The sequence below is a fragment of the Rhodocytophaga aerolata genome, assembly GCF_030503435.1.
Classification (GTDB): domain Bacteria; phylum Bacteroidota; class Bacteroidia; order Cytophagales; family 172606-1; genus Rhodocytophaga; species Rhodocytophaga aerolata.
This window is the reverse complement of sequence record NZ_JAUKPO010000023.1, coordinates 1-57671: the sequence shown is the minus strand read 5'-3', so window position 1 is coordinate 57671 and position 57671 is coordinate 1. Positions and strand designations below refer to the sequence as shown.

The window sequence follows — 57671 nt, the reverse complement described above, 5'->3', positions numbered from 1 at the left end:
TTCACCTGCCTATATTTTTTACGTATGGGATTGTCAGAAAACCTAAGTATAGATCAACCTGGATGTATGATTCACATGTCAGTTTCTTGAAAATTAATTAAGTTGATAACAACACAGAGAAATAGATTATTCAAATTTCTGCTTATTCAGATTTTCGCAGCGTGAAATTTTGCCTATCTATCATGCCTCTTTATCAAAGTTAAACTATTTAAGTGAAAAGTATAGATGTAATTCTGTTAACAGGAATAATAACATTAGCTTTATGTTTAATCTTAGCACCCAGGCGGAGTATTGGTATGATAAGACCTGGTATTGGTTTGATTATACTCTTATCGCTTGTACAACTTTTAACTGAAGGATATTACTGGCATTACCTGCCGAGCTATTTACTGATATTGGTAATGGTAATGATGCCAATTCTCTTTAAAGAAAACAATAGAAAAATAGTAAAGAGACTTCTGCAGTTCACTTTAGTGTGTATGGTGATTGTCTCCATAATTCCCTGGACTATTTTTCTGCCCATCCCGAAATTGACGGCTCCGCAAGGTAATTATAAAGTAGGTACTAGAATTTTTCGGTGGATCGACTTTGACCGCCCTGAGTACATAACCCCAGATGCAGACGACAAGAGAAATGTTATAGTGCAGGCCTGGTATCCAAGGGAGGAAGATACGAAAGGCTATCAATCAAATTACTTGGATGGAATGGGTAATTTTCCAGAGAAAATTGGAATACTACCAAGTTGGATATTTGATCGCTATAACCAGGTGGATACCCACGCAATATTGAATGCACCCATATCTACCCTGCAAGAGAAGTGGCCGGTTATCATTTTTCTGACAGGTAACGGCGCATCACGTGCGTTTTATACAAGCCTTGTCGCCGGGCTTGCCAGTCATGGGTATGTTGTTTTAGCCATTGATCATCCCTATGAGGCTATGATTACACAACTTGCAGATGGAAAGATTGTAACTACAGTGGAAGTACCCTTAAAGGATGATCGTGACCTGCTCAAGTTTATGAAAGCCCGCCTCGACATACGGGTGGCAGATGTAAAGTTTGTAATAAATCAATTAGGCTATCCAGGATTTCCCGACAAATTTTTATCATCTCTTGACTCAAACCGTATTGCTATTGCAGGTCATTCGTTGGGTGGCGCCTCTGCTGCAGTTGCTATGGCGTATGATTCGCGAATTAATGCGGCAGTTAATATTGATGGCACTTTATATGGCGAGTTACCTGAACCAAATGGTGCACACCCCTTCCTGTTAGTAGAAAGTAAAAAAGATGGAAGTGAGCGTTTCCTGAGATACGAAAACGGAAATCAACAGTTATTCAGTCATTTTGGCGGAGGACACCGGTATGAGATTCTTGAAGCAGACCATTATAGTTTTACGGATGCCCCTCTTCTGCTAGCGTTACCTGCCCGGTTGCTTGTAAGCCGCTTTTTAAATATTGGTAATATTCCAGCAAGGACTCATCATGCAACAGTGGATATTTTACATGCTTTCTTTTATGGTGCTCTCAACAATAAACGGTCTGATTTAGATTCAGTTGCTCAACGGTATCAAGGCATTATTCGAAAGCCAACTGATTAAAACTTCTTTCTATACCACGGTGCATACAGTGTTGTAACCACTATATTATTTGACTGTGTAGAACTATCAGATAAGTATAAGGCGGAATTCCCTCGAAAAAGTGGGCAACAAGTTAAGAGCTATTTATAAAAGTGAGTTAACAGAAAGGGGTAAATAATGTTACTACCCAACTTTGCTTACTGATTGTTATGAGCAGTAGCTTCCGCTTGCTTCTTTAAGTCGGCAGCAAATTGTTCAAAGGTCTTGTCGAAGGAAGGAATATAGTTGGCATAGAGGGGAAAGAGCAAGCCTCCTATTTTTTCTACCATCGAGAAAAGCACGGTTCCCTGCTCCATTAGCGTTAGTGTATACACCCTTCTTCCTTGGGCATCTTCCCAGACTAATCGTTTTTCTGGCTCCATTTCGGACACTTTCAATTTAAAACTTCGTTTAGGAGCAAGTATTGAGGTAAGCTTTATGTGCTCTCCTAATTTAATTTCTCCTTCTAGGGAAAGAACCGTAGAATTCCACCTTGGAAAGCCGGAAGCATTGGTCAATAAGGCCCAGATCACCGAGGGTGCCGCTTGAATTGTTATCCTAATAGACGTTTCCCGGCTAAATACGCCTTTGACTGTCCTAGCTTTACCAAGAGGTGGTAAGGGGATTGAGCTTGCCATGTTTGTCTAACCTAGCGTGTGTCTTTATTCATTTTTTCAATCAACTAACCTGGTGTAAGCATAACCTGGTGTAAGCAATAGCGCATGTAAAACAATAGATGCATATGTAATATACATAAAATGCAGCACATGCAACAGTAGTTTACTATTATCATATAAGTTGCCGGGTTTACAGAATACCCCCTGGGTGTTGCACAACGTAGCGGAGTACAAAATAAAGGGTATTTGCCTGCTTTAGGGTAAGGATTTGAACATTGGATTTAGGCTGAACAGAGTAAGAGAGCAGTTTCTGTAGGTTGTAAGCGGTGGCTGCCATGAGCATCATTTTGTGAGCGGCTCTTTTTCCTTTTGCATTGCTTCTCTTCATGCCATAGTAATTGAGTAAGCTACCAAAAACAGGTTCTACGGTAGACATCCTTCGTCCTATCATTTTTTTACCTTCTTTACTTTCTACCCGCTCCTGCATGCGTTGGTGATAGTGACGGTAGACACTGAAAGTGAGGCTTTGCCGCCTTTTATTGCCACAGCATGCTTTTTTTAGCGGACACTCTTTACAATCCTTTACCCGGGCATGATAGTAATGAGTAGCAAAGCCACTTTCCATTCTAATGCCATGGTAATAAAGCAACTTTTCATTGCCGCACACATAAGCATTCTCTGTAGTATCATAGCGAAAGCCATCTCTGACCGGATGATAACTACCCGGTAAAGCAATGAAACCTTTAATCTTGTTAGCTTCTAGAAATGCGTAGTTTTCCCCTGAGCCAAAGCCTCCATCTGCTAATAAATATTGAAGAGGCAGGCCATAGTGTTTGAGTTTACTAGACAGCTTTCCTACTATTGCCACTAAGTGTTTAGAGTCTCGTTCATCTGCCATATCCGCTTGTATATGGGTAATCACATGGCGATGAGTATCTACAGCCATACTGGACAGGTAGTACAAACGGGAAGGTTTGCCCCTCTTTTCGGAGAGCTTTGCATCCCCATCACTCATACTGATATGACTGCGATTGTTTCTTGGACAACTTTTTGGCTTGTCTGTCTTTTCCAAAGCGGTGAAAGCGGCATCTTGTCCTAACAGTTCGTCAGGCGTGACTTGTTCGGCTTCACCCTTAACCAATTGCCATTCCAACAGCGCTTTTCGCTTCAAGCTATCTGTAGAAGCATTAGCTTCGACAAAAGCTGCATCCATTACTTGGGTATGTCCTCTAACCATTCCTGCTTCAACACAAGCTGAAAGAATATATTGAAAGCAGCTTTCAAACACTTCTTCAGGTAAACGTTTGCGTGTGCGGGATAAGGTGCTATGATAAGGCAGGCGTTCGCCTACGTTATAATCAAGAAAGTATAAAATATCTACCCTCAACTGGCTGTTTCTAATAAGGGCCCGCTCAGAACACTGATTTTCAAAGTGTGCAACCAAATGTAACTTGAAAAATACAACCGGATCTACAGACTTCTGCCCACACTTACCATAATAAGGGGCTACGGCCTTATATAAGAAAGTTAAGTCTAGCAACGACTTTAAGCGTCGGTAGAAATTGTTTTTGGGAATATAATCTTCTATTGCCTGTGAAAGGCAACTTTGGGTGATTTTTCTTTTGCCTACCATTCATAAAGGTACTTCTCACCGCTCAAAGTCAAAAGCAATAGTTGTGCAACACCCACCCCCCTTTCTTGATACTAAAGAAAAGTAGGGGAAAGGGGAAAGAATGCAACTTATAACTTCTAAGCCCATATATATATCTCCCTTCTTCGTCCCTTTCAGTGGTAACAATATACTTATTATCGGTTTTTGTTAACTCACAGCCAGACGAGACCACCCATGTAAATCCTGACTATAAAATACCTGGAAATGGGTATTGACAATTACATCTATTACACCTATATTAACCTCTATTCTTACCTTCTTTACTATTTTGCTTAACGTAGAGCTCTTTTAAGCAATCTATTTCCACTATTGGTAACTTGATTAGCCCCATAATTCATGATGTAAAGCTTCCTATACGTAATGGGTTGCCTTTGAAGGTATTGCCTTTCTCCTAGAGAAAGCACAAAAAATATAAACTATCCACTTTTAGTTCAAACATTTTATGAATCAACTTTATTCTAATGCAATAACTCAAAGAGTCATTTGCAAATTATTTACAGTAAGCACCCTTGTTGTGCTAATAACTGCTGTTCAAACTTTTGCCCAGTCTGTTACAGGCGAAAGCAATCCCTGCCCAGGAACGACTTATAGCTATACGTTTGTCTCAAGTGCCAGTGGTCCTACGTGTGCGGGTTCGGGTGGAGTATTACCGGAGGCACGATTAGCTCTAGTAATGGGACAGTAGCAAATGTTATCTGGAATATCGGAGCTACTTCGGGCTCCATTACAGCATCCTATTATTGCTCAAATGGTACTAGTGGAAGTACTACCAAATATGTAACTATCCGGCCGCAATTGCGGGTACCTTCCATTAGCGGCTTTGCAGGTATTTGTGTAGGAGCCACCAACACATACAGTATTGCAGCCGTAGCCGGAGCCACCTCTTATACCTGGACATTTAATAATGGGTTAAGTTCACAGGGACTAACTACAGTTAACACTACCAGTACATCTATAACTGTGAGTGCCTCTGGAACTGCCGGGCAAGCTACGATCAGTGTTACTCCCAACGGAGGTTGCGGGTTTAATTCGACTACAAGCAGGACTATCACTAAAGAAACTTCTCCAATACCAGCTAGTAGCATCCGGATATATAAACAAGGTTTTTCTACTACCGATACCTATATGTGCCCCAGTACTACCTATACCATCCGGGTAGATGCGCCTACAGCCCGCAGCACGTCTAACTGGACAGTAAGCGGAAATTATACCAGTTATTACATCGGGACAAGTTTTGTAGATGTAACCACTACCTCTAACTTCTCTTATCTGAATGTAGGGGTAACGGTTACCAATTCCTGCGGGCAAACGACAACCCTTAGCCAGAACTTCTTTAAGGGTTACAGTTGCCCCGGCTCATTTATGCTAGCAGAAGAAGATGTAACGGTTTTTCCCAATCCGGCTAGTACAGAGGAAGTAACCGTGGAGTGGCCCGATTCGGTTGAGGTCAGTTCGGTGTCTTTACTTGATAAATACGCCCGCACACTGGAGAAAATAGAGCCCAAGAAAGAGAAAGCCGCCTTTAAGGTAAATAAACTGCCTGCGGGCGAGTACTATCTGCACCTCTATGTAGGCGAGGCTATTATAAAGAAAAAGCTACAAGTGAAAAAATAAACAGGCTGTATTATATTTATCAACCTATCTGAAGGGAAATTTCCATGCCTTCAGATAGGCTGACTATCGATAGTATACATATGAAGTACCGTGATTTACTATATACTTTCCCACTGTTGATATTCTTCTGTTTTTCTTTTCAAAGCGCCTATACTCAAAAACAGGCCAATGTATGGTATTTTGGCAATAAAGCAGGGATTGATTTTAACACTTCTCCTCCCACTCCGGCGCTAGGCAGCGTCATGGCACAATTTGAGGGATGTGCCACTATTTGTGATAAAAACGGAAACCTGCTTCTCTATACGGACGGGCGAACCGTATGGAGCCAGAATCATACTGTTCTCACAGATGGGGACGGGCTTTTTAGTAGTGTAACATCTACCCAGGCTGCTTTAATTGTACCCCAGCCCGGCAACGATTCTATTTATTACATATTCACTACTGATGCTTTTGAAAGGGAAGATGCACTTACCAACCGGGGACTTCGTTATTCAGTAGTTAATATCAAGCGGCAGGCAGTAACAGAGAAAAATATTTTGCTGCATCCTACTACCACAGAAAAGTTAACGGCTGTGCGGAGTTCGGATTGTGGCGTATGGGTTATTACTCACCCTTTTGGGTCCGATGAATATTATGTATACAAAGTTTCTACCGCAGGGGTAAATACCACTCCGGTTATTTCTAAAACAGGTTTGCCTCATCAGGGTAATGTAGATAGAGCAATAGGGCAATTAAAAATATCGCCGGATGGAAAACGGTTAGCGTGCATAATTGACGGTACTTCCTTCGAAGGTTCTCTTGAATTGTTTGATTTTGATCACCAGACAGGTAGTATCTCAAATGCCAGAAGACTAGATATGCCAACCCTTGAAGATGGAATATTAAACCTATATGGCGTGGAGTTTTCCCGGGATAATACCAAACTCTATGCTACCAATGATGTAAAAATATTTCAGTATAATTTAGCTGATCCAAGCCCAAAGCCGATAGAAGTAGGGAATTTAGTAACTAACTCTATCTGGGCCTTACAACTTGGCCCCGATGACAAAATATATTGTGCTACCTCCACAAAAAAAGGAGTTATAAGTGTTATCAATAATCCTAATGGTGTAGGAGCCAGGTGTGATTTTAAAGCAAATTCTTTTAACCTTGGAAGTGGAAGTTCTAACCTAGGACTGCCAAATTTTATCCAAAGCTACTTTCATCTTTATCAGCTAAGCAGCGATATTACCGTAAGCAATGCCTGTATGGAGGGGGAAGTGACTTTCTCGGGTTCTGCTACGGATACAGATGTAAGCTGGCAATGGGATTTCGGCGATCCGGATTCAGAAGACAGCAACACGGCTATGTTTCAACAAGCTAGCCATGTTTTCAGTAAACCGGGCACCTATACAGTTACCCTAAAGGCCACCAATGCCTGCGGCGAGTCGGCTGTTACCAGTAAGCAGGTATACCTATTTGCAGATCCGCTTATTCATTTTGCCCAGGATACCCTTACCCGCTGTTATGATGAAGTGCCGGTAGAAATTACGGTTCCCACCTATGCAGGTACCACCCTACAATGGGCGCATGGTCCTGCTACGCCTTCTGTTCAGGCAGATAGCAGCGGATGGTACAAAGTAACGGCTTCTAACCCTTGCCGCACCCGTACTGATAGTATTTACCTACATATTACCCCACAGGCTACTGCTTACCTGCCCGATGATACCATTGTCTGCGATGGCAACTTCGCGTTACTGGATGCAGGCAACCCCGGAGCCGCTTATTTGTGGAATACCGGCGAGCGTACCCGCAGCATTGAGGTAAATAAGCCTGGTAAATACTGGGTGGAGATACAAAACAGGTGCAGTGCGGCAGTAGACACAGCCAACCTGGTATTTATCAGCGAAGAGGTAGGCAGCTTTACCACCAATGTATTTACCCCCAATGGCGATGGCGTAAACGATACCTTTGTCAATTATGTCATTAATTCTCCCGGTTACCGGATACAGATTGTCAACCGGTGGGGCAAGGAAGTGTTTTCCTCTACGAATGCTTTTGAGTATTGGGATGGCCGCATACAGAAGCAGGAAGCTCCAGCAGGTTTGTACTTTTACTATATATCCACACAGGATTGCCGCGGGCAGCCGCTACAAATCCGGGGTAGCGTTACCTTGCTCCGATAGCGTGTCTAATTGCTTTAGGCGCATAGCTGCCCCCAAAGAGTTTCAATCGCCTGTCTGGCTACCCAACTACCTGTTTTTAATTTTTATATTTATTCGTATCCCTTATGATAAAACAAAATCACGCATACTTGTTCTTATATGCATTTTTACTGTTTCCGCTATCCTGCTTTGGACAAACAGAGAAAGGCAGCAAACTGCTTGGCGGAAGCGGAAGTATACAATTTTATGATCCGTTTAGTATCAGCATATTTCCAGATGTTGGCTTCTTTGTAAAAGATAATCTGGCTCTGGGCAGCGGTATTCCGGCTAGTTTTTCTACAGACAGCCGCACAGACTTTGTTTCGCTGGGACTGTCTCCGTTTGCCAGGTTTTATCTGGGCCAAACTACCCTGCGTTATTTTCTGACGGCCGAGGTAGGGTATCGTCACACCTGGAATACCTATACGTTTCAGCAGGACAAACTGCAACAGTCGTACAATACCTGGGATATCCGTGGCGGAGCAGGGGCTGTGTATTTTATTACCCAACAAGTAGGTTTGGAGGCGTTACTGAGTTATGGCACTTTCCGGACGTATGTAAGTGGAGAAACGATCCTTAACCGGCTGAACTTGGTGGTGGGTTTTCAGATATATTTGCCAGCAAAGCAGTAAGGCCTTATTTTTTCCTCTGTTTCTATCAGTAATAAATGGTGATTGGGGTATGTCGGGCTCTCTTTTTAGGCAAAAGTCGAGAAGAAAAATATACTTGAATCAAGAGGCGGCTGCCTTATTTTTAGTTAATCAAAAGGGGCGTGGCTGTTGCACAACGCATAATATGGTAAAATAAAATACAAGAACCTGCTGAAGAGGAAGAACTAGAGCTTTATTATTTGGATGAGGTATATAACTGACGAGTTTTTGCAGATTATATGCACAGGCAGCCATGATCATCATTTTATGAGCAGCTTGCTTTCCCTTTGTGTTGGCTCTTTTCATACCATAGTAATTAAGTAAGCTGCCAAAAACAGGTTCTACCGTGGCCATCCTTCGTCTCTTCAGGCTTTTACCTTCATTGCTTTCTACCCGTTCATGCATAAGTTGATGATAGCGGCGGTAAACACTAAAAATTAGGCTTTGTCGTCTTTTGTTGCCACAGCAGTCCTTTTTAAAGGGGCACAAGCCACAATCTTTCACTCTGGCATGATAGTAATGGTTAGCAAAGCCCTTGTCCATTTTGATGCCATGGTAATAGAGCAACTTTTCATTGCGGCACGCATAGGCATTTTGTGTTGGATCATAAGTAAATCCTTCTCTTACCGGATGGTAGCTACCGTGTAGCGGAATGAAGCCTTTGATTTTTCTAGCCTCTAAAAATGCATAGTTTTCACCAGAGCTAAAGCCTCCATCTGCTAATATGTATTGAAGAGGCAGGCTATATTGCCCAAGTTTACTCGATAACTTGTCTACAATAGGTAGCAGGTGTTTGGAATCCCGTTCATCAGCATAATCTGCTTGGATGTGGGTAATCACATGGCAATAGGTATCTACAGCAATCGTGGATAAGTAATATAGGCGGCAAGGCTTTCCGGGTTTATGATTGATGCGTGCATCAGCGTCCGTAAGACTTTGATGAGTGGTGTTATTTCTTCCTTTCTTTATTGGCTTATCTATCTTTTCTAAAGCCGTGAAAGGAGATTTTAGCTCTGAAAGGTTAGCAGGGTCAATTTGTTTAGATTCTCCCTTAAGTAGTTGCCATGTCAAGATGGCTTTGCGTTTAAATGTATCAAGTGAGGCATTTGCCTCAACAAAGGCGGCATCTACCGCTTGCGTGTGACCACTGACCATGCCTGCTTCTACACATTGAGCGAGTATAGCTTGAAAACAAGCATTAAACACAGCAGCCGGTAATCGCTTACGTGTACGGGATAGGGTACTGTGACAAGGTAATGGCTCGCCTAAATGGTAATCTAAGAAGTAAAGAATGTCTAAGCGCAACTGACTTTTTTTAATAAGAGCGCGTTCAGAACAAATATTTTCAAAGTGTGCTACCAGTTGTAGTTTGAAAAATACTACTGGATCTACTGACTTCTGCCCACATTTGCCATAATAAGGGGCTACTGCTTGATAGAGAAAGTCTAACTTCAGTAGCTGCTTAATTTGGCGATAGAAGTTGTTCTTAGGAACATAAGTTTCGATTACAACTGAAGGGCAAGTTTTGGATGGATATGTTCTTTTGCCTACCATTCCTAAATTTACCGCTCATTCCACAAACTAAAAACAAATAGTTGTGCAACAGCCACGGGCATTTGCCGTTACCTTTGCCTGTGGCTCGGGATTGGGTTTTATTACATCGTCTTTTTTACAGGCTGAGATAATGAATAGGAGAGCTATCCATACGAGGAGGCTTTTGAAAGGTAATGTATTAAGGGAAGTGAATATGGATAGTAGCTTCGGTGAGTCAGTGTCTGCCGATGATTGTTTTTCTGCAAACGGTTTGATAAATGATGTCATTATATATTGATTAAGGAATGAGAAAGAACGGCGGAGCGGCAAGCACCCGCAAGAGAGTGTTTGCTGGTTTACCGATTGGTTTTCATTTACTATTAGCAGACAGATGAGTTGTCTGCTCCCATTGATTATCTTCTGATGGGTAGCTCCTTAATTGTATGGCCTGATTTGCCCTTGTACACTATTTAGTGGACACAACCTGGATAGACATTAAAATGCTTTGGCGATCTAAGTTTGAAGCCCTTCATGATCCAGGCCCCATAGATTAAAAGAAATGCGGGGGTAATTACCAGCTTTTAAGGAGAGCTCGCGCGAGAGAAGCGTCATGCGCTCAATGTAGCGGTTATTCTTCAGCATACCTGCATCCAATACCCGGAATGGCAGAGAATTTAGTAATTCCATTACTTTCCGGCGTGCATCGTCGTCATCAGAAGTTACATATATATCACTTTTCAAACCCTGCAAAACAGGTTCATCAAAAACAACCCAATAGGTATTCTTAAAAGCGCCAACCACATTGCTTTGCGGAACTATCTTCTGTACCTCTTCTGCCGAGGAGGTATCATAAGCTGTTGTGAAGTCATCAAAGGTAGCATTGAATGGGTTGGTAATATCAATTAATATCTTGCCTTTCAACCCTTCTTTGTTTTCTTGTAGCCAGGGGAGTAAATCCCTGAACCAGAGGGTTGGAATAATAATGTCTGCTTTCAGTGCCTCTTCCAGGGGTACTACCTCCAGGTTGAGGGCCAGTTCCTCAAGTACTTCCTGCGCCTTTTGCTTGCTGCGGCTGCTAAAGAGGATGCTATCGGGATAAGACTTATAGAAGGTTTTCAGCAGGGCTTTGCCCATGCGGCCGGTGCCAATGATTGCTATTTTCACTTTTAAATAAGATTAGTAGTTAGATTCTTTATGCACATACTCTTGAAAAGACCGCCCGATTAAATAATAGCAAAGGTAATTAACCTGTACTGGATAACTCTTCCTTTAAATCAGGAGGATATTCCTACTCCTTACAGATTTTGGATAGGAAGGAGCAGGAAAAATTGATTTTCTTATGGTGATGCGTCTTTACCTGCTAAAGGTCTTTTACCAGCCGTAGCGGAATATGTGGCGGATTAAACCCGGTTACCGAAGCGCCAAAAGAAGCATAGGTATCGGACGGCAGCTGTATAAGCCTGAATGAAACCGGATTTCCTTCCTCATCTATCTCCGAAGTCCATAGCAGGCAGTTTGTACCCTCTCCGTGCGGGTTTCCGTTGCTTACCATTAAGTTGCCAGGTACTGCATTGAATCCAGACCTATTGTTGGCAAACCCGTCCCTTTTCAGCCATCCGGTAGTAGCCATCAGGTAGCCAAGTCGCTTTTTGGATTCAAGGTCCGATCCATCGGTTGTACCCCACACCTCATTGAACTCAATACCCTGCGAGTCAAGCAAATCCAGAAAATCTTTCTTCGTAGGAATTCGCCAGCCTGCAGGTATCTGTAACTGCTCAAGGTCAGCATGCTTCAAGAAGGTACCATACTGAGGCTTCTCGGTATTTTTTATACCCCCGGGGCCGGCATAATTCACCGACATCCATTCCAGCTTACCAATTTTTACGGTTGGATAATAATGGTTACCCATCTGCACGTAGGTGCCCGAAGCCGGAGGAACAGAATAGGGATTAGCATTTCCTCCATCACCGGGTATGCCCGAACTACCGTCTGCTTTCAGGTAACGAGCAGAAATCTCCATGCCACCGTCGAGTCTTTTAGCCGTCAGGAAGTTTTGCGAAGTGGTATAGGTAGTTGCCTGGGCATGGGCTAGAACAGTTTTATAGTTTTCAAGGTCTTTCAGACTAATATCTGATTCCTTATAGCCAGCATATTTATTGATGAAAACCCTCATTTTACCCCTTTGCGCATGAAAGGTAATGGTAGAAGGGCTTGAGTGATAGGTAAGCGTACCTGATATTTTGTAGCTGTACTGCTTTACCTCATCGAGAACGTTCATAATTTTGGTGGTGTATTCCACCGCATTTTTTCCGTCTCTGGTAATTACCAGCGTTCTGAATTCTTTCCACCCTTGTTCGCCCTGAAAGGTTTTCTCCTCCCAGTTTTTACTTAGGGGGCCTTGGTTATGTTCAGCATACCAGGTTCCGGTATATTCTTGGGGTATGGCAGATACAGGCGTTTCAATTCCACCACTGTTGTTTTCGCCCGGAATTTCCAGTTCCGCCTCCTTCTCTTCACAGCTCAACATACTGAGTGCAAAGCATACATAAAGCACTGTTTTTGAAAAAAGATTATTCATGTTTATTCAATTTGATTGGTTGTTTTCAGATTAGGAATTGTTCCAGAAGTTCATTGTCACTGCCATAATACCATACCCTGTTTGTGTTCTTTTCTGTAGCTCAATTGGGCTTTGTAACCTGTTAATAGCGCCAGCGGAGAGAGCAAAAAGAAGGTTAGCTTTTGCAGCCATATAGGATAGGCAGTGAGATAGAAATGGTTTTTGTACTTGTTTAATGTTAAGGACACCTGAAGCAGGGATATCCAATGACCTTTCCCCTGCAGGCCGTATTGCGGGAGGGCCAATATAGTTTCATATAAAATTTCCGTACACAGGGCAGGCTTCATTTCACATATGAAATGAAGCTCTTCAGCCACACCAAAAATTTCCAGCTTATGCGCTACGCCTGGCGGAATAGTGATGACATCTCCCACCTTATATATCTCTTTTTTTCCGTTTACTGTAGCCACTAACACACCCGATTTTACAGTGATAATTTCGGTTTGCTTCGGGTGCACATGCATATAAGAATGTAGCAGTTTCCCTCCTGGCGCAATAGTTATATCTGTCTGCAGCAAAAGGCCTTGCGTATCTTGAGCAGTCCGGATAAACGTGACCGTTTGCCGGCCGGAAGGATTATAGATGATGTCGCCTTTACGAACCATTTTTTAGTTATTTGTATTTAAATGAATGTTCATCTGGTTCAATTACCCGAAGATGCCGGCTTTTTGCGCTTGTTTTATATGACAAAGGTAGATGGTAGTAGGCCTCAGGGAAATAGGACCTACTGCTCATTTTTATAGGTAGTACTACCCATATTTTAACCGCAAAAAAGCATTGAGAGACTAAATGTGTTGTAGATGAGGAAGGGGGTAAAGACCTGCCTTTACTTGTTTGTCCGTAGCGGGCAATACTAAAGCCCATGAACCAGGGGAATAAGTTAAATCTCCGCTTACTGCCGGCTAACAAAAAATTTTGATGTTTATTAATATGGGATAATAGCAGATTCTTTAAATTTATGAAGTGAGAACAGGCAGATTCTTTTTTTTAGTGGCCCTTATAGTGCTGATGTTTTTTAGAGGACAAATATGCTATGCTGACATTATTCCGGTCATCACTCTACAGAATGGAGCAGAGCGCTATTCTATTGGCGGCAAAGTAGCATTGCTGGAAGATGCCGGTGGGGAACTTTCCTTTGGACAGGTATTAGATTTAGATACAGCCTTTCGGATGAGCAAGCAGGAAAATCCTGTATTTGGTCCCTCCTCCTCTACCGTATGGTGTGCTTTCAGGCTGCAAAACAAGAGCAAAGAGAATAAATGGTACCTTGAGGTGGGAAATTCTTACCTGAACCAGGCCGAGTTGTATGAGCAAACCGCAAATGGGGAATATAGAAGGATTAAAACTGGTACTGGAGAGCCTTTTAAAGACCGGAGCATACAAACCAACCGCATTATTATACCACTCCATATAGCACTAGGTTCTGAGAAAATGTATTATCTGCGCTTCCAGAGCAGGAATATTTTACGCTTTCCCCTGCAGATTTCTACCATGCCTGCCCTTTATGAAAGGAATCATCCTTATGATCTGGCCAACGGAATGTATTTTGGGCTCATGTTCTCGCTTGTTATCTTAAATCTGTTTGTATATCTCTCCCTTAGAGACAAATCATACCTATTATATATTTTATACATCCTGTGCCTCGCCCTAGATATTGCCAGTATCAGGGGCTATATTGGGGAGTGGCTGCCGGAATCTTTCATGTGGCTGGTAAACAACCGTATATTTTCGGGCTTAACCATTTTCTTTGGCGTAGCATTCAGCAATTCCTTTTTAGGGGTGAAAAGGCAAATGCCTGCTCTTTACCGCTGGTCATATGCTATTTTTGCCTCTGTTATAATCATTTTTTTCCTTAGTATGCTTAGGCTATATGTGCTTAGTTTTGTCTGGATGCTACTTACCCTTATCCCTGGTTTTATTTATATATACATCACAGGCATAAGTGCCTGGCGCAAAGGCTTTAAACCCGCTCTCTACCTGACCATCGCTTATGGAGCTATGGGAACAGGCACTTTCATTTATGCGCTAAAAGACAATAATCTGCTACCGGAGAATTCTTTTACAGAAGGTGCCATGCAGTGGGGTTCTGTAACTGAGGCGCTGGTACTTTCTTTTGCACTGGCTAGCAAATTTAACTACTACAAGAGGGAAAAAGATGAGGCGCAGGAACTGGCAATCAAACAAGCGAATGCTTTTTCTCAGCAGCTTATTCAGTCGCAGGAATACGAGCGCAAACGAATTGCTGCCGAACTGCACGATAGCATAGGCCAGAGCCTGATCCTGATAAAAAACAAGGTGCTCTTGCTTCGAAAGCGCACCCATGAACCCCATAAGGTGGAGCAGCATGCGCAGGATCTGACTGAGAGCGTAACCCATACCATTAATGAAATCAGGGCCATATCCTATGCCCTGCGGCCTTTTCAGCTTGATATGCTGGGCCTTACAGCATCTGTGCAGAGCCTTGTAGAGGAGGTGGCCCAAGCAAGTGGAATTCATATTTGCGTTGAGGCAGATAATATTGACGGTCTTTTTCCAAAAGAGGATGAAATAAATCTTTACCGGATTGTGCAGGAATGCCTCAGTAATATTGTAAAGCATTCAGGTGCCAGCCAGGCACGGCTCTCACTAAGCAGGAACGAGCAGGTGGTGCAGCTCAAAATAGAAGATAATGGCCGGGGCATGTCCTCCTCTGCCGCTGCTGCTCAAAAAAAGACTGGCTTTGGTCTGCTGGGCATACAGGAGCGGATTAATATATTGGCTGGTAACTGGCTTATCAAAGAGGCTGTTCCACAGGGTACCATCATTCATATTTCTATCCCACTTTCCGTAAAATATGCAAACGCTTAATATCCTTATTGCAGATGATCATCCGATTTTCCTCAAAGGCCTGAAAGAGGTAATTGAAACGGAAGAAGAGTGTAAGGTAGTGATGCAGGCGGTAAATGGACAGGAAGCTGTATTTGCCCTCAAGACCAATAGAATAGATGTGGCCGTACTTGATATAGATATGCCGCGTATGAATGGGTTGGAAGCAGCTCAAAAAATGCTTGAATTTCAGCCGCAGCTGCCCATATTGCTGCTGACCATGCACAAAGAAAGGGCACCCTTTATGAAGGCACTGGAAATTGGTATAGCCGGATATGTGTTAAAGGAAAATGCTGTAACAGATGTAGTAAATGCCATTTATGCAGTGGTGCAGGGGGGTAATTATATAAGCCCCGAAATGTCGGCTTACCTGCTTAGGAAACCTGCCAAAACAATCAAGCCTGTGCCAGACGATAAGCTCAGTCTGCTGACTTCATCAGAGAGGCAAATCCTGCAGAAGATTTCTATGTATAAATCAAGCAGGGAAATTGCCGATGAACTTTTCATTAGTGAAAAGACAGTATTCAACCACCGCATGAACATCTCTAAAAAGCTTAACCTAACCGGCAAGAACAGCCTGCTTCGCTTTGCTATTGAGCATGTAAGTACGCCTGATACCTGAACATTGGGCCAGGTTGCTGCCATTAGCAGGAACCTGCCGCCGACACTATATTTCTGTTCATGTTTCCAAATAACGGTGTTAAAATAACCCCCCAATTATTATAACTCCTTAAAGCGGATATGTCATCTTAAAAAGTGTTGGCCATTAGCTGCTCTATTATCCCTTCTTCATTTTCTTGTCCCGTCTTTTTTTTGTTTGCTAAGTTCTTCTTGCCAAACAGGTATAAAATCATAGGTTGGATAAAATTCAGTTGCGAATGCGCCCCAAGCCCCTTGTTCTATAGACAGATTCAGGGTGCGCAACTGAGCAGCAGGGATCTTAACCGTGACTACCTGGCCAATTCCCATCATCACATACCAGGAAACGACCCTGGCTGACTTAGGGGGAAAACGTTCTAAAAACTTGTTTTGTTGTTGTATTTTTCGAAGTGAATCCAGACTTTTATCTTGTTGATGCTTTAAGAAAATGGTAATTAATATACTATCTGATGATGCATGTGTAGACGGTTGGGAAAAAGAAGGAAAGCTGCTCAGTAAGCAAACTAGGAGCGTATATATTATCTTCTTATAGCTGAATAGAAGCTGAGTGGTCATAGCTTGAGGTGGACCAAATGTGAGTTTATCTATTCCAAGGTAAGGTAAAGAATCTGCTTCTGCAAGAATTAGGCTGTGTATGAACCTTTCTTAGAACCCTACCAATAATTCTCTTTAAAACAAGGACATGACATTGTAACAGTTTACTGGAAAGTTTTTAGGAGGGGCTACAAAAGAAAAAAAACATCCTGAACTTATTACAAGGCCAATAGTTACCTCAAAGGGGAAGTTAATTTAACTACCTTTTAGGGTAACTACAATTTAAGTTTTAGACAAGCTTATCATTGATGTTTATTCTACTGTTCACTATTTTGTAGCAAGTCCATTTAGGATTTTTTTACTCTTAAACTAACTAAAAACGCAACGCTAGAATGCATTTTGTTTATTTATATAGATGTCGTTCACAATCTTTATTAAGGTCGTCTTAGCTGACAATTTACTGTTTGCAGAAGTTTTCCCGCGTTATATTGCATTTCTTCGGTAGGAGTAAAAGGCCTCAAGCCAAAATTTGGAATGATAGCTTTAGTAATGCGGGGATTTGAGTGAATGCTATTACCCCTTTATTCCAGTAATTACTTTTAAGATGTAAGGCGGAAAAAAATTCTCCCATACATCTTAATGGAAATTTTTCTTTCTTTTTGCCCTCTCTCGTCATTCGATGGGATATAAAACAGATAATGAAAGAAGCGCGCCCTTGCAACACCTGCCAAAGGAATAAAGAGGAAAGGATAGGCAAAAGGCTAGCCCATAAAGTTCTCCCTAGATTCTCCTGAAAAAAGAAGGGTTACCAGAAGGAACCTGTCCAAGAGCATAGAGCAGCCAGATAAAGGCTACTACGATAAGTAGTAGAAAACCTACTATTTTAGTATATATGATTATCATACAAGCAGAACAAGAAGCTTTTCATTCAATAATACATCACTTGATAAAAAGGTATATATTCTCAAATATATACCTTTTTAGTGTAATTCATCCATATTAGAGCATTTCTTTAGTATATAAGGCTAAAAGGTAACAATAAATAGTATCAGTAAGGACCATAAACTAAGCTTTCCACTTAAAAGTGGAGAATTAACAGAGTATAGTTTTACAATCCATATTTTATTGAGTTATCCCAAAGGGAGGTTTTTGTCAATTTATATTAGGACAAGACCCTGTTTGGATTATATGTTCGAGTACTATCTGGGCACTCGTTTTTTGTGCCATAGCCACCGCTACTTGCAAAGCAAAGTCGGCTGCTTTTGAAAAATCAGTGGGGACTACGATCGTTTTCATACTGTTTCAGGAATAGTTAGCCAAGAACTGAAAGATAGAAGATCAAGCCTGCCAAGGCAAAACACAGAATAAGTTTTGCTCACTATTAATTTTTCGGAACAGGTTATTATATGGCTCTTCCTCCCCCGACCAACCAAATGACCTCTTCTAAAGGAGAGGCGCAGGAAGAGCCAATATTTTTATGCGACTTCAAACAAAGGCCTGAACGAATAGTTGTAGATAAAGTAGGTTTTAGGCTGGTTGTTACCCGGATAGCTGGTAAGGATACCTTGGTTTAAAGCGCTACAATGACTGCACATCTATTATTGCATAGGTGAACTAAACTTATAGAGCGGCCTAGGCTGCTGTCAGTATGTCATCAGGCTTAGGCATGACCCTTCCCCAGCTAACTACTAGCTGGTAAATAAAGGGCATTATGGTTGAGAATATCTGCAGCAACTAGTGCAGGCCCAACGAGTGGTCAAGGAACAGGAAAAAGGTAACTGTCGCATCAGTAGCCCGGATACGCAGCCACCAGCGGAGATCTATCAAATCTACCATAGGGAGTAAGGGGGGGGTATTAACTACCTGAATTTCTTTCCCTACAAACATACACGTACAACCTTAAAAGGAGATTAAAACCAGATTAGAAAAGGCTTAGAAATTTCCGCGAAAAAATCAATTCTAAGCCTTTTCTAATCTCATATTAAGACTCTTTTAATCTAACCACTTTATCTTGGCCAATAAATTTTCTCATCTGCAGGAAAAATCTTTCAGTACACAGGCAGTACCATGTTGCATCATTAAATTCATTTAACCCTATGAATACTACTTATTTAGAAAAAGAAATGGTCTCTTTTCAGCAATTCAGCAAGCAGGAGGTGCTTTCTGATGCGCAGGCTATTACCCTGCGGCACACTAAACTTGAGCGGGCAGTCCTGTTAGGCAACTTATATAAAGTAAAGAGTAAAATCTATTTTGAAACCCAGCAAGGCAGTAAGGTTATTGAAACCACTCTTTGGGCGGTTACAAGCAATTATATTATCATCAAAGGAGGGCAGGTAATCCCTATTCCATGCATCACTCATGTAGAATAATTTAGTGTCCGGCAACAACTAGCCTGTTTGTTTTACCAAATTTGCCGGGCAATTTCATAGAGCTAACCTGCATATTGTCCGTTTATGAGTATATTAGATATTATTTGTATCCTGATTAGCCTGTCGGTTGCCTTTATCTACCTTAATAACAGGTATTTAAAATTACCTGCTACCATTGGTCTGACCATTCTTGCCTTGCTGACTTCGTTTATGCTTATTCTGACAGGCAAGTTTGTTCCGGCTGTTACCAGGCAGGCACAAGCAATAGTAGTGGAGTTTAATTTCTCTCAGGCACTGCTTAATTTTATGTTAAGTTTTCTTTTATTTGCGGGTGCCATCAGCGTCAATCTGCGAAGTCTGATCCGGGAGCGCTGGTCTATTCTTACCTTAGCTACGGTAAGCACCCTGCTTTCGACAGTTATCACCGGAGTCTTGCTGTATTATTTGCTGCAGCTCTTCACTATTCCACTCGATTTTATTTATTGCCTGCTATTTGGCGCTTTAATATCTCCGACTGATCCTGTGGCCGTACTCTCGATGGTGAAAAAACTAGGAATTTCCCGCAGGCTTCAGGTTAGAATATCTGGTGAATCGCTTTTTAATGATGGCATAGGCGTAGTGCTGTTTCTATGTGTGGCCAGTATTGCTTCTGCCGGGGTAGAAAATTTTTCGCCCCTTACAGCCTTAACCCTTTTCAGCAAAGATGTTTTAGGAGGTATTCTACTGGGTCTGCTGCTAGGGTATATAGGATATCAGGCGCTTTCTGCTGTTGAGAATGAGTATTTTGAGATAGAAATACTTATTACCCTCTCTATGGTGATGGGGGGCACCAGGCTGGCGCAGTTGCTGCATGTATCTGTGCCTCTGACTATGGTGGTAATGGGTCTTTTTGTCAGCTATGAAGGCAGAAGAGAAAATACGCCTCTGCTAGCCAATTTATTTGTCAGCAAGTTCTGGCATTTACTTGACGAAATACTCAACGCCATCTTGTTTCTGCTGGTCGGATTCAAATTATTAATTATTGAGATCCGGCCGGATTATCTGCTTGCCGGTGTTGTAGCGGTTCTGGTTGTATTGATTTCCAGATATATCGGTGTTATTATCCCTATCTATGCTTTTAATTTTAAACGCAGTTTCAGCCACCGAACCATTACCATCCTAACCTGGGGCGGGCTCCGGGGCGCTATCTCTATTGCCCTGGCACTTTCCCTACCGGAAACTGCTCAAAAAGAATTCATCATCGCTATCACCTACATGGTCGTGCTATTTTCTATCCTGGTGCAGGGCCTAACTATCGGTAAACTGCTCGAGAAGAAAGAAGAACCAGAAGTAGAAGCAAAAACATAAACGGCGATGTGGCCGGATAAAATAATTAAAGTGCAACTAGTTACCGTAATTATCTTGATGCTACTACTATGAAAATACTGCTTGTTGAGGATGAACCCAAAGTATCCTCCTTTATCAAAAAAGGGCTTGAAAGCCAGGCTTGCCAGGTAGACATAGCCTATGACGGGCTGATCGGCAAAAAAATGGCCCTGGGCAACTATTACGATGTGATCATCCTGGATGTAAACCTGCCTCATATAAATGGTTTTGAGTTGTGCCGGATCATCCGCAGAGAAAGAGTGAATGTTCCCATCCTGATGTTAACGGCGCTGGGTACACTCGATGATAAACTTACAGGCTTTGATTCAGGGGCATACGATTACCTGGTCAAACCCTTTGAGTTTCGCGAGTTGTTTGCCCGGCTAAAGGCCCTACATTTGAACTACAACAACAAACAGCCCGGGCATGCTGTCTCGCTGCTTCGCTTAGCTGACCTGGAACTGGACCTGCAGGAAAAAGTGGCCCGCCGGGCAGGAAAAGAAATTGAGCTGACTGCCCGGGAGTTTGCCCTGCTGGAATATTTTATGCTTAACCGCGGCAAGGTTGTCTCTAAAACCGATATTGCTGAAAAAGTATGGGAAATAGATTTTGATACCGGCACCAATATTATTGAAGTATATGTAAACTACCTGCGCAATAAAATTGACAGGGGCTTTGCTTCCAAGCTGATCCATACCGTAGTAGGCATGGGCTATATGCTGAAAGAAAAATGATATACTCATTCAAGAAAGTATTCCTTTAAAGTTTCTTAAGTTATCATTATTCTGTTTGGTAGGTATGCGTATTGATTCAACGATTGTAAAAAACGTGATCGAGGAAAAGCTTAATAAACGACTTATCAGTTTCTCTCTTAAAGGAGAAGGGATGTGTAATTATGCCTGGTATGCCATATCGGAAGACAATCAAATATATATGATCAAACAAGAGAAACCAGAAAAAGAGGAAGAGGAACACAATGACCTGCTTACAGAAGCTGGAATCATCCGGAAATTAAACGAAAAAAGTTCTTCTTTACCGGTGCCTCAACTTATATTTGTGGCTGACAATCCCAAGATGTACGGCTATCAGTATATTGAGGGGGAAATGATGAAAAGTGCCTGGGGCTTTTTATCCCAACAAGAAAAAATTTTGCTCTGTGAAGACTTAGGAAAATTCCATGCTCTATTGGGAAATGCCCTAACTATGGAAGAGATAGGCGAATTAAAGGTTACAAACAGATGGCAAGCAGCCTTAGAAAAAGAGACGGAAGATGATGTAAAGCTGTTTTTACACGATGCAAGTATTCCACAACCATACAAGCAACTAATCAAGCGTCTTTACAAGATACAACATGAAACGAAAGTATTGGCCCATTTTGGCCTGTGTCATAATGATAGCCACCATGAGAACATTTTACTCAATGAAGGAAAACTAGCCGGCATTATTGATTTTGGAGATTCAGACTTTGGAGATGTTCACAGAGAATTTGCCAGGTACGTTCAGGACTATCCGCACTATGTTGAAATCATTGTAAACACCTACGAGAAGCTATCTGGCAAGACCTTATGCCGAAGGCGTATGCTGGCCATAAGCCTATTAGAGATAGTAGATGATCTGAGAACAGAGTATATAAAAAATGGGCGAATGGAATTACTAGACAGGCTTTCGCTCTGGTTTACAGAACTTACACTTGATAGATGAAATGCCTAAATTACAAAAAAAGTTGCTACAGCACCGGCTAAGTATTATCCAAAAGTGCAAACACGTAAATCTTAAGGCTACTTAAGCGGTTAGCTGTGGCATATTGCTTAACTAAATGACTATCCGTACCCGCCTTACGCTGTTATTTACCCTGCTGGTAGCTACCCTTTTGCTGGTCTTCTGCCTGTCTATTTATTACTTTTCTTCCCTTCACCGGAAAAATGAGTTTTACAACCGCCTAAAGGCAGAAGCTTATGCCTCTGTTGAGCTCTTATTCGGCAAAGAAACTATAAGCCCTGAACTATTCAAACTACTGGACCGCAACCAGATCACGGTGCTCTATGCCGAGGAAATCATTATATACAATTATCTGAATGAGATCATCTATGAGAGCGGCACCGATTACCTGGCAGTGGACAATGAGATATTAAACCAGGTACGGCTAGAAAAAGAAGTTTATTTCAAGCAAGGACAACGAGAAATAGCAGGCATCTTTTACACTGACAAATATAACCGCTATGTTGTATTCACCTCTGCTATTGATAAATATGGATACAGCAAACAAGCCAATCTTGCTCTCATTTTATCTGTTGGATGGCTGGTAATGGTTCTGGTGGTGTTCTATGCCGGCCGTATTTTTTCTTTCAATGCCTTACAACCTATTACCCGTGTGATCAGGCAGGTAGCTAAGATTACGGCTTCCAACTTAAACCTACGGGTGGAAGAAGGAAAAAATGAAGATGAGATCAAGCAGCTGGCAAACACGTTCAATGAGATGCTCAACCGTCTGGAAGAAGCTTTCCGGGCCCAACGTTCCTTTATCTCCCATGCTTCCCATGAACTACGTACGCCCCTCACGGCTATCAGCGGCCAGATAGAAGTAGCCTTGCTTGCCGATCAGTCTGTAGCTGAGTATAAGGCTGTACTCACATCGCTGCATGAAGACACACAGGATATCATCAGATTATCGAATGGATTGCTCAGCCTGGCTGGCCTCAGCACAGACACCTTGCTCACCCGGTATACGTCCCTGAGACTGGATGAACTACTATGGCAAGCCAGATCCGAACTGCTGGGCTCTCATCCGGATTATACCATACGTATCCGCCTGCCGGAAATGCCAGAAGATGATGCAGCATTGTTTATAAACGGAAATGCACTGCTGTTAAAAGCAGTATTTATCAATTTAATGGAAAATGGCTGTAAGTTTTCACCAAAAAAGCAGGTAAAGGTAGAACTTGCCTTCGAACCACAAGCTTTCAGGATCACTTTTACCGATGAAGGTATAGGTATTGTAGCGGAAGACTTGCCCCATATTTTTGAGCCTTTTTTCAGAGCTGCTAATGTAGGGACTATTCCAGGGCATGGGATAGGTTTATCTTTAGCCAGGCGCATTATTGATTTACATCAGGGTAGCATTACGATTCATTCTGTTCTTAAGCAAGGTACTACCATTGCTATTATCCTTCCACGCCATTTCTAAGCTTTTTCTAATGCCTTTTTAAACATCCTCTAATACTGGGGCGCTACCTTTGGTTTAGCAAACTAAAAAGGCTACCCCAATGAAGATCCTCTATTTGTTACAAGTTTTGATTGTATTTGGCTTTTTGAGCAGTATGTCCAAAGCACAAAGCATCAGTCCGGATGAGTCTTTACAACGGCTTAAGGAAGGCAACAAACGCTTTATCGAAGGAAAGTCTGCCCGTCCACGACAGGATCCGGCTACGATCCGCAACCTAAGTAAAGGACAGCAGCCTTTTGCCATCATTATGGGCTGCTCAGATTCAAGGGTTCCCAGTGAAATTATCTTTGACCAGGGACTAGGCGACCTGTTTATTGTCCGTACAGCCGGGCAAGTGCCCGCTCAGGCATCCTTTGGAAGTATAGAGTTTGCCGACCGGGTGCTGGGAGCTAAACTGATCGTGGTACTTGGTCATACCTCCTGCGGAGCTGTGGCAGCGGCCGTAAATGTGCCAGAGGTGCCCGGCCATATTGTACACCTGATTAATGAGATTAAACCGGCAGCACTCAATACCAAAGGAAAGCCCGGCGACCACGTAACCAATGCCATCTATGAAAACGTGCGGCTGCAGGTACAAAAACTGCGTGAACTGGAGCCAGTATTAGCCCAGGACGTAAAAGCAGGGAAAATCAAAATTGTAGGGGCAATCTATCATCTGGAAGATGGCAGGGTAGAATTCCTTCCCTAAAGAAACAGTAACGCAATGACTACTATGATCAATCAGCCGGTTTTTAAAATACAAGTTTTGTGCTGTCTGCTTACCTGCTTGCTTACTGTGAGTGCAGACAAGCCGGTAACAGCGCAGCAGATGGAGCCGGTGCGCAATGCAGGCTATGACATTAAGTACCTGGTTCCGGCTAACTGGGTCCATATCAGGCAGGCACATAAGTTGGCTATCCTCTCCACGTATGTTAACCCGGAAGAAACGATCTTCTTTCTGGTAGGAAAATTTAAAGATGACAGCAACCAACTGACACCTGAGCAGGCCCTGCAAGAGCTGCTCACAGACTTTGGGGTAAGCCAGAACAAATTTATTCCTACCCGCTACAACCGGATCAGGTTTATGCAAACTTCCGGCAGAGGCATAAAAGATGGACAAAGTGTGCACTTCGATGCAATGGCCGCTAAACACCGGGGCAATATTATTCTGCTCTATGTGTATGCCACCAGTGATGCGTACCTGAACAACCTGGAGCTGATAGAAAAAATTGCCCATAGTATGGCTCCCTATAATGGAAGAAAATAAATCCGGTGCGGCGTTTTGTGCCTTATGTATGCTTGATAGGAGAAGAGACTTTCTAGGAGAAAATAGTAATTTTATATGCATCTCTACACAAAATCAGCATTTCTTAGTTGCTTAAGCTTTTTTTTGGCTTTTCCATCCCTACAGGCACAAGCTGTTCAGCCACGTATCAATGCCAGTCATGTGCATACCTGGCTACAGTATTCTGGCAATCATAAATTCAGTAAGCGGTGGGGCTTGCATGCAGAAGCGCAGGTACGTCGGACGGTAATGTTGGACGAATGGCAGCAATTGCTGTAATTGCTGTTGCGTGCAGGCATTGATTATTATCCGCATCCGCAGGTACGCATCACGGCAGGCTACTGCTTTGTAGAAACCTACCCGTACGGCGAATATCCGGTAGCCAATGCCTTTCCGGAACACCGGATCTGGCAAACCATCCTTTTAACACAGCCCCTAGGGAGGCTTACCGTTCAGCACCGGCTGAGGCCCGAACAACGGTTTCTGGGCAATGCGGCTACCGGTAGGTTTGAAAACGGGCGATATGAAAATCGCTTCCGGTATATGTTCCGCGTGGTATGGCCCCTGCAGGGAAAAACCATGGAACATCACGAATTTTATGCCGCCTTTCAGGATGAAATTTTTATTAACTTCGGAAAGCAGGTGAGCTATAATGTGTTTGACCAGAACAGGATCTACGGGGCCATCGGCTTTAACCTGGGCAGCCCCGGAAGAATAGAAGCCGGCTATATGCACCAGTTAGTCCAGCAACGAAACCTGCAGCCAGACAGGCAATTGGTGTTTGAAAATAATCATACCCTGGTAATTGCCTATTTCTGTAACATCAATCTTTACAAGGATAAACAATAAATCAAACTTACAAAGTAGTTCAACAGTTATCGAAAGCTATATCCATCAGGCAAAAAGTTTGTATGAAATAAGTAGAAGGACAAAGTCAATTATAAAGTAATTCTCGCTGTAAATGAGCAAGTCCACAGAACTAAATTAGAAATACCTTCATAATACCTTACTGATTTTCAACTTTTAATTTTCAACTATCCTGAACGACTCTCGAATGGTTTACATTTCCAAATTTGCATATTTACTTGATCGTTGATACGCATAAAAGGCCACTTACAATAGATATAATAAATTCAGACAAGCCGGCTCACCAATGGCTACTGACAATTAGCTGTGAACTATAAACCACCAGGCCGGACACATTCTAAGCCTTTTCTAATATTGTCTTAATTTCCTTCCAAGCTAGCTGCTGCATCTTTGATGTAAACAAACACCAGAGTTATGTCAGAGTTCAGAATACGCTACCGGGAGTTGCCAGAAGATGAACTGTACGCGGATGAAACCATAACAGAGCCCCGCATAAATGCCCGGGCTAATAAGTTACTGCTGGAGACCAGTATAGCAGCTATATGTATGATCTCTTTTGCAGGAAACATTATTTCCTATACCCGCATACAAGACCTGGAGCAGCTGCAGGATAAACACCTGCTCCGGTATGACTCCTTATTGTCTGCTAAGTTACTCTCCGACCAGGAATTAGCCCGCTTAAAAGCCAGTTCGCATACATATCCGGCAGAAGATAAGCTGATAAGAATCCTAACACATGAAGCTGCTTTACCGGAAGAGAACCCTGCGCCAGATGGAAAATAGTTTTTCACCTTAAACAATTGTAAGCCATGAACCGCCTATATATAACCTTGCTGAGTTTATTTATTGCGCCTATATTGCTTCACGCAAACGACAGCCCTGATTACTGGTATCGCGGCACAGTATACCTGAAAAGTGGAGAAAGCCTGGATGCCCTGCTGCAATACAATCAGAAAAAAGATTATTTACTGCTTATGCAGGAGAGTGGTATAAAAGCCTATAACGCCGGCCAGATAGACTCTTATGAAGTTTTCGATCCTGTGTCCAGAATCCACCGCACTTTTTACCCCTTGCCCTTTTCTGAAAAGCGCCGGCAACGCTACCAGTTTTTTGAACTTCTGCAACCGGGAGTGCTGAACCTGCTGAGCCGGGAAGTAGAGCGTATACAAGACAGGTTTATGCCTAATCGCTTTCATGGAGGTATGATTCACCAGCCAGGTATGTTTCACCATCCGGGTATAGTTCATCAGCCGTTTGTCCATATCGTGAAAGTAGATGAATTCTATGTGCTGGATAAAAAGGGGCAGATGCACGAATTTAATGGAAGCAAAAAAGAATTGTTAGCCCTAATGGCAGACAAGGCCGGTAAAATAGAGGAATTTATCCGCAGCAGAAAGCTTGACCTGCATGATAAAACACATCTGAAGGCTGTCTTCCGCTACTACAACGCCTTACAGTTGATAGAAGAAAAGAGATACCCTGCCGGTGAGGTATGGGACGAGCCGCTCACCCTTTTTTCCGGGCTAGCCCTAAGCCTGACCCTGCTTCCATTTCTAAGTACATTCTAATCTATCCTTAATCTCCTTCTAAGCCTGCCGCCGCAATTTTGTGGTGTAATCAATCAGAAACAAGTTTTTATCACTAAACTATTAAAACGATGCCATATTTCAGAGATAACCGTTTCAATCTCTTCAAGCGTGAGAGAAGAAAGTCTACCATATATTTTCACACTGCTGCCAGCAGCCGCTGGTTCGGCTCTTTAGCGTCCAGGTGGAAGGGCAGCATACTGCAAGTAGCTGCGTTGAAAATAGCTTCTTTGTTGAAAAAAGCACAAAAACATCCAGAGACTTATGGCTGAAGAAGGATAAAGCAATACGTATGCATCAGCTTTTAGTTGAATTTCACTTAACCTACAGAAGTCCATGAAAACGCTATTAATTATATTGACCTTACCGGCTTTGTTTATTTGCGCTGATACAGAAGCACAAACCGGCAAAAAAACATCATTTACAACAGATCCTTCTTACTCAGTCCATAATTATAAACATCCCAATAAAGCTTCACTGGCCAGACAATGGGAAAAAAGCTTTGTAGAGACGCAGTTTATAATAGTCCGGGAAGTAATTCCTTCCCTGGCAGATTCAAGAAGAAATTACAAAAGGCAACAGCGGACTGAGCCTATTGCTGCCAGCCGCGCATCTGAGGCACAGAGAGCAGCACATACAGAAAACAGGCATACATCCCGGTTACAGGATTAAGGCCTGTAAATACACCAAATCCGGCAAAGTAGCCCGGCATACAAAGCAACTAACGGCTATACATTATTTCAAACTTTAAAGACGAAACTATGAAAACGTATCATCCGCTATATATAGGTTTGTTTGTGCTGTTACTCACCACAAGCTGCACCATCGTCAGGCAGGGAGAAGTAGGCGCCAGGCGTACGCTGGGAAAAATTCACCCGCAGATAGCCGTGCCGGGGGTAGTAGGGTTCAATCCTTTTACTACGGCCATCATCAAAGTACCTACCCGTACCATTAATATTGAAGTACGCATGCCTTTACCCTCCAAAGAGGGGTTAACCATCCAGTCAGATGTCTCTATTCTCTACCGGGTAGAAGGCAGGCAAGTGCCTAGAATTGTAGAAACCATTGGGCGTAATTATGAAGAAGTAGTCATTCTTCCCGTGTTCCGTTCAGCGGCAGCAGACATAACCGCCAGCTATTATGCCAAAGACATGCATACGGGACAACGGGCAGCTATCGAAAAATCCATTTGTGAGCTGATGACCAGCCGCCTGCTAGACCGCGGATTTACCATTGAATCGGTCTTGCTCAAGAGCATTGTGCTACCGCCTGGCCTTTCCCAGGCTATTGAGGAAAAGCTGGAAGCCGAACAGGATGCCCAGCGCATGGAGTTTGTGCTGGCCAAGCAACGCCAGGAAGCCCAGCGGCAGATCATTGAAGCAGAAGGTATTCGTGATGCACAGAAAATCATCAACGAAGGGCTTACCCCGATGCTGATCCAGTTTAAGTCTATAGAAGCCTTCAACAGATTGTCTGCTTCGCCCAATAGCAAAGTCATTGTCACAAACGGGCAAACACCCATGCTGCTTTCTCCGCAGCAACTCGATTAGGCGGGCTACCATTTTATTACTGAATACAGGTTGTATGCATGTGCAATAGTAGGTGCATACAACCCTCTCTAAAAATATCTATCACAACTTAAATTAATTCACAACTTAAATCAATTACACGATGCCTAAACAAGATCTATATATGGGACTAGGCAGTCTCTTGTATGCCCTTGCCAAAACCGATGGCCGTCTGCAAGCCGAAGAGTCTAAGTTTATTAATGAGGTGCTCTGCCAAGACCTGAACGGAGAAATGGCCTTGTATGCTTTTGGGCTCCGGGAAGCCTATGATAGCAGTCCGGAAATAGCCTATGGATTTGCCATACGGCGGTTCAGGGAAAACAAGAAAGATTTTGATGGGGAAACCAAGAAAAAATTTATGGCAATCCTTCAGCAGGTGGCCCTGGCTTATGATGGATCTCCCGCAAGGAGAAAGACTTATTGAAACGATGCCGCCGTGATATAGCCAGACTATGACAGCTACAGTCTGGAGTAAAAAGTAAAAATATATACCCTCTCTTTTCAACCAAATCCTCTCCTGCTATGAAAACCTGCTTATTCTGTCATCCGGCTCCAAGGCATTGTTTGTCTGCTGCGCTGCTGTTGCTGCTTTTTACTACTAAACAAACGTTAGCAGTACATCAGACAGAAAAAACAACCAACCTGAAACATACTGGTAAAACGCTTTACCAGGCCTGCACGATATTGCCACTTCTTGAGGAAAATCTTACCGTGAAAATACACCCTCAGCCTGCTGAGGGCAATGGCGGGGATATGTATTTGTCATTTAGCTTACCCTTAAGGCAAGAACTACATATGACCATTCAGGATATGCTGGGCAGAACACACTACCAAGGCTGGCACCGGGCAGAAAACGGCTTGCTTATCCGCTTCGGGCAGCAGTTTCCGGCACTTTCGCCTGGCAGCTACCAGTTAACGGTTGTCTCAGAGAAGCTAATGGCTAAAAAATCTTCTTTGTCGAGTAGTAAGTATTCACAAAAACGTACCGCTATGAAACGGCCTCATCTTTCTTTGAACCTCATCTCCGCTCTCCTATTAGCTATTTGTGGCTGTATGGTGGCAAACAAAACATACGGATATGGCAGCGGCAGAAGCTATGTAATGACTGATTCTACCCTGTTTAAAAGAGACAAAGTAATGACGCTGGCAGGGTCTTTTACTTACTATTCCTGGCAGCCCTATTTTGCTAATAAAGCAGTAGCTTATACAGAGCTCTTGCCAGTAAATGTGCGCCTGGCAACTGCCACCGGGTTTGCCGGATACAGACCCCAGCCCCTGTCAAGTCCCGATTTTGTTTTCTTCCGCTTTTCCATCTTCAGCAGGCCGGACAGGAACAGAAACAATTAGTATAACAGAAATAATGAGTACATAAAATCTAGATTGTTGTAAACAAGACGTAATCAATGACAAAAGAAAGCTTCGTGAAGCTAAGTATATGGTTAGTGCTGGTGTGCTTTCAGAGGGTTTATGCACAGCAGAACCTGTTTAATATACCGGCAGGTGAAATTACGCCCGAAGGCAAAGGATTCTTTCAGCATCAGACCAATATCTATAGCCTGCAGGAATTAGAATCTAAAAATCATTTTGTGTATGGACTGGGAAAAGGATGGGAAGGAGGTGTAAATGTGATCAATCTAAAAATGAACCTCAATGGGCAATCTGCCTTCCTGACTGTAAATGATGAGGGTTTAGGTACACCTATGAAGCCCCTGCTGTTGTTTACTACCCAGAAAATGTTCCGGTTGGGCAAAAAATGGAAAACAAGCATAGGTACCCAGGCAGGTTTTAACCTAACCGGCAACCAGGGCTATACACAACTCACCCACTTTACCTACAATCTGTGGGTGTATGAACCCACAAAAGGCTTGAGGTTACTAGCCGGGCCTTATATAACAGACCACCGCTTTGTAGGCAGAAATAATAGGGTGGGCTTGCAGGCAGGGTTTGAAGCTAGGGTAAGTGAAAAATTGATGCTAATGGGAGATATAATTTCGGGCGGGAATGCAACGGGTGTATCGGTGTTAGGAATTAACTACTCACTAACCAAACGGCTGCAACTTTGCCTGGGTAGTCTTATTCCAAATCCTGGCAGTGAGAACCGGGCTGGGCTTGTATTGGAAGTTAACCTTCTTGGCTTTGATCCGGTGCATTAACTATTTGTTGGCTTGTTGAATCTACCAAATGAAAAGGTAAAATATAGGTATAGGAAATTCCTGTAAATGAAAGGTCAGGTACGTTGTCAGGCCTCTGTTTTTCACACAGACTGTAGAAAGAAAATATAGTTTGAAAAGGTTCAATCACCATCTTACTTTATAGTTAAAGAATACGGGTAGTTAAATTAACTTCAATGAGCCCAAAAAATAAACCAAGAGTTATCCTTGTTCGTAGGGTAAGGTTACACAAATTAGTACAATTGTGACCAATAACAAGCCAGAACAAGATTTTTCGGCCATGGGCACCCCTTTACAATCTTCCATCAATTCGGAAAGCAACCGGTATGATTATACCATTGATGAATTAAAGCAGATCCCTAACTGGCAAAACTTATCGGAAGGAGAGATTCAAATGCATTTCTCTAAGATAGGAGCCCAAAAACAAGAACCCTTAAGCGATCCACTAGATACCTCCGCCCAAAACAAGGCAGGCATGAGCAGAGAGAATCTGAATTTAAGCAGGGAATAAAACACTGACTTTCCCATCTGACAAGCAAAAAAGCAGCCTATATAAGAGCTACATAGACTGCCTTTGGCTTCATAAATATTTTTGATGAAAATGTACATGCGTATCTAATAAATATGTAGATTTTCACCAGTTATGAAGCGATTCATGATGCAAAAAGTGTATATCTATAAAGGCCTTCATTGATAATGAGGGCTTTTATCATTTATATAGACGCTGTTTTTGGTTGCGTCCACCTGTAATAAGGCTACAGGCCAGATATGGATAAGCGCTCAAGATATATGTTTACACATACAAATGAAAGCTTTTTTGAAATCTCTTGAAACAATGCCAAATATTATAAATATTGTATTATTATATAAATTGCTGATAACTAGGCATGTATTGATAAAGATTAAGTTAATATATGCTTATTCTCTGCTCACACCTATGTTATATTCAATTGATTTAAATTCTTTAAGTCAAAAGAAAGCGTAGCTAGCTGTAACTCATCTTTAGTATACTACTAGAATTTTATCCTCTGTATATGAAGTTGATGCGGTAAGCATCTCCCTATAATTGACATACTAATGTTACAGTATTGGGCAAAAGGAGTAACCAACACTAAGCCTACGGCGGAGAGCAACAACAATACGAACAGCTAACGAAGGGAGAAAGGGCCTAAGGTGCCAAGGTTAGTAAATAGATTTTTTCGATCAATAATCGCTTGTTATCACTTATTTGTTTGCTTTCTGTAGAGGTCCAAGTAGTAGAAGCAATGAGCTTTAGGGCTTCTTCTTGGGAAAGCGTACTGATTTGATTATTTTGTTCAAGCTTTGCTTTGTAAAACCTGTTGGCAGGGGAGAAGTAATGAACCGTTAATTTTTTAAAGGGTAACATGCAGGCGTAACTATGTTGAGAAAGATCGTTTTCGGATTTACCGGTAAATAAGCGAACATACTCGTTTTTCTCTAATCTACAAACTCGGTACTTGTAAATAGTTACTGATCTTCTCCTTTTACTATTCCAATAAAAAACAAAGACGGGCAAAAGGGGAAAGAACACATCAAAAAGGCACTAAAACAGCTCTCATACATATACATCCCCTTGAAAAAGGATAGCCAAACAAAGCCAGTAAGTATTAAGAAGTTACCTTTCCAAATGCTATTTTCATTAACAGGGATTAGAAACGGCCACAACTACTTACTATTATGGAAGCCGCCAAAAGCAAAAGCATATCTAGGGTGAATATTCTGTTTATAGGACTACTCCTGTTGGATAGCTTCTATTTAATGATTTCTTCAGCTACTCTGAAACAACCCCTCGCTGCCATGGGTAAAGGGGAAGTAAAAGTGGATGCACTCACCATGATGCAGTCTTCCTTTGCAGGAAAGCCTTCAAAAGTAACTATACAGTTTACCATGGATCAGTTACTTACCTGTTTCCAGCTGAAAGTAACTGAGGAGAATTATTGCAAAATAGGTTTGGCCTTAACTGCTCTCAGAAAGGAAAGTAAGACCAACGTATCTGAAATGCAAGTAGCAGAGTGTGCTATGGAGAGTTATCAGAGAGGAATATACGCTGATATAGCGGAGGCCATGCAAGCATGCGCATATGTTCTGAATGAGCCATAAAGCATAATATAGCCACAGATCAACTTCAGGTGTTAGATAAAACGAAATACTGTCTACAGCACCTACCCTAGGAACCAACAGTAAAGGCAAGAGCATCTACCAAAACTCCAGCCTAAGTAGTCAGCATTAGATTTTCCTATAAGTAGAAGAGTGTCTACGACGAATATGCTCAATGGCATAGAGCAGCCAGACTAAAGCTACTAGGATCAGGAGCTGGAACCCGAATATTTTACCATATAAGATTACCATAGGAGAAAATCAAGGAGTCGTTCATACATTCATAACTTGGCAGAAATGGCTTTTTTGGTAGACTATCACAGATAAGCCAGCGCTTAGAAAGGCCACAAGAGGTAGTAACTACTCTTCCAGTTTGTATCTACTGTACCATACAGCCTGAAGTATCGGGTAGAACAGTAGTGCGATAAACACAGCCTTGCTATTTTCCACTATTTTCCTGATAGAAAGCTCAAATCAGAAAAAGCATTCAATAAAAATTAAGTTATAGTCTACAAAAATAGCTCCTAGGCAGTTACGCCCATCTCGTCCAACTAAGATATATCTCAAGAGCTAAAATAATAAAAAAAGGAAAACTTCACTAATATTTATATCCTTAACAAGTAAATAATATCATTCCTTGATTACAGGCTTCTTGTATTTATATATTTAAGAATAAAATGATAAAACGTAACAACAAACAAAGATACAAAAGCTGGCCGTTTGCTGACGGCTACCAGAATTGTACTCCCATTCGAGAATAACAAATAAGTGCAATTACTGTATCTGCTCTTTTGTTGATCTTTAAATGCACAGAGCAAGATAAAATTGTGAACAACAACTATATTTTAAATGTTTCCTCTTGTTTTATATGTAAATTTCACTTTTCATTCCGTAAAGGCTTTGATAGAAATCATTTGTATACGCCCTATATTATCTCCAAATATGGCTACTTCCCTTAATCCACAAATATTATAATATTTAACTATACCAAAGTGTTGAAGATTAGTTTGTGCTATTCTGAGATTCAGGAAAGCAATAAATTCCTCAATCGTATTATTATCTATCTTATGCACAATAATCCAGTCAGCCACATTATCTATATAAAAGATAAGAATTGATTTTTGTTGGTAATACGACTTGGTCCAGCCTGAAATTTCACGATTTGTTACTAATTCTGAACTTTGAGCCCGTCCTATTATTCTTTCTATCGCTTGAGAGTTTCTGCCAATAAGTTCTGTAATAGAAAACATAGACTTAGTTTAGCTGACAGCATCAGCACAAAGAGCAGTAACAAGGATATAGCTACCCACAGATACCACCTTTCAATACTTTTCTGCTTAAGGTAAAGTTGTAAAACAAGCAAAAGAAAAGTTAAATCCACAATGTAGCCATCAAATAAATTAAGATTAACCTTCAACAGTTAATAAATTTACAATCTTCTACTCTACCAGGGAGTTTTACTCAAAATTGAACTTGCTACATTTGACCCAACAGTACGTGAAGGTTAGTTGGCTGAATGGAACTTAAGCATCTATTGTTTGACAAAGGGTACTTCCTTTCAACTACAGCCATTCTACAAGCAGAATATCGTCTCTATATCCTGTAAAATCGTTAGTTTTTTAATGAAAATAACTATCTTTTACTGTTACCCTATTCAGCTTTTAAAATTGTGTTTAAGCCATAAATAAGATATGTATAGCTAATCTACACTGATAATTCTGAAGAAAATGCTGTGTGAATCAAATAATTTAGAATAAACCGACCATTCATATTTATGCTGCTGTCGATCGAAAAGCTAAATAGGTTACTATATAACAGTAAAGCCCGTGTACATTCATTGTTAAATCTGCTGACTTATATCAATTCCTTTGCAGCCTTTAGCTTACTTACGTATGTATATGGTTTCTACCTAACAAGCAGTGAGGTTTCGAGCATTTTTATTTTTCTTAATGCAGTCATCCTTCTCTATACTGTTATCTATCTAGTCCGGCTCCTATATGCCTTTCAACGGATAACTTTTCTCAGGAATACTATCGTAGAAATAGCCTTGATGGGGTTTTTAGTATACAATGGTGTGTCTTACTACTTTTTCAATTCAAATGTACTTTACATTCTTTCTCAATTGCTTGGCTATGAAAATGTAGGTGCTTTCTATGAAGTGGCCACCACTTTGCTTATTCTGCTACTGGTAGGCATAGAAGTTTCTAAAGTGAGTACCCGTATATCTGGTGTCCGGCTGAAACCGGCCGTTACCTTGATCTATAGTTTCCTGCTGATTATAGCTATGGGTACAGGCCTGTTAATGCTGCCTGCCATGACAAACAGCCCAAGCTCTATGGCTTTTCTGGAGGCCCTCTTTACAGCTGTCAGTGCTACTTGTGTGACCGGGCTGATAGTAGTGGATACAGCTACCTATTTTACCTTTAAAGGACAAGTAGTAATTCTGTTTTTGATACAGATAGGAGGGATAGGCATGGTTACGTTTGCCACCTTTTTTGCGCTTTTTTTGAAAGAAGGCGTAGGGATTAAACATCAGTCAATCATGCAGAGTTTTTTAAGTACAGAATCTTTATTTTCTGCCCGGGGGCTGCTCCGGCAAATAGTGTTGCTTACCCTGCTAATTGAAAGTATTGGCTTTGTTGCTATATTCTTTGCCTGGGGCAGGGAGGTTGAATTTGAAAGTTTGGGGCAGAAGTTGTTCTTTTCCATTTTCCATGCGGTTTCCTCTTTTTGCAGCGCCGGCTTTAGCTTGTATACCAATGGCTTGTATGAACAACCCCTTCAGCGGGCATATATTTTACAACTGGTTATCGCCCTCCTGATTATCTTAGGCAGTCTGGGCTTTTCATCCTTGATGGACTTGTTTTCTATATCCTCTTTACGGGAGAGGCTAGCTAAGCCTTGGAAAGACTGGAAGCTAAACACCAAAATTTCCGTGTACGTATCCTTTGGATTGATTGTGTTCGGAATGGTTATTTTTTTTATCCTGGAAAAAAATAACACCTTAGCGGGGCTTAATCTAATGGAGTCCTTGATTGCTTCATTTTTTCAATCCGTCACCCGTACAACCGGTTTTAACACAGTTGATGTGACCAATCTGCATGTGCCTACCCTTATCCTGCTGATGTTTCTCATGTTTATTGGTTCATCCCCGGGGTCTACCGGAGGCGGCATCAAAACCACTACCTTCTATATTATTGCCCTTTCCGTCATAAGTTCGATCCGTGGAAAAAAAATTATCTCTATAGATAAACGAACCATACCCAATGATCTGCTCTTTAAGGCTTATAGTGTCATTACTTTTGCAGCTGCATATAATTTAGTAGCCTTGTTCATTCTATCTATTACTGAGCCGGATCTTAATATACTTCATGTATTTTTTGAGCAGGTTTCAGCTTTTGGCACGGTAGGCTTGAGTGTGGGTATTGCCCCGCAATTGTCAGCAGTTGGCAAAGTAGTATTAATTATTTCTATGTTCCTTGGGAGAGTGGGCACCCTCACGATTGCCTTGGCTGTAAGCCGCCAGGTGATCAGCAACGCCTATCAGTACCCCAACGCATATTTAATGGTTGGTTAACCGGACTTTTGAAGTACAGCTCACAAAGCCCAATGGATTTTAAGCTATGTCCAGTACCTGATGTACCCTGTCTATTTCTCTTTCATCGGCAGCCATTATCAGCATGTTATCTCCGGATTTAATCTCGGTAGCTCCGTTAGGTACTATATATCCATTGTCCCGTTTAATCATTACAATTAATGAAGTCTTTGGAAAATCAAGGCCCACAATGGTTTTTCCAACAGCTTTACTTTGAGGAGGAATTTCCACTTCAATCAAGGCATTTTTCTCATTGTCTGCTAACTCCAGTTCTAAAGCTGATTTTCTCCGGAGCTTTTCTGGTACGCTTAGATGCAGCCAGTTGGCAACTACGCCCAGGGTAGTACCTTGCAGAATTACCGAAGTCAGTACAATTATAAAAACAATATGGAACATGGTTTCTGCCTGGTTTACGCCTGACAGTAAAGGATAGGTAGCAAACACAATAGGCACTGCGCCCCTGAGGCCTACCCAGGAAATATATACTTTTTCCCTGACCGACATTCTGAAAAAAAGCAGGCTGATAAACACACTTAGCGGACGGGCTACAAAAATCAGGAATAAGGAAACTAATAGGCCAATACCTATCACCGGCACAATTTGCTTAGGAAATACAAGCAGGCCCAGGGTAATAAATAGCAGGATTTGCATCAGCCAGGCAACGCCATCATAAAAGCGGATTAAGCTTTTCTTATGAATAAAATTATTGTTGCCCATCACCATGCCGGCAATATAAATAGCCAGAAAACCGTTTCCATTCACATAATTGGTGCCTGCAAAGGTAAAGATGGCCAGTGATAAGGTTAGTACAGGATATAAACCGTCATTTTCTAACTTGATATGATTAATCAGCCACAGGGAGACTCTTCCCATTAGATAACCACCTAAGCTGCCCAGGATCATTTGAATGAAAAAAGAAGGGATTAAACTTATAATGGAACTTTCCGGGTTTACCAGCAGGCCGGTCACGCCTATCGTAAGAAAGTAGGCCATGGGGTCGTTACTGCCGGATTCAAATTCTAAAGTTGGCCGGAGATTCCTCTTCAGGCCAATATTTTTGGTACGGAGAATGGAAAAAACGGCTGCTGCATCCGTAGAGGAGACAATCGAGCCAAGCAGCAGGCCTTCCAGTAAAGAAAAGTCTGATATCCACGATACGAATACCCCTACAACCAGAGCAGTGATCAATACACTTAAGGTAGATAAGGAGACACCCCGCCACAAAATAGGTTTTATACTTTCCCATTTGGTATCTAAACCGCCTGAAAATATAATCAAGGCCAGTGAAATGGATCCTAATGATTCTGCTGCCTTATAATTGTCAAAATAAATTCCCCCGATTCCGTCTGAGCCGGCAAGCATCCCTATCCCAAGAAAAAGCAGTAATACAGGCACACCGGTTTTTCCGGAAGTTTTACTGGCTATAATCCCAATAAAGAGCAAAATGGAGCAGCCTAGTAAAATATTTTCAAAGGTAAAGTTCATTAGCAGGTAGTAGGTGTTAGCAGTGTTAAAATTAGTATAAATATCAATCTAATAAAATGAAGTGCAGAGCATATTGCCCCGCACTCGCTGATTAATTTAAAAAAACACTGCCCAGATTACACAAGCTATGATTATTGCTAATATGGGCCCTACCACCTTCCAGTTTACTTCGCTTCCATCATTATCATCGTTTGTGATCTTATTTTTTTGATTTTCAGGTTTCATACTTGGGAAATAGTTAAATGATTAAAAAATAAAAGTTTTATTCTTCCGATTTGGCCCTTATACCTGTCTTTTGGATAGAAATTTATCCAAAAGGTATCATGCTGCTTTTGTTATGAAAAGCAGATGCGTGAGTTTAGCAATGAAGAATAGTTTGAAAAATCAGGTAATAGCACAGCAAGCGCATGGTGAATGCAAGCCGTTCTATTAGAGATAAAATAAGTAGGTGTGAAAGAATAAATAAAGCAGGCAGCAAAACTGTTTTCTGGTTTGCCATAACCTGTATAGTATTTACTCCGGCACTTTACTCCCCAAAGTAGGGCTAAGGGGCATTGATGAGAATAAGGGTATGGAAAATAATGCGGATGTAGAAGTAAATAAATAAGGGATCAACGGCAACAACCTTACTATTTCTACAAAATAAAAAGAAGGCTAACACAAAAAGGCAGAATACGTCAAGGAATGCCACCTGAATGGAAGTTGCCTGGACAACAACAGCATCGGGAAGCTGTAAATTGAAGAAGGTATATAATTTGCCTTCTGTAGCCGCACCGGCAGATTTTATGTTATAATTGGCGGTTGCAATTTCATTGGAAAGAGGCATATTCACTTTGAAGTTTTTTCAAAGCAAAGGACTAGCAGAACAAATGCCGGAATGAGTATGGTTACTGAAAGCCTTCTACGCATATTCCGGCAAAGATAACACTTGATGAACTTACGCCAAAGTAAATTATTTGAATAAGATAATGTAGCATGTTAAATGGGTGCAAATGCCTGTTCCTATCAACTAATTTGAATCTTTCAGCAGGCATTTACTATGTGTTGTTTACCTAGGTTTTAATTAACATTAGAATTCTAACCGAATTTTAATCCCCCTCTAACAACCTGTTAATTTCTCCAGACTATTTATTGTTTACCTTTGGGGTTCCTAAAGGAGTGGCGTACCTATCGAGTAAGGTAATAAACCCCAAAGCACCTGCAAAGCCTGCCCAAATGGGCGTTTAATGTAAAATATAAACCAAACCTGACCTGATGAAATTACTTTCCCAGATACATGATCCTGTCTACAGGAAGAAAGAAAAATACACGATAGCAGATAAGTTTTTCCTTAGGCTTATCCGCGATGAACGGGACCTGCCTTTTATGTATCTGACTGTTGCAATCAGTTGCACTTTGGTTCCAATGGCCATTTTTTTATACCTGCCCCTTCTGGATGGATGGCTTTGGTGGCTCTTTGCTGCCGGTTATCTGCTGTTGAATAATTTCTATTTTAAAGGACCATTCGGGTTGATGCTGCATTGTACCAGCCACCGCAAGCTGTTTAAAAAAGCGTACAACTGGGCCAATTATTATTTACCCTGGATGTTAGGGCCGTTTTTTGGGCAAACTCCGGAAACCTATTTCAGTCACCATATTGGTATGCACCATCCGGAAAACAACCTTCCGGAAGATAAAAGCTGTACCATGTTTTACCAGAGGGATAGCCTGCGGGGCTTTATGAACTATTTTTGCAGTTTCCTGTTTACCGGCATTTTTGGATTATCGGCTTATTTCCTGAAGAAGAACCGGAAAAAATTACTAATTAGTACCATTATGGGGGAGTTAGCCTTTTTTGTAATGTGTATTGCTTTAAGTTTCCTGGATTGGAAGGCTACCCTGGTTGTGTTTATTCTGCCTTTTCTGATTTCCCGCTTTATCAGCATGCTGGGCAACTGGACACAACATGCCTTTATTGACGCTGCCGACCCTGGTAATCCTTATAAAAACAGTATTACCTGCATTAATACAGTGTATAATAAAAAGTGCTGGAACGACGGCTATCATATCAGCCATCATATCAGGCCAAGTATGCACTGGACTCAACACCCGGTGTATTTTCTTACTACTAAAAAAGAGTATGCCCGAAACCAGGCCATTGTTTTTGACGGAGTGGATTACCTGGCTATATTTTACTACTTAATGCGGAAGCGCTATGATATCTTAGCTACGCATGTGGTGAATATAGAGAATACCTATAGCTCCCATGAGCAAATAATTGCTCTATTGAAACAACGCACACAACAAATTGCATCTTAATTGTTTAGACTATACTTAACTGGATATTGCCATGATTCAATCAGCCTTTATCAGAGATATTTTATATGCTATAACGGAAGGGGAAGAAGCAGGTACCCTGCTCAGAAGCCAGCTTGAGCAACTTACAATAAAAGAGATTGAATATACACAAACCGGTTGCTTTATTAGTTTTGAAATTCCTCATAAAGGGATACTGGAAAAGAAGATAAACCGGGACCTCATACTGGATGGATTACTGGTGAATTCGGATGAGCTCGAAAGTGGTGCAGAAGCCATTCTGTATATAACCTGTGGAATAATAACAGACCTGGAACTTTGGTGCCTAAGCGGAAAATATCCGCAAAAGGAACTAACCAATTATTCATTGAGCCGGGCTGGGTCAAAGGCAGTTATTTAAGACCAGATAAGTAGTTGAACAATTTTGGGTTTATTCTGTCAATTAAATGGTCATTGAGAATACTACAGAAAGCAAATCTATAACTTAAAGATGAGTGTATCCTATGTGTTAATAGAAAAATGATCAATAGCCGTAGAATATAAAAACAGCACCTTTTATTATTAACTAAAGTCGGTTTGCAGGATCATCGGCTAACTTTACCTGAATAAAATAAGCCACCAATGCCATCAGGAGTAAATAAATAGCAAATAAGTTTGAGATAGTAACAAACAAACCAATAAGCATAAGGGCTATACCGGCTGACAGCATAAGTTTAGAATGTATATACAGCCACTTATATTGATAATCAGTAGCACTTACCTTGTCAGATTGGGAGATGCTTCTGAAGAAGATTTGAATGCGTATCTGTGCAAATAATAGCCACACCAGTGAGATGAACAATAAAAATATTCCTGTATGATTGATAAGGGGATCATTCAGGGATTCAATCGGCATCAGTAACATATAATATTGCGGGGCAAAGCAGTAAAGAAAAATGATTAGCACGGCAAGAGCTAAAAACAGTTTAAAAAGTTTATTCACCAACAGATACAACTTATCTGGATTAATTCTTTGGTCGGTAATTGTCCTTTTCAGCTCACTCATGGTTTGCTTGCGCAAAATATTACTGAGTATCATCACTGTCAAAAAAACAGCAATATAGCTCAATAAATAAGTACGAATGTGTTCATCAGTCATGAGTTGGAAATACAGGTTAAAGAACTGCTGAGCGCCTCTAATAGGAATGGATCCAGGCACATTGCCCGCATTAGATCACCTATATATTTTAACGCAACTACCCTGCAATAAATATAATCATTTCTTATATAAATCCTTTTCATGCCTATGGCTAAAAACCAGAAGATAATCAGACCTGTAGAAAAAAAAGTGGTAGCCGTTTGTACAATCGTATATGGTATTGGTTGCTGGTATATTCTGTTTATGAGCTTTTATCACTTTACGCTCCTGGAGAATTTTGCCGCAATCCTGATCCTGGGAGTAATTGTTATGGTCATTGCATGGATTAGCTTGCTGGTGCTGAAAAAAATATGTTGAAACAAAGACTTTGTTTTTTATCCTTTCAAGCATAAGGGTAAAGCTGCTTAAAGACATAGAATCAAGTAAGTAATTGAAACTTTTAGCATCTGACTATGAAGGAGTTCTTTGATAAATTACAACTATATTTTAGAGAGTCAATCCTACGCCTGGGAAACACAGACATCAGCTTTGGGGATGTGTTGTATTTTGTAATATACATTTTCATTTTGTTCTATGTTACAGGCAAATTAACTGCACTCCTTGATAGCCGCATACTTAGCCGGTATATAGCGGAAACAGGTGTTCGGCAATCTATTGGAAGTATTTTTAAATATACGCTTTTGACTATTGGCATTATTGTCATTGTGCAATCAGCTGGCGTTGATTTAAGTACATTAGGCATACTAGCCGGTGCTCTCGGTGTTGGTATCGGGTTAGGCTTACAAAATATCACCAATAATTTTATTAGTGGTATTATCATTCTTTTTGAAAGGCACATCCGTATTGGCGACCGTATTGCAGTAGGCGAAGTTACCGGGGATGTTGTTAAAATATCCGCTAGAGCCACAACGGTTATTACCAATGATAATATATCTATATTGAGTATATTGATCGCCCAAAAGTATTGAAAAGCCAATTGTATTATGCCATCTTTGAAAAATTTATCCAGCAAGGAGTTGAAATACCATATCCTCAACAAAATTTAAACTTGCGGACCAATTTTGATGATATACTAAGAGATTTGCCTCCAATGAACGCAAATGGAAAATTCAATAGCACTGACTAAGCCATAGTATACTTGATTACAATTGTATATTTACCCATGAAGATATTAATCGTAGAAGATGAAAAAGAAGTAGCCACATTCATTAAAAATGGATTGGAGGATTATGGCATAGAGGCTACTATTGCCTTAGATGCTGTTGCCGCCCAGCAGATGATGATGCAGACACCGTACACGACAGTGATCATTGATGTAAATTTACCCAAAATCAATGGTTTTGAATTATGTAAGATTATCCGGGAGCGCTATGGTGATTTACCGGTATTGATGTTAACGGCCATGGGAACAACCGAAAATAAGCTTTCCGGATTTGCCGCCGGTGCAGATGATTATTTGGTAAAGCCCTTTGAATTCAGGGAGTTAATGGCCCGGCTTAGGGTGTTGAATAAAAGGAGATATGGCCCTCCCCCTGAAATACCTATTCTTCGGATTGCCGACCTGGAATTGAACGTAAACAGCAAAACCGTAAAAAGGAGTAACCAGGTGATTGAGCTTACAGCCCGGGAAATTGCACTTCTAGAACTATTCATGCGTAACCAGGACAAAGCCTTAACCAGAAATGAAATTTTAGACAAAGTGTGGGATTTATCTTTTGATACAGGCACCAATGTAGTGGATGTATACATCAATTATTTACGTAAGAAGATTGATAAAGACTTTTCTCCCAAGCTTATCCATACCATTACAGGGATAGGCTATATAATGAAGATGTATGAAGAATGAGCTATGAAGATCCGCACCCGCCTTACATTAAATTTTACTCTGATTGTAGCTTCTATTCTGGCAATTTTTTCCCTGTCCGTTTATTTCTCTTCTTTTACACATAGGAAAAACGATTTTTATACCCGTCTGGAAGAAAGGGTAAAGACTACTACCCGCTTATTGATTGAAGTAGATGAAGTTGATGAAGCCTTGCTGCAGATCATAGAGCGGAATAACCTGACCTCATTACCTGAGCAACAGATAAGCGTGTATAATCAGGATAATCAGGTAATTTATACAAGCGATGAAACGCCGGATGCAGTAGCTGGCACTCAACAGATTTTTGATCAGATCAGAAGCGAAAAACAAATCCGGTTCCGGAAAGGCAATAGAGAAGCCATTGGTTTTACGGTAACTTATCATAATAAGCAATATACCATTATCGCTTCAGCTATTGACCGGTATGGGCTGAGTGAGCTGATTTTCCTGCGTACAATCCTCGCTACTGGGTTAATTGCCAGTCTGATCATAGTGGCACTGGCAGGCTGGTTATATGCAGGGCGGGCTCTGCGACCTGTATCAGAAATGATCAACCATGTATCAAAGATTAAGGCTTCTAACCTGCATTCGCGGGTGTGTGTTGGAAAAAGCCAGGATGAATTAGCCTTACTGGCTACTACCTTTAACCAGATGCTTGATCGGGTGCAGGATGCATTTGAAGTGCAGCGTAGCTTTGTAGCCAATGCTTCTCACGAAATGCGTACCCCCTTGACAATTATCACCGGAAAGATTGAAGTAACCTTGATTAAGCCCAGGACGGTGCAGGAGCATGAAGAAAAATGGAAATCTGTTTTAGCGGACATATCCCATCTCAACAAGCTTTCCAATAACCTCTTAGAATTAGCCCATGTAAGCCTGGGTATGGCTCAGATAAACCTTTCCAGGGTATCTTTAGATGAGGTGGTATATAAAGCAGGCAAGAAATTATTGTCTAATCAGCCCGGATATACTATGGTGTTTGAATTTGACAATGAGTTGGAAAATAGACACCCTTCGCTCACTATTAGCGGAGATGAATCGCTGCTGGTCACTGCCTTTTTGAATTTAATGGAAAACGGGTGTAAATACTCATCGGATTCACAGGTTAAAGTTATCTTAGGAGCAAATGAGAAAGAAATAATTATTCAATTTCAGGACCAAGGGATAGGTATTGATAAACAGGATGCACCTTATATTTTTCAGCCATTTTTCAGAAGTGAGCATGCTAAGTCTATAAAAGGCCATGGTATAGGCCTTTCGCTTACCCAACGTATCATTCAATTACACCAGGGCGAAATTAGTTTTTCTTCTGTCCTTGAGCAAGGTACTACTTTTACGCTCCGCTTTCCCACTGCTTTCTAATCATTTTCTAATCCTCTTTTAACAAGCCATTAATGTGCTGTTGGATATTCTCCTCTACCTTTGTCTAAAGGTATCAGGTGTTATTTAGATATATTTCCTTAATGGAACTACCCTCCCGAACGTATATGCAAACCTAACTTCTAGTAGTATGAGAGGATCATTACCAAGCCAACCGGCCGGGCATACACTTGAATTAAGCCAAAAAGAGGAAAAAGCACTTTACAGAAAGGTTTTCCGGCTAAGTATGATTACGTTCCTCTACAAATTAACCGAAGGTATTGTATCAGTGTACATAGCAGGTGATACGAATCATCTGGTTTTATTTGGTTTTGGCATTCACAGCGGGATTGGAATTTTAACTGCCCTAGGAATAGGGTATATGGCTCTGTGCCAGGAAAAAGGACTACACCAACAGGCCAATTATTTTTTGTATTGTATGTTACGGACAGCTGGTATTGGCTTTTATTTTGTATCTGCCCGCCTGTTAACATCTATCATCTGGTATAATTCATCCAATCAAAAGCCGGAAACTACTATCCCAGGCATTTACATTTCCATTGTTTCTGCTGCCATTGTTTTTTTTCTGTACCGCTATAAGGCTTCTCTTGGATACAGGTTGTCATCCCAATTCTTGCTGAACGATGCCTATGCAACCAGGGGTTCTATTCAAATGTCAGGTGTATTGCTCTTTTCAAGTATACTGTATGCATTTTATACGCATGATTTTATCGATGTAATCGGCAGAGCAGGACTAACTTTCTTTACAATTATGGAAGGAAATAATTACATGAGGCAATCCAGGGAACTAGTTCAATAATACATATAGACTCTAACTCAAATCAGATTATTTAACAATCTATCACTATTTATAATATGCATGATTAATAGTATGCATGAATTCAAGCACTAGCGCATCTCTCATTTTTATTTGTAATCTGCTTGCTATTCTCATATAGTTATTTATTTGATATATTAAATGCTGATACGGTGCATAACCTTCAATAGAAAGAAGGAGTATATATTTTATTCAAAAGGTCCAAAGCGCTCATATTCCTTGAAGTGTATTCTATCTGTGAGTGTAGATATATTTGTCAGGAATAGAAAACATACGATCAATTCTCCATGAACTATATTGCACTTATTACCGGTATTATCCTACTTATTGGAACTGTATGCGATCTATCTTATACCACTTTTTCCTCCAACGGGGCAGGTTACTTAACTGATACACTGACAAAGGGTATATGGCGCACTTCCTTGCTCATCTGTGGAAAGGATGGGTCAAAAAAGTTTTTAGAATATGTAGGCATTTTCACCATAGGTGCCATTATTATATCCTAGTTTCTGCTGATCTGGCTTAGCTGTGCTTTCATTATCAACGCAGATCCGGATTCTGTTGTGAGCTCAGGTACGAATGAAAGAGCTAGTATTATGGAAAGAGTATATTATGCAGGCTAAACGTTAACCACAATGGGAAACGGAGACTACAAGACTACAAGCAATGCCTGGCGGATGTTTACCGTATTTTTATTATTTACAGGTTTTATGTTTATTACTACAGCTGTTACCTACATGTTGCCTATACTTTCAGCGGATGTATTTAAGAAAAAAGTAAGCAAGAAAATATATTTACTGGGCAGAGATCCACAGGAAATACTACTAAACCATTGGCAGAAAGGAAGTTTCAAGCGTTTGGAAAGTAATTTCAGTGATCTCTCGGATATGATTCTTACCCATAGACAGCAGCTGTTAGCGTATCCCATTTTGTATAGTTTTCACAACTCGCATCCCCAAAATTCTAGTTCCTTAAGTATAGCTGCACCAGATGAAGCACTGACAATCTTATTAGTACATGTGCCGGAGGAAAACAGGCCAAGTAATCAGGTTATAGGTCATTTAAGAAAAGTAATAGCTAGTTTTCTTAATGTATTAGATAAGAATTTTATAAAAAAAACAAAAACAGAGATTTCCCTCCCACAGATAGAAAGATTGCAAGAAGCAGGCATCCCTTTGATAAAAGAAGATCATCAAATAAGGGAATCATATAAGAAAATTTCCAGAAGAAGACATTTAATTGGCATCATGCTCAACAACGAGGGATGGAATTTTAGTGACATTTACCAGTCAGACTTAGATTATGAACTTGAAATATAGCTAACTACCATTATCTATTACAGCTGATGCACAAATCTGTAAAGGATAGCAATGACTATATCTGAATCAACAAGAGACATCATCTGCCACAAAATCCTAAAAAACAAATTACATCTAATTAAAATTGAGTATGACTGTTGTCCATTCTAATTATTTTTTAATGATCTTTTAATCACATTCTAATCTGTAACAATCATTTTCGAAATCTCTCTTCCGTATAAATACAGGTATAGTTGATAAAATATGCCCATCAAATACTTGTATATATGATAAAAGTAGAAAAAACCAGGGAACAAAAAATTATTGAGAATTATTTCGGCAAAGAAGCTACACCCATTACTAAGCGAGAGTTTAAGATTGAAGGAGCGGGTTATTACCAGGTGCATCCAATAAGTTATATAGAGAGCCATCCGGAGTTTAATAAACTCTCTGTAGATGCGATAAAGGTAGATGAATTTTACTTGATAAGATATAAGTAAATACGCGTACTAAAAGGGAAAGATGTGGTAGCTATTACTATCATGGAGAAGATCAAACAAGAAAATAGGGTGTTAGCTAAACGTATTCAAGTGGACTATGGATTGAGCAAGAACACTCAATAAGAATTTATCTCATTGGATAAGCGAGCTTATGATCATAAACAATGTCAATCGGGCTCGATTTTTCTGCTTTATCCCTCTCTGTTTTTGGAGGGGGTCACTTTGTACACCACGGACAGCCATTTAGTTTAGCTATTTTGTACAGTATAAATACTTGGCAAAACAACGGCTATTATATAAGTATTGAGTACAAATAGTTACCTTACTTTAGTAATTTGAAATTGCTGAATCTTCTTGGCATCAATAACTTCCCTGCTAAGAATAATATCATAAATGCCTATATCTTTTCTTTCAAACCTCATTTACGCGATTAAAAACTGCAAAAATGGGTATTTACTCGGCTTTCTGCTGCTAAACCTGGATTAGTGATATGAAGTATACTAAAGCTACTAGCGTATCTATTGTGTAGTGTCATGAAAAAGCATGAGCAATAATAGATAATAAATTAGGCAGCTGCTTAGCTCTTAACTTCATGGGTAATAGGTGGATTGTATACCTGTATGCCCGCGTTTATGCACGTTCAAACAGGCAATAATAGGGGAATGTGCTAATAGCTTGTACCTGATCAGGTATACTCGGTTTGCTTTTTACTTTCTAAAAATACCTGTCGGCGATGTTTAGCCTGACTCCGCTAATATAACATATTCACCTAAACACCTTCACTTTTATGGCGAAAAATGAAAATAAAGATCAGAAAAATTCCATCGAAACCACCAGGGTTGACGAAAACAGTAAAAATCAGCAACTGGAAAACTTCCGCGAAGACCCAAATGAACAGTACCTGACTACTGATCAGGGTGTTCGCATCAGCCGCACCGACGATTCCCTCAAAGCTGGTTCCCGTGGGCCAACACTCATGGAAGATTTTCATTTCCGTGAGAAAATGACGCACCTGGACCATGAATCCATACCTGAAAGGGTCGTGCATGCCAGGGGCTCGGGCGCACATGGCTATTTCCAGGTATATGAATCTATGGCAGATCTGACCAAAGCAAAGTTTTTACAGGATCCTTCACAGAAAACACCTGTATTTGTTCGCTTTTCCACGGTGGTAGGCTCCAGAGGCTCTGCTGATACAGTAAGGGATGTGCGGGGCTTTGCTACCAAGTTTTATACACAAGAGGGAAACTACGATCTGGTAGGAAATAATATTCCTGTGTTTTTCATTCAGGATGCCATTAAATTTCCCGACCTGGTACATGCGATCAAACCACAGCCGGATAAGGAAATGCCTCAGGCTTCTGCCGCACATGATACCTTCTGGGACTTTGCTTCGCTCATGCCCGAAACTGCCCATATGCTCATGTGGGTACTCTCTGACCGGGCCATTCCGCGTAGTTTCCGGATGATGGAAGGATTTGGGGTACATACTTTCCGCCTCGTAAACGCACAAGGCGAAGGCTCATTCGTGAAATTCCATTGGAAACCCTTGCTAGGGGTACATTCCCTGGTGTGGGACGAAGCCCAGAAACTTGCAGGCAAAGATCCAGACTGGCTCCGCAGAGATTTATGGGAAGCCATTGAGACAGGAGAGTATCCGGAGTTTGAATTAGGGATACAAATGATTCCAGAAGGAGATGAACACGCCTTTGCATTTGACATATTGGATGCCACCAAGCTTATACCAGAAGAACTAGTACCAGTAAGACGAATAGGGAAAATGACATTAAACCGCAATCCGGACAATTTTTTTGCCGAAACGGAACAGGTAGCCTTTCATCCGGGCAATGTAGTGCCGGGAATAGATTTCACCAATGACCCGCTACTGCAGGGCCGTTTGTTTTCCTATGTAGATACACAGATCAATCGTTTTCATAGCTCAAACTTTACAGAGGTGCCTATCAACCGTCCGGTAGTACCTGTACACAACCAGCAGGGTGCCGGTTTCATGCGGCAGACCATTAATAAAGGCAAGGTAAATTACTTTCCTAATTCCCTGGGTGGTGGCTATCCTAAAATGGCATCTGAGCAGGAAGGTGGCTATGTACACTATACTGAGAAAGTGGAAGGACACAAGATCCGCGAGCGAAGCAAAAGCTTCAAAGACCATTTCAGCCAGGCAACCTTATTCTGGAAGAGTATGTCGGCCGGAGAGAAAAAACGCATTGTACAGGCGCTACATTTTGAACTGGGAAAAGTAGAATCTAAGGAGGTACGCATACGGATGGTAAATGAAATACTCAATCATATCAGTTATGAACTGGCCACTATGGTAGCCCAAGGCATAGGCGTAGATGCTCCTTCCATAGCAGTAGGGAGCAAGGTAAAAGACGTTGCCGGAACCATAAAAGATAAAGCTGTTCATGCACTTAGCGGGGGCAAAACTGTAGAAGATTCGCCTGCACTGAGTATAGACCGCAACAATAAATCAAATTCGATTAAGAGCCGCAAAGTAGCTATACTGGCCGATAATGGCTTTTCAAACATAGAAGTAATGTCTGTCAAGCAAGCTTTACAGACACAAGGAGCAAAGGTCAGCCTTGTTTCTATGTTTAAAGGTAAGATTAAAAGCACAGAAGGAGAAGAACTCGAAGTAGACAAAAGTCATATTACTACAGGTTCTATCATGTTCGATGCCATCTTTATACCTGGTGGAAAAGAGAGTGTAGAGAAGTTAAAGAAACAAGGTGAGGCCCTACACGTTATCAATGAAGCCTATAAGCATGGCAAACCCATCGGAGCAATCAATGAAGGAATAGAGTTATTGATGGCATCCAGTATTGGGCAGGCAATAACGATAGCTTCGGCAGAAGAGAAAAGGAAACCGGTAGTAGAAAAAGGCATTGTTACTTTGCAAAACTCTCAAGACTTTACAGCTTTTAATGAAGCCTTCATTCAAGCCATCGCTCAGCATAGGCATATTGTGGTGCGCGAAGAAAGAGCCATGGTGCCGGCCTGATCTGCCCTTGTTAGCAAGGATGATTCAAAGGGGTGAAGGAAATTTTCTTTCCCCTTTTGCCCTCTGTCAAGTTTTTACAAGAATATAAAAGTAATAGTTCAATTAATTCTCCCATTCGAGTAACTACAGAATCCCTTTGGTATTCGGCTACTTGCTTTCTGATGAAATTCATAGATAGACTTGCTCTTTGTAAATAATCATTGTACATTTCTTTCCAAAAAATTTGCCTTGCCGGCTACACAACCTGCTTCACCTTTCTGCAGCCTGTGCTATACCTATGGCTTCACCCATAGACAATCCGATAGCTTCTAAAGCGTGCTTAAAAAGAAAAAATGCAAAAAATACTTTCCCTTTCGATCCTTCTTTTATTCGTACAGACGGTTTATGCCCAAGCTATACTCGATATCAGATTTCACTCCCTGCAATCTGGCAGCGTAAAGCTAGTCAACACAAAAACCCGAAAATCATATTCTCTACTGATTAAAGAAGGGCTTTTAACTTTCCAAGATACCCTTGTTGAGCCTACTCTTTTTTCCATGGTCGTGGAAGGCTATAACGACAGCCGTCCCTTGAATTTGATCCTATCAAACCAAAAAACTCACGTGGCGTTTGGTACTTTTTCAAAGGTAGGGGAGAGTGAAACTATCAGAGATTTATATCCTAACCAACCCTCTTTTATCAAAGACCCCAACAGTAATCAAACATGGTATGCCTTTCATCGGGAATGGATGAATTTTTATGATACAATCAGGGATCTATCCACTTCTGATTCAAATGAAATGTTGGAAAAAAGAAAACAAGTCTATGATTCTTTTCTCACCTATTGTGAGACTATTGTTAAAAACAACAGCGATAAATATGTAGCAGCGCTTATCATTGAGTACTTACTCAGAGATAATTTACTGCCATTAGAGACTATCCAAACCTATTATGACTACCTAGCACCCCAGGTAAAAGAGAGCTTCTTTGGAATACAGATTGGAGAATATGCAGGCAAAAAGGGGCGACTTGGTCCTGGAAACCCGGCTCCAACATTTGAGCTGGTGGATATGAATAATCAACCTTATAGGCTTAATAATCTTAAGGGGAAAATGGTACTGCTTCATTTCTGGTCATCCACTTGTGCCCCTTGTATTAAAGAAGCCCCCGAACTAATCGCTTTAACAAACGAAAATAAGCATAGGTTAGTCATCCTCAATATATCGCTTGATTCAGACAAAGATAAGTGGAAAAAAGCCATTGAGCGGGCAGGTATGAACGCACTTATTCATGTCTGCGATGGGCAGGCATTTGAAAGCAAAGTAGCTCAAGAGTATGCCATCAGGGTGGTTCCTTCCTACTATCTGATTGATGAAGGGGGCAAAATTATGGGCAGTGGCAGTCTTAATCAAATGTCATCTGTTTTGAAGAAAAAAGTGCCCTGAACACCAATTCCCTGGCTGGTTAGTAGCCTTTTTACTACCATCTAATGCCTCTATCAAACGGAATTCACAAGAATTAACATAGAGAGCAATAAACCATTTGTTGATATCCTATACCCTCACCTGGCAACTACAACTCTACCTATGGTCTTTCTCTTCCCACTCGTTACCCAAGTAAAAGTGAGCCTTATTGCCTTCTTTATACTAATCCTGCTTTTTGGATGCAATATTTCTCTTTTAGCTCAACTTCATCTCAGGGGCCATGTTATCGATGTAGATACAAAGCAGCCTTTGGCTTATGTAAACATCGGCATCAAGGTAAAAAACAAAGGGACCACCTCCTTAGCGGATGGATCTTTCTCTATTACGATTCCTCCTGAGTATGCTACTGATACGCTCACCTTTTCCCTGGTGGGCTATCATCCATTTGATCTGCCCATTAGCAAGGGTTTGCCTGCAAATGAACCCCTCTCTATTCTATTAAAAGAGAAAACAATCCAGTTAGGGGAAGTAAACATTAGGGCAGAAAAATTAGCCGAGAAAAAATATGGAATTAAAAGGCGCAATCTGCTTCTCCATTTCACCGATGGCATGTTTGAAAGTAAGGATATCTTTGAGATCGCTCAGGTAATCAAGCTGGGAAATAGGGCTGCTCAGATCACTTCGCTCAACCTCCACATCAATGCCCCAAGGGCTGACAGTGCAAGTTTTAGGATCAATTTTTACAAACTCTCTGATGGCCGCCCGGCAGAAAGAATTATTGAAAAAAGTATTCTGCAAAGACACCCCATCAAGCCAGGTTGGCTCAAGTTTGATCTGCAAAGCTATCATCTACAATTGAATGGTAATTTTGTTGTCTCTATTGAGTTTATTCCAGAACCCAAAGAAAATGTTGGCTCTATTTATTATGAGGTAAAGCTGGGTGGTACTTCCAGAAGCTTCTATCGTAGAAACAGTCTGGGTCAATGGAACACACCCCCTCATCATTATTGTATGTATGTGACGGCTGTAGTGGATAAAAATGCATTTGTTGAAGAGGAGGATCAAGAAACTGCTCCTACTTTACGTATGCATTCAGCCGTAGTCAATGATTCTTTTAGTTTGTTTATCCGCTTACCCAGGGGGTATGAGAGAAACAAAAAGAAAAACTATCCGGTGATCTATCAACTGGATGCCAATGCTTATTTTGATCAGGTAAGCTATGCAGTAGGGCAATTAAGTAAAAAGGGGAAACTAGCTATAGAGCCAATCATCGTAGGTATTGGCTACGCAAATGCCTATGTGATGGATTCCTTACGAATACGGGATTATACCTTTCCTCAGGTACACTCCTCACAAGGCTTGCCTATGGGCGGAGGAGGGGACAAGTTCTATACATATATTACAACAGAGCTCATTCCCTATATTGATACCCATTACCGAACGGATACCAATAAGCGGACATTGATGGGACATTCTTTAGGCGGTTATTTTACTTTATATAGTTTATGGCGGGATTTAAATCAGGAAAGGCTTTTTAATGCTTATGTAGCTGCTAGTCCTTCACTAGCCTATGCTGACTTTTATCTGATTAAAGCGTTTGAAATGCTGCCACTTTCTAAGAAAGGAGAAAGCAGGCCAGAGGTGTATATGACAATGGGAGAAATGGAAATGCAACAGGATGTGGAAGAGGGCTTCAAGCATTTAGACCAGATGCTCAATAAAAAAGATGTTGTAGAGTTAAAAACAAAGATCCTCCAGGGGGTAGAACATATGAGTACAGCTATTCCTTCTTTTGAGGAGGGCATAGAATTGATGCTGATCAAATAAAAGAAAGGCTATTGCCGAAGCAGACCATTCTGAATGTAACGCTCAATGTAGTTAAAATAATTCCCCCTATAATATTCCAGCTTCAAATGAAAATTTGGGCTAAAGGGGAAAGAAAACTTCTGCTGTACAACCATAAAGAACAATATTTTTAACACCTCTGGCCCATCTGCCAAGTTTCAGCAAAGGGGGCGTTATTTTAACTATTCCTTCGGGTAACAGCAATTTAAGTTTCAGTCAAATTATCTTTGTTGCATAATTTACTGTCCAGTCAAATGTAGCAAGTTCAAGATGTAGCAGGTTCAAGTAGTTGCAGCTACATACAAATCGATAACACGCTCTCGCACACAATAGCCTCTTGCATAAATAAGTTTTATAGCACCCTTTTTAGAGAGATGATCAAATACTTCACTGAACTTTCTGGAAATGGGTTGAGATAGATATTTAGGCACCTCTGCTGCTATTCTACTATACCCACCTACAAGAATAGCTTTCATGGAAATACGTAATAAAGCTGCCACCCAATGGCTGGAACAGTTTGACAAGGATCAACTCATCCGGAAAATCTTTTATTCAAAGCTTCTTTCTCCGATGACCAGTACCCATGGATTGGGATCCGGAGCTGTAAACATTCCTCCAGCGTTTGTTTTTGCTTTATAACTGAATTGGCCAGTCCTGGGATCAAACCAATAGTAGGAAAGGCCCACAGGTACATTTTTTATGATGATTTCTCCTCCCCTTTCCAGATAGGAAATATAAAAAGTGCCTTCCTTTGAAAGCAGTGGTTGATTTCCTTGAGTCAGGTCCCACCTTTTTTCCATATCAGCAAAATCAAATCCCTGAAAGGCTTTGGCAATATATGCTACATATTTGCTTCCTTCCAGATCCAGGGCTTCCCGCCAGGAGAAAGCCGCATTTGTCCATTCCGGCCAACCTGGTTCATCTGCTGTAATTTTCCATTGCCAAAGACTGGCAGCCCCATAAACCACACCCATGGTGCCTCCATGCATCAATTGCTTCCATGCATCATGGCCCTGCCACCAGCCTAGCCCAAGTTTTCCTTCCCCCATTGCTTCATAGGTAGATTCTCCATTCATACTAGCTTTCGTTGGTTTTTCCTCATACATTCTTTCCACCTTATGAAACAGATGCTTGCCCTCATGTCCGGTTTGTGCCCATTGAAAATCCAGCCATGGCTCCTGCTGGTAAATACGGTTGTAATGAAAACAACAACTGCTGTCTCCCTTTGCCCAACTAGCCAGGTAATCATCGTAGGGACTATAATGAAGGCCAACCGGTTGTTGATAGCTATCCCATTTCTCAAGCGCTTCCCCTGCAGGCTTTACCCCCTTTGCATGGAGTGGATGACCATCCAGATTGATCAGCCATAGGGCTGGCATACTTCCATAACGGGCAAGCAGATATTTGCAATATCTCACATATTGATCGCTTTCCGCCTCTGTACCAATCGCTGTTTCTCCCTTCCATCCGTAGCCATGTGCGAATGGCGCGTAAACGGGTACCAGTTCATGATCAATCAATATGTCAACAAGCGAATCGAGGGTTTGGAAATAATCTGGTTTCAGATTATTCAACGCTCCTTCATGTAAATCTTCAAAAGCCCTGCCAAATCCCAAAACTGTATTACGTGCTTGGGGCCCCTTAGCGAACTTATCTGGTTGCAAACTCAATAGGAGTGCCGTATTGAACCCTTTTTGTCTGCGGTCATTTGCATAAACCATCACTTGTTGAGGGATAGCACGGAATGGAATTGACCATGGCGTATCAGCCACGATCAAAAAAGGAGTGCCATCCGCATGCATTACGTTTCGCTTACCGGGAGACATTTTTAATAATCCACGCTTCAATAAGTTGTTGTTTGCTTTATAGGGTATGGAGTGAAGAGTGCCGGTTTTTCCTGCCAATCCGCTGTCATCGACAGATGCATAACTTACCCAGGACCACCTGTGGCCAAAGTCGGGAGGGGTAAAGCGCACTTTCCATACCTGATTGCCATCCCAAAAGGCGGGACGAAGAAGACTGTCTCCCTGATCATTTACAAACTGAACCCAAACATCTATATCTGTGTATCCATTGGGATATTTTTTTTCTGACTCGAAGCGGATTTCATGGGTGGTCCATTGTTCTACTTCTACAAGTTTGTTATCATTCTGACAGCCCAATAAGGTGATAATTACCAGCAATAGGGTCAGTACTTTCATATCCTTGGTTTTTTCTGTCTGTGACATGAGTTAATCCTATCTGTCAATCTCAACGGGTTTATTTTATATTTTTCAAACGCTCATGCAACTTTTATGACAATTTTTTCTAAAGTCCTTGATTCGTTTTGCAAGTCAAGCTCGTAGGCATATAGGTAAGTTCCTGGTAATAAGAAAAAAATCAAGCATATTGACAAGAATCTGCCGGTTCTTTTCTTGAAAAGCTTTTTTACAAGAATGTTGTATGCATTGTTTTTTATGCACCAAGAGCATAATTCTAAATCAGCAGGATATAAAACTTGTCCCAACTGGGAAAGTGCTATTACTTCAAAAGAAAATAATGCTAGTTAACTACCTGCAGGCAAACCAACTACTGCTGACCTTCCCAAAGAATAAAACATTAAATAAGTAAAGCCAAAGGGGGAGTTAATCTAATTCCTCTTGTCCTTTTTATAGACCTTCAATTAAAATTCTGCCTACACCTTGTCAAATGCCTAATACTGTTCACTAATAAGTGTATAGTGGCTACTACCAATTATAGACTTATTTTACTTTCTTAGTAAAAATTTTTAAACTTATCCCTAAGGTATTGCTGCTCACCTCTAAGCATACATAGTAGAACAAGCAGCTCCCTTTGAAATGGAATAAAGAATTTATTTGTTATTTACGGCCTAACCAAAAGAATGATGACAAAAACTATTGCACTTCTCATACTAACCCTTGCTTTTTGTGCCTGTTCTGACAATAAAAGATCAGATAGCAGTTCAAGCGCAGACAGCACAGCTACCCCTGTAAGAGAGACAGAGAGCCCTTCGGCCTCTTTACTAAAAGTATGGGAAACAGATACATTACTCACTACGGTTGAATCTACTTTATATGACCCAAAGGCCAGTATCATTTATGCCAGCAACATCGAGGGACATCATTCCACAAAAGATGGCAAGGGCTCTATTTCTAAACTTAATCCTGATGGAACAATAAGCCAATTAAAATGGGTAAGTGGCTTGAATGCCCCCAAGGGTATGACCCTCCTCCATGATAAATTATATGTGACAGATATTGATGAGCTGGTGGAAATCAATCTGGCGGATGGTAAAATAGTAAAACACTATCCGGTACCGGGAGCCACTTTCCTCAACGATGCAGCCAATGATGGAAGCAATGTCTATTTATCCGATAGCGAAACCGGCAAAGTACACATGCTGGAAAATGGAAAAATAAGCCTACTTACCCAAGGAATGGAAGGAATCAACGGACTTGCTGTAAACAATAAAGGAGAGCTATTTATTCTGGATGGGAAAGGATTAAGCCGTTATACTAAACAAGACAAAGATACACAGGTTATAAATGAAGTGGTAACCGGTGGAGATGGGCTGGTCATTCTAGACGATAGCACCTATTTAGCCAGCCGGTGGCAAGGACAGATCTATCTAATCAGGAATGGCAAAGAACAATTATTGCTAGATACGCAAGCGGATTCTTCTAATACAGCCGATATTGATTATATCTCAGCTCAGCAATTGCTGATTGTCCCCACGTTTATGAAAAACAAAGTAGTGGCTTATAAACTCTCGTATTGAGACAATTTTATAAAGCTGTCCGGCCACCTGTTTTTCGGACAGATGGCAAATAGAAAACTAATACAATTATGAGTTTCAAGAAAAGGGGAGTTCATTTAACTCTGATTTTTGTCAACCTATATTAGGACAAGACCCTTAGCTCTTACCTAAAAAAGATTT

The 57671-nt window shown here is 41.2% G+C and carries 59 protein-coding genes (1 of these 59 running past the window's edge); 42 read left to right on the top strand and 17 right to left on the bottom strand.

What is annotated here, in order from left to right; genetic code table 11:
* On the top strand, positions 1–46 hold the end of the coding sequence (locus Q0590_RS26745) for a hypothetical protein (RefSeq protein WP_302040708.1). The gene continues 368 nt to the left of window position 1, outside the view; 46 of the gene's 414 nt are visible here — the last part of the coding sequence; the start codon falls outside the window, past its left edge; its stop codon occupies positions 44–46.
* A gap of 433 nt (positions 47–479) precedes the next feature.
* Positions 480–1598, top strand: a complete 1119-nt coding sequence (locus Q0590_RS26740; RefSeq protein ID WP_302040707.1) for an alpha/beta hydrolase family protein — start codon at positions 480–482, stop codon at positions 1596–1598.
* Positions 1599–1774: 176 nt separating this feature from the next.
* On the opposite strand, the gene Q0590_RS26735 is transcribed toward Q0590_RS26740, so the two are convergent.
* Together Q0590_RS26735 and Q0590_RS26730 are read right to left on the bottom strand one after the other, a co-directional pair.
* The gene (locus Q0590_RS26735; RefSeq protein WP_302040706.1) at positions 1775–2254 is read right to left on the bottom strand and encodes an SRPBCC domain-containing protein; all 480 of its coding nucleotides are present in this window, start codon (positions 2252–2254) and stop codon (positions 1775–1777) included.
* A gap of 169 nt (positions 2255–2423) precedes the next feature.
* Positions 2424–3866, bottom strand: coding sequence for an IS1182 family transposase (locus tag Q0590_RS26730; protein WP_302040705.1), 1443 nt, complete (start codon positions 3864–3866; stop codon positions 2424–2426).
* Positions 3867–4529: 663 nt separating this feature from the next.
* Between Q0590_RS26730 and Q0590_RS26725 the strand changes: the two genes are divergently transcribed.
* From Q0590_RS26725 to Q0590_RS26715, 3 genes are all read left to right on the top strand, one after another.
* Positions 4530–5519: a T9SS type A sorting domain-containing protein gene (locus Q0590_RS26725; RefSeq protein WP_302040704.1), complete on the top strand. Its 990-nt coding sequence runs from the start codon at positions 4530–4532 to the stop codon at positions 5517–5519.
* Positions 5520–5599: 80 nt separating this feature from the next.
* The gene (locus Q0590_RS26720) at positions 5600–7684 is read left to right on the top strand and encodes a T9SS type B sorting domain-containing protein (protein ID WP_302040703.1); all 2085 of its coding nucleotides are present in this window, start codon (positions 5600–5602) and stop codon (positions 7682–7684) included.
* A 104-nt stretch (positions 7685–7788) separates the two neighbouring features.
* Positions 7789–8334 (top strand): hypothetical protein, encoded by a 546-nt coding sequence (locus Q0590_RS26715; RefSeq protein WP_302040702.1) that lies wholly within the window; start codon positions 7789–7791, stop codon positions 8332–8334.
* A gap of 129 nt (positions 8335–8463) precedes the next feature.
* On the opposite strand, the gene Q0590_RS26710 is transcribed toward Q0590_RS26715, so the two are convergent.
* The 5 genes from Q0590_RS26710 to Q0590_RS26690 form a co-directional block, all read right to left on the bottom strand.
* Positions 8464–9906 (bottom strand): IS1182 family transposase, encoded by a 1443-nt coding sequence (locus Q0590_RS26710; RefSeq protein WP_302040701.1) that lies wholly within the window; start codon positions 9904–9906, stop codon positions 8464–8466.
* 27 nt (positions 9907–9933) lie between these two features.
* Positions 9934–10173 (bottom strand): hypothetical protein, encoded by a 240-nt coding sequence (locus tag Q0590_RS26705; RefSeq protein WP_302040700.1) that lies wholly within the window; start codon positions 10171–10173, stop codon positions 9934–9936.
* 225 nt (positions 10174–10398) lie between these two features.
* A complete protein-coding gene (locus Q0590_RS26700) occupies positions 10399–11049 on the bottom strand; it encodes an NADPH-dependent F420 reductase (RefSeq protein ID WP_302040699.1) in 651 nt (216 codons plus the stop codon).
* Between the two features lie 196 nt (positions 11050–11245).
* Positions 11246–12463: an FISUMP domain-containing protein gene (locus tag Q0590_RS26695; protein ID WP_302040698.1), complete on the bottom strand. Its 1218-nt coding sequence runs from the start codon at positions 12461–12463 to the stop codon at positions 11246–11248.
* A 56-nt stretch (positions 12464–12519) separates the two neighbouring features.
* Positions 12520–13107: a cupin domain-containing protein gene (locus Q0590_RS26690; protein WP_302040697.1), complete on the bottom strand. Its 588-nt coding sequence runs from the start codon at positions 13105–13107 to the stop codon at positions 12520–12522.
* A 358-nt stretch (positions 13108–13465) separates the two neighbouring features.
* Between Q0590_RS26690 and Q0590_RS26685 the strand changes: the two genes are divergently transcribed.
* Positions 13466–15349, top strand: a complete 1884-nt coding sequence (locus Q0590_RS26685) for a sensor histidine kinase (protein ID WP_302040696.1) — start codon at positions 13466–13468, stop codon at positions 15347–15349.
* Positions 15336–15989: a response regulator transcription factor gene (locus Q0590_RS26680; protein ID WP_302040695.1), complete on the top strand. Its 654-nt coding sequence runs from the start codon at positions 15336–15338 to the stop codon at positions 15987–15989. Before Q0590_RS26685 ends, Q0590_RS26680 begins: the two co-directional genes overlap by 14 nt.
* 167 nt (positions 15990–16156) lie before the next feature.
* Here Q0590_RS26680 and Q0590_RS26675 read toward each other — a convergent pair whose 3' ends face one another.
* Both Q0590_RS26675 and Q0590_RS26670 read right to left on the bottom strand, forming a co-directional pair.
* Positions 16157–16582, bottom strand: a complete 426-nt coding sequence (locus Q0590_RS26675) for a hypothetical protein (protein WP_302040694.1) — start codon at positions 16580–16582, stop codon at positions 16157–16159.
* Positions 16583–17713: 1131 nt separating this feature from the next.
* A complete protein-coding gene (locus Q0590_RS26670) occupies positions 17714–17857 on the bottom strand; it encodes a universal stress protein (protein WP_302040693.1) in 144 nt (47 codons plus the stop codon).
* Positions 17858–17994: 137 nt separating this feature from the next.
* Between Q0590_RS26670 and Q0590_RS26665 the strand changes: the two genes are divergently transcribed.
* The gene (locus tag Q0590_RS26665) at positions 17995–18135 is read left to right on the top strand and encodes a hypothetical protein (RefSeq protein ID WP_302040692.1); all 141 of its coding nucleotides are present in this window, start codon (positions 17995–17997) and stop codon (positions 18133–18135) included.
* A gap of 160 nt (positions 18136–18295) precedes the next feature.
* On the opposite strand, the gene Q0590_RS26660 is transcribed toward Q0590_RS26665, so the two are convergent.
* The gene (locus Q0590_RS26660; protein ID WP_302040691.1) at positions 18296–18448 is read right to left on the bottom strand and encodes a hypothetical protein; all 153 of its coding nucleotides are present in this window, start codon (positions 18446–18448) and stop codon (positions 18296–18298) included.
* A 209-nt stretch (positions 18449–18657) separates the two neighbouring features.
* Between Q0590_RS26660 and Q0590_RS26655 the strand changes: the two genes are divergently transcribed.
* The 18 genes from Q0590_RS26655 (at position 18658) to Q0590_RS26570 (ending at position 31488) form a co-directional block, all read left to right on the top strand.
* Positions 18658–18933 (top strand): hypothetical protein, encoded by a 276-nt coding sequence (locus Q0590_RS26655; protein WP_302040690.1) that lies wholly within the window; start codon positions 18658–18660, stop codon positions 18931–18933.
* Positions 18934–19017: 84 nt separating this feature from the next.
* Positions 19018–20280: a cation:proton antiporter gene (locus tag Q0590_RS26650; protein ID WP_302040689.1), complete on the top strand. Its 1263-nt coding sequence runs from the start codon at positions 19018–19020 to the stop codon at positions 20278–20280.
* A gap of 68 nt (positions 20281–20348) precedes the next feature.
* Positions 20349–21032, top strand: a complete 684-nt coding sequence (locus Q0590_RS26645) for a response regulator transcription factor (protein ID WP_302040688.1) — start codon at positions 20349–20351, stop codon at positions 21030–21032.
* A 64-nt stretch (positions 21033–21096) separates the two neighbouring features.
* Positions 21097–21999: a phosphotransferase family protein gene (locus tag Q0590_RS26640; protein ID WP_302040687.1), complete on the top strand. Its 903-nt coding sequence runs from the start codon at positions 21097–21099 to the stop codon at positions 21997–21999.
* A gap of 115 nt (positions 22000–22114) precedes the next feature.
* Positions 22115–23482: a HAMP domain-containing sensor histidine kinase gene (locus Q0590_RS26635; protein WP_302040686.1), complete on the top strand. Its 1368-nt coding sequence runs from the start codon at positions 22115–22117 to the stop codon at positions 23480–23482.
* A 133-nt stretch (positions 23483–23615) separates the two neighbouring features.
* On the top strand, positions 23616–24209 hold the full coding sequence (locus Q0590_RS26630; protein WP_302040685.1) for a carbonic anhydrase: 594 nt from the start codon (positions 23616–23618) through the stop codon (positions 24207–24209).
* A gap of 87 nt (positions 24210–24296) precedes the next feature.
* A complete protein-coding gene (locus Q0590_RS26625) occupies positions 24297–24767 on the top strand; it encodes a hypothetical protein (protein ID WP_302040684.1) in 471 nt (156 codons plus the stop codon).
* Between the two features lie 123 nt (positions 24768–24890).
* Positions 24891–25064: a porin family protein gene (locus Q0590_RS26620; RefSeq protein WP_302040683.1), complete on the top strand. Its 174-nt coding sequence runs from the start codon at positions 24891–24893 to the stop codon at positions 25062–25064.
* Between the two features lie 6 nt (positions 25065–25070).
* On the top strand, positions 25071–25634 hold the full coding sequence (locus Q0590_RS26615; protein ID WP_302040682.1) for a DUF2490 domain-containing protein: 564 nt from the start codon (positions 25071–25073) through the stop codon (positions 25632–25634).
* Between the two features lie 432 nt (positions 25635–26066).
* Complete coding sequence (locus Q0590_RS26610) at positions 26067–26435, top strand: hypothetical protein (protein WP_302040681.1); 369 nt, start codon at positions 26067–26069, stop codon at positions 26433–26435.
* 26 nt (positions 26436–26461) lie between these two features.
* The gene (locus Q0590_RS26605) at positions 26462–27220 is read left to right on the top strand and encodes a hypothetical protein (RefSeq protein WP_302040680.1); all 759 of its coding nucleotides are present in this window, start codon (positions 26462–26464) and stop codon (positions 27218–27220) included.
* 89 nt (positions 27221–27309) lie between these two features.
* The gene (locus Q0590_RS26600) at positions 27310–27510 is read left to right on the top strand and encodes a hypothetical protein (protein ID WP_302040679.1); all 201 of its coding nucleotides are present in this window, start codon (positions 27310–27312) and stop codon (positions 27508–27510) included.
* Positions 27511–27574: 64 nt separating this feature from the next.
* The gene (locus Q0590_RS26595) at positions 27575–27910 is read left to right on the top strand and encodes a hypothetical protein (protein WP_302040678.1); all 336 of its coding nucleotides are present in this window, start codon (positions 27575–27577) and stop codon (positions 27908–27910) included.
* Between the two features lie 89 nt (positions 27911–27999).
* A complete protein-coding gene (locus Q0590_RS26590) occupies positions 28000–28788 on the top strand; it encodes a prohibitin family protein (protein WP_302040677.1) in 789 nt (262 codons plus the stop codon).
* Between the two features lie 121 nt (positions 28789–28909).
* On the top strand, positions 28910–29230 hold the full coding sequence (locus tag Q0590_RS26585) for a tellurite resistance TerB family protein (RefSeq protein WP_302040676.1): 321 nt from the start codon (positions 28910–28912) through the stop codon (positions 29228–29230).
* A gap of 98 nt (positions 29231–29328) precedes the next feature.
* Positions 29329–30153: a hypothetical protein gene (locus tag Q0590_RS26580; protein ID WP_302040675.1), complete on the top strand. Its 825-nt coding sequence runs from the start codon at positions 29329–29331 to the stop codon at positions 30151–30153.
* A gap of 56 nt (positions 30154–30209) precedes the next feature.
* Complete coding sequence (locus Q0590_RS26575; protein WP_302040674.1) at positions 30210–30959, top strand: hypothetical protein; 750 nt, start codon at positions 30210–30212, stop codon at positions 30957–30959.
* Between the two features lie 262 nt (positions 30960–31221).
* Positions 31222–31488, top strand: coding sequence for a hypothetical protein (locus tag Q0590_RS26570; protein ID WP_302040673.1), 267 nt, complete (start codon positions 31222–31224; stop codon positions 31486–31488).
* A 657-nt stretch (positions 31489–32145) separates the two neighbouring features.
* On the opposite strand, the gene Q0590_RS26565 is transcribed toward Q0590_RS26570, so the two are convergent.
* A complete protein-coding gene (locus tag Q0590_RS26565) occupies positions 32146–32364 on the bottom strand; it encodes a hypothetical protein (protein ID WP_302040672.1) in 219 nt (72 codons plus the stop codon).
* Positions 32365–32675: 311 nt separating this feature from the next.
* Between Q0590_RS26565 and Q0590_RS26560 the strand changes: the two genes are divergently transcribed.
* Positions 32676–33098, top strand: coding sequence for a hypothetical protein (locus tag Q0590_RS26560; protein WP_302040671.1), 423 nt, complete (start codon positions 32676–32678; stop codon positions 33096–33098).
* Between the two features lie 881 nt (positions 33099–33979).
* Here Q0590_RS26560 and Q0590_RS26555 read toward each other — a convergent pair.
* Positions 33980–34345: a hypothetical protein gene (locus tag Q0590_RS26555; protein WP_302040670.1), complete on the bottom strand. Its 366-nt coding sequence runs from the start codon at positions 34343–34345 to the stop codon at positions 33980–33982.
* A gap of 524 nt (positions 34346–34869) precedes the next feature.
* On the opposite strand from Q0590_RS26555, the gene Q0590_RS26550 reads away from it, so the two are divergent.
* On the top strand, positions 34870–36672 hold the full coding sequence (locus tag Q0590_RS26550; RefSeq protein WP_302040669.1) for a TrkH family potassium uptake protein: 1803 nt from the start codon (positions 34870–34872) through the stop codon (positions 36670–36672).
* A 39-nt stretch (positions 36673–36711) separates the two neighbouring features.
* Here Q0590_RS26550 and Q0590_RS26545 read toward each other — a convergent pair whose 3' ends face one another.
* Positions 36712–38175 (bottom strand): potassium/proton antiporter, encoded by a 1464-nt coding sequence (locus Q0590_RS26545; RefSeq protein WP_302040668.1) that lies wholly within the window; start codon positions 38173–38175, stop codon positions 36712–36714.
* Between the two features lie 544 nt (positions 38176–38719).
* The gene (locus Q0590_RS26540; RefSeq protein WP_302040667.1) at positions 38720–39001 is read right to left on the bottom strand and encodes a hypothetical protein; all 282 of its coding nucleotides are present in this window, start codon (positions 38999–39001) and stop codon (positions 38720–38722) included.
* A 428-nt stretch (positions 39002–39429) separates the two neighbouring features.
* On the opposite strand from Q0590_RS26540, the gene Q0590_RS26535 reads away from it, so the two are divergent.
* A complete protein-coding gene (locus Q0590_RS26535; protein ID WP_302040666.1) occupies positions 39430–40473 on the top strand; it encodes a fatty acid desaturase family protein in 1044 nt (347 codons plus the stop codon).
* Between the two features lie 31 nt (positions 40474–40504).
* Positions 40505–40870, top strand: a complete 366-nt coding sequence (locus Q0590_RS26530) for a hypothetical protein (protein WP_302040665.1) — start codon at positions 40505–40507, stop codon at positions 40868–40870.
* A gap of 165 nt (positions 40871–41035) precedes the next feature.
* Here Q0590_RS26530 and Q0590_RS26525 read toward each other — a convergent pair whose 3' ends face one another.
* The gene (locus tag Q0590_RS26525) at positions 41036–41608 is read right to left on the bottom strand and encodes a hypothetical protein (RefSeq protein ID WP_302040664.1); all 573 of its coding nucleotides are present in this window, start codon (positions 41606–41608) and stop codon (positions 41036–41038) included.
* Between the two features lie 147 nt (positions 41609–41755).
* On the opposite strand from Q0590_RS26525, the gene Q0590_RS26520 reads away from it, so the two are divergent.
* The 11 genes from Q0590_RS26520 to Q0590_RS26470 all read left to right on the top strand — a co-directional run bounded on the left by Q0590_RS26520 (position 41756) and on the right by Q0590_RS26470 (position 53716).
* Positions 41756–41965, top strand: a complete 210-nt coding sequence (locus Q0590_RS26520) for a hypothetical protein (RefSeq protein WP_302040663.1) — start codon at positions 41756–41758, stop codon at positions 41963–41965.
* A 95-nt stretch (positions 41966–42060) separates the two neighbouring features.
* On the top strand, positions 42061–42576 hold the full coding sequence (locus Q0590_RS26515) for a mechanosensitive ion channel family protein (RefSeq protein WP_302040662.1): 516 nt from the start codon (positions 42061–42063) through the stop codon (positions 42574–42576).
* 194 nt (positions 42577–42770) lie between these two features.
* On the top strand, positions 42771–43454 hold the full coding sequence (locus tag Q0590_RS26510; RefSeq protein ID WP_302040661.1) for a response regulator transcription factor: 684 nt from the start codon (positions 42771–42773) through the stop codon (positions 43452–43454).
* A 3-nt stretch (positions 43455–43457) separates the two neighbouring features.
* Positions 43458–44834: a HAMP domain-containing sensor histidine kinase gene (locus tag Q0590_RS26505; RefSeq protein WP_302040660.1), complete on the top strand. Its 1377-nt coding sequence runs from the start codon at positions 43458–43460 to the stop codon at positions 44832–44834.
* 148 nt (positions 44835–44982) lie between these two features.
* On the top strand, positions 44983–45651 hold the full coding sequence (locus tag Q0590_RS26500) for a cation efflux transmembrane domain-containing protein (protein WP_302040659.1): 669 nt from the start codon (positions 44983–44985) through the stop codon (positions 45649–45651).
* A gap of 305 nt (positions 45652–45956) precedes the next feature.
* A complete protein-coding gene (locus Q0590_RS26495) occupies positions 45957–46175 on the top strand; it encodes a hypothetical protein (RefSeq protein WP_302040658.1) in 219 nt (72 codons plus the stop codon).
* Between the two features lie 129 nt (positions 46176–46304).
* Positions 46305–46988 carry a hypothetical protein gene (locus Q0590_RS26490; RefSeq protein ID WP_302040657.1) on the top strand — a complete coding sequence of 228 codons (684 nt, stop codon included), beginning with the start codon at positions 46305–46307 and terminating at the stop codon, positions 46986–46988.
* Positions 46989–47254: 266 nt separating this feature from the next.
* Entirely contained in the window at positions 47255–47467 is a 213-nt protein-coding gene (locus Q0590_RS26485; RefSeq protein WP_302040656.1) for a hypothetical protein, read from the top strand.
* A gap of 787 nt (positions 47468–48254) precedes the next feature.
* The gene (locus Q0590_RS26480) at positions 48255–50486 is read left to right on the top strand and encodes a catalase (protein WP_302040655.1); all 2232 of its coding nucleotides are present in this window, start codon (positions 48255–48257) and stop codon (positions 50484–50486) included.
* A 332-nt stretch (positions 50487–50818) separates the two neighbouring features.
* Positions 50819–51910: a TlpA family protein disulfide reductase gene (locus Q0590_RS26475; RefSeq protein ID WP_302040654.1), complete on the top strand. Its 1092-nt coding sequence runs from the start codon at positions 50819–50821 to the stop codon at positions 51908–51910.
* Positions 51911–52051: 141 nt separating this feature from the next.
* On the top strand, positions 52052–53716 hold the full coding sequence (locus tag Q0590_RS26470) for an alpha/beta hydrolase-fold protein (RefSeq protein ID WP_302040653.1): 1665 nt from the start codon (positions 52052–52054) through the stop codon (positions 53714–53716).
* Positions 53717–54015: 299 nt separating this feature from the next.
* On the opposite strand, the gene Q0590_RS26465 is transcribed toward Q0590_RS26470, so the two are convergent.
* Positions 54016–54210 (bottom strand): hypothetical protein, encoded by a 195-nt coding sequence (locus Q0590_RS26465; RefSeq protein ID WP_302040652.1) that lies wholly within the window; start codon positions 54208–54210, stop codon positions 54016–54018.
* Between the two features lie 72 nt (positions 54211–54282).
* The gene (locus tag Q0590_RS26460) at positions 54283–55962 is read right to left on the bottom strand and encodes a DUF5060 domain-containing protein (protein WP_302040651.1); all 1680 of its coding nucleotides are present in this window, start codon (positions 55960–55962) and stop codon (positions 54283–54285) included.
* Positions 55963–56615: 653 nt separating this feature from the next.
* Here Q0590_RS26460 and Q0590_RS26455 point away from each other — a divergent pair.
* Positions 56616–57512, top strand: coding sequence for an SMP-30/gluconolactonase/LRE family protein (locus Q0590_RS26455; RefSeq protein ID WP_302040650.1), 897 nt, complete (start codon positions 56616–56618; stop codon positions 57510–57512).
* Positions 57513–57671: the final 159 nt, after the last annotated feature.

Excerpts from the sequence above, each read along its gene's own strand:
- Q0590_RS26740 (WP_302040707.1), top strand. The coding sequence starts at position 480 with ATGGTGATTGTCTCCATAATTCCCTGGACTATTTTTCTGCCCATCCCG.
- Q0590_RS26735 (WP_302040706.1), bottom strand. The coding sequence starts at position 2,254 with ATGGCAAGCTCAATCCCCTTACCACCTCTTGGTAAAGCTAGGACAGTC.
- Q0590_RS26730 (WP_302040705.1), bottom strand. The coding sequence starts at position 3,866 with ATGGTAGGCAAAAGAAAAATCACCCAAAGTTGCCTTTCACAGGCAATA.
- Q0590_RS26720 (WP_302040703.1), top strand. The coding sequence starts at position 5,600 with ATGAAGTACCGTGATTTACTATATACTTTCCCACTGTTGATATTCTTC.
- Q0590_RS26715 (WP_302040702.1), top strand. The coding sequence starts at position 7,789 with ATGATAAAACAAAATCACGCATACTTGTTCTTATATGCATTTTTACTG.
- Q0590_RS26710 (WP_302040701.1), bottom strand. The coding sequence starts at position 9,906 with ATGGTAGGCAAAAGAACATATCCATCCAAAACTTGCCCTTCAGTTGTA.
- Q0590_RS26705 (WP_302040700.1), bottom strand. The coding sequence starts at position 10,173 with ATGACATCATTTATCAAACCGTTTGCAGAAAAACAATCATCGGCAGAC.
- Q0590_RS26695 (WP_302040698.1), bottom strand. The coding sequence starts at position 12,463 with ATGAATAATCTTTTTTCAAAAACAGTGCTTTATGTATGCTTTGCACTC.
- Q0590_RS26690 (WP_302040697.1), bottom strand. The coding sequence starts at position 13,107 with ATGGTTCGTAAAGGCGACATCATCTATAATCCTTCCGGCCGGCAAACG.
- Q0590_RS26680 (WP_302040695.1), top strand. The coding sequence starts at position 15,336 with ATGCAAACGCTTAATATCCTTATTGCAGATGATCATCCGATTTTCCTC.
- Q0590_RS26675 (WP_302040694.1), bottom strand. The coding sequence starts at position 16,582 with ATGACCACTCAGCTTCTATTCAGCTATAAGAAGATAATATATACGCTC.
- Q0590_RS26670 (WP_302040693.1), bottom strand. The coding sequence starts at position 17,857 with ATGAAAACGATCGTAGTCCCCACTGATTTTTCAAAAGCAGCCGACTTT.
- Q0590_RS26665 (WP_302040692.1), top strand. The coding sequence starts at position 17,995 with ATGACCTCTTCTAAAGGAGAGGCGCAGGAAGAGCCAATATTTTTATGC.
- Q0590_RS26660 (WP_302040691.1), bottom strand. The coding sequence starts at position 18,448 with ATGTTTGTAGGGAAAGAAATTCAGGTAGTTAATACCCCCCCCTTACTC.
- Q0590_RS26655 (WP_302040690.1), top strand. The coding sequence starts at position 18,658 with ATGAATACTACTTATTTAGAAAAAGAAATGGTCTCTTTTCAGCAATTC.
- Q0590_RS26650 (WP_302040689.1), top strand. The coding sequence starts at position 19,018 with ATGAGTATATTAGATATTATTTGTATCCTGATTAGCCTGTCGGTTGCC.
- Q0590_RS26645 (WP_302040688.1), top strand. The coding sequence starts at position 20,349 with ATGAAAATACTGCTTGTTGAGGATGAACCCAAAGTATCCTCCTTTATC.
- Q0590_RS26640 (WP_302040687.1), top strand. The coding sequence starts at position 21,097 with ATGCGTATTGATTCAACGATTGTAAAAAACGTGATCGAGGAAAAGCTT.
- Q0590_RS26635 (WP_302040686.1), top strand. The coding sequence starts at position 22,115 with ATGACTATCCGTACCCGCCTTACGCTGTTATTTACCCTGCTGGTAGCT.
- Q0590_RS26630 (WP_302040685.1), top strand. The coding sequence starts at position 23,616 with ATGTCCAAAGCACAAAGCATCAGTCCGGATGAGTCTTTACAACGGCTT.
- Q0590_RS26610 (WP_302040681.1), top strand. The coding sequence starts at position 26,067 with ATGTCAGAGTTCAGAATACGCTACCGGGAGTTGCCAGAAGATGAACTG.
- Q0590_RS26605 (WP_302040680.1), top strand. The coding sequence starts at position 26,462 with ATGAACCGCCTATATATAACCTTGCTGAGTTTATTTATTGCGCCTATA.
- Q0590_RS26600 (WP_302040679.1), top strand. The coding sequence starts at position 27,310 with ATGCCATATTTCAGAGATAACCGTTTCAATCTCTTCAAGCGTGAGAGA.
- Q0590_RS26595 (WP_302040678.1), top strand. The coding sequence starts at position 27,575 with ATGAAAACGCTATTAATTATATTGACCTTACCGGCTTTGTTTATTTGC.
- Q0590_RS26590 (WP_302040677.1), top strand. The coding sequence starts at position 28,000 with ATGAAAACGTATCATCCGCTATATATAGGTTTGTTTGTGCTGTTACTC.
- Q0590_RS26585 (WP_302040676.1), top strand. The coding sequence starts at position 28,910 with ATGCCTAAACAAGATCTATATATGGGACTAGGCAGTCTCTTGTATGCC.
- Q0590_RS26580 (WP_302040675.1), top strand. The coding sequence starts at position 29,329 with ATGAAAACCTGCTTATTCTGTCATCCGGCTCCAAGGCATTGTTTGTCT.
- Q0590_RS26575 (WP_302040674.1), top strand. The coding sequence starts at position 30,210 with ATGACAAAAGAAAGCTTCGTGAAGCTAAGTATATGGTTAGTGCTGGTG.
- Q0590_RS26565 (WP_302040672.1), bottom strand. The coding sequence starts at position 32,364 with ATGTTACCCTTTAAAAAATTAACGGTTCATTACTTCTCCCCTGCCAAC.
- Q0590_RS26560 (WP_302040671.1), top strand. The coding sequence starts at position 32,676 with ATGGAAGCCGCCAAAAGCAAAAGCATATCTAGGGTGAATATTCTGTTT.
- Q0590_RS26555 (WP_302040670.1), bottom strand. The coding sequence starts at position 34,345 with ATGTTTTCTATTACAGAACTTATTGGCAGAAACTCTCAAGCGATAGAA.
- Q0590_RS26550 (WP_302040669.1), top strand. The coding sequence starts at position 34,870 with ATGCTGCTGTCGATCGAAAAGCTAAATAGGTTACTATATAACAGTAAA.
- Q0590_RS26545 (WP_302040668.1), bottom strand. The coding sequence starts at position 38,175 with ATGAACTTTACCTTTGAAAATATTTTACTAGGCTGCTCCATTTTGCTC.
- Q0590_RS26540 (WP_302040667.1), bottom strand. The coding sequence starts at position 39,001 with ATGCCTCTTTCCAATGAAATTGCAACCGCCAATTATAACATAAAATCT.
- Q0590_RS26535 (WP_302040666.1), top strand. The coding sequence starts at position 39,430 with ATGAAATTACTTTCCCAGATACATGATCCTGTCTACAGGAAGAAAGAA.
- Q0590_RS26530 (WP_302040665.1), top strand. The coding sequence starts at position 40,505 with ATGATTCAATCAGCCTTTATCAGAGATATTTTATATGCTATAACGGAA.
- Q0590_RS26525 (WP_302040664.1), bottom strand. The coding sequence starts at position 41,608 with ATGACTGATGAACACATTCGTACTTATTTATTGAGCTATATTGCTGTT.
- Q0590_RS26520 (WP_302040663.1), top strand. The coding sequence starts at position 41,756 with ATGGCTAAAAACCAGAAGATAATCAGACCTGTAGAAAAAAAAGTGGTA.
- Q0590_RS26515 (WP_302040662.1), top strand. The coding sequence starts at position 42,061 with ATGAAGGAGTTCTTTGATAAATTACAACTATATTTTAGAGAGTCAATC.
- Q0590_RS26510 (WP_302040661.1), top strand. The coding sequence starts at position 42,771 with ATGAAGATATTAATCGTAGAAGATGAAAAAGAAGTAGCCACATTCATT.
- Q0590_RS26505 (WP_302040660.1), top strand. The coding sequence starts at position 43,458 with ATGAAGATCCGCACCCGCCTTACATTAAATTTTACTCTGATTGTAGCT.
- Q0590_RS26500 (WP_302040659.1), top strand. The coding sequence starts at position 44,983 with ATGAGAGGATCATTACCAAGCCAACCGGCCGGGCATACACTTGAATTA.
- Q0590_RS26495 (WP_302040658.1), top strand. The coding sequence starts at position 45,957 with ATGAACTATATTGCACTTATTACCGGTATTATCCTACTTATTGGAACT.
- Q0590_RS26490 (WP_302040657.1), top strand. The coding sequence starts at position 46,305 with ATGGGAAACGGAGACTACAAGACTACAAGCAATGCCTGGCGGATGTTT.
- Q0590_RS26485 (WP_302040656.1), top strand. The coding sequence starts at position 47,255 with ATGATAAAAGTAGAAAAAACCAGGGAACAAAAAATTATTGAGAATTAT.
- Q0590_RS26480 (WP_302040655.1), top strand. The coding sequence starts at position 48,255 with ATGGCGAAAAATGAAAATAAAGATCAGAAAAATTCCATCGAAACCACC.
- Q0590_RS26475 (WP_302040654.1), top strand. The coding sequence starts at position 50,819 with ATGCAAAAAATACTTTCCCTTTCGATCCTTCTTTTATTCGTACAGACG.
- Q0590_RS26470 (WP_302040653.1), top strand. The coding sequence starts at position 52,052 with ATGGTCTTTCTCTTCCCACTCGTTACCCAAGTAAAAGTGAGCCTTATT.
- Q0590_RS26465 (WP_302040652.1), bottom strand. The coding sequence starts at position 54,210 with ATGAAAGCTATTCTTGTAGGTGGGTATAGTAGAATAGCAGCAGAGGTG.
- Q0590_RS26460 (WP_302040651.1), bottom strand. The coding sequence starts at position 55,962 with ATGTCACAGACAGAAAAAACCAAGGATATGAAAGTACTGACCCTATTG.
- Q0590_RS26455 (WP_302040650.1), top strand. The coding sequence starts at position 56,616 with ATGATGACAAAAACTATTGCACTTCTCATACTAACCCTTGCTTTTTGT.